This window comes from Maribacter sp. UBA3344, assembly GCF_002362375.1.
Classification (GTDB): Bacteria; Bacteroidota; Bacteroidia; order Flavobacteriales; family Flavobacteriaceae; genus Maribacter; species Maribacter dokdonensis.
Genome location: NZ_DERI01000016.1, coordinates 1 through 57,671, shown reverse-complemented (window position 1 = coordinate 57,671; position 57,671 = coordinate 1). Strand labels below are relative to the sequence as shown.

The 57,671-nt window shown below is 35.6% G+C and carries 48 protein-coding genes and 1 tRNA gene; 28 read left to right on the top strand and 21 right to left on the bottom strand.

Translation table 11 applies throughout. The features are described 5' to 3' along the window. Positions 1–82: 82 nt before the first annotated feature. The gene (locus B2Z27_RS11220) at positions 83–2,074 is read right to left on the bottom strand and encodes a putative porin (RefSeq protein ID WP_286813722.1); all 1,992 of its coding nucleotides are present in this window, start codon (positions 2,072–2,074) and stop codon (positions 83–85) included. A gap of 168 nt (positions 2,075–2,242) precedes the next feature. Between B2Z27_RS11220 and B2Z27_RS11215 the strand changes: the two genes are divergently transcribed. Together B2Z27_RS11215 and B2Z27_RS11210 are read left to right on the top strand one after the other, a co-directional pair. Next, complete coding sequence (locus tag B2Z27_RS11215; protein ID WP_286813721.1) at positions 2,243–6,517, top strand: thrombospondin type 3 repeat-containing protein; 4,275 nt, start codon at positions 2,243–2,245, stop codon at positions 6,515–6,517. After that, positions 6,514–7,239 (top strand): hypothetical protein, encoded by a 726-nt coding sequence (locus B2Z27_RS11210; RefSeq protein ID WP_286813720.1) that lies wholly within the window; start codon positions 6,514–6,516, stop codon positions 7,237–7,239. The genes B2Z27_RS11215 and B2Z27_RS11210 overlap by 4 nt, the downstream gene beginning before the upstream one ends. 56 nt (positions 7,240–7,295) lie before the next feature. Here B2Z27_RS11210 and B2Z27_RS11205 read toward each other — a convergent pair whose 3' ends face one another. From B2Z27_RS11205 to B2Z27_RS11185, 5 genes are all read right to left on the bottom strand, one after another. Further along, positions 7,296–7,997 carry a hypothetical protein gene (locus tag B2Z27_RS11205; RefSeq protein ID WP_091601940.1) on the bottom strand — a complete coding sequence of 234 codons (702 nt, stop codon included), beginning with the start codon at positions 7,995–7,997 and terminating at the stop codon, positions 7,296–7,298. A gap of 132 nt (positions 7,998–8,129) precedes the next feature. Next, entirely contained in the window at positions 8,130–9,506 is a 1,377-nt protein-coding gene (locus B2Z27_RS11200; protein WP_286813719.1) for an aryl-sulfate sulfotransferase, read from the bottom strand. Between the two features lie 152 nt (positions 9,507–9,658). Beyond that, positions 9,659–10,459: a hypothetical protein gene (locus B2Z27_RS11195; protein ID WP_286813718.1), complete on the bottom strand. Its 801-nt coding sequence runs from the start codon at positions 10,457–10,459 to the stop codon at positions 9,659–9,661. A 14-nt stretch (positions 10,460–10,473) separates the two neighbouring features. Then, entirely contained in the window at positions 10,474–11,916 is a 1,443-nt protein-coding gene (locus B2Z27_RS11190) for a RagB/SusD family nutrient uptake outer membrane protein (RefSeq protein ID WP_244745074.1), read from the bottom strand. Positions 11,917–11,936: 20 nt separating this feature from the next. Further along, positions 11,937–15,002: a SusC/RagA family TonB-linked outer membrane protein gene (locus tag B2Z27_RS11185; protein ID WP_286813717.1), complete on the bottom strand. Its 3,066-nt coding sequence runs from the start codon at positions 15,000–15,002 to the stop codon at positions 11,937–11,939. Positions 15,003–15,209: 207 nt separating this feature from the next. Here B2Z27_RS11185 and B2Z27_RS11180 point away from each other — a divergent pair, with 207 nt between their 5' ends. The 3 genes from B2Z27_RS11180 (at position 15,210) to B2Z27_RS11170 (ending at position 19,097) form a co-directional block, all read left to right on the top strand. After that, entirely contained in the window at positions 15,210–15,791 is a 582-nt protein-coding gene (locus tag B2Z27_RS11180) for a ribonuclease HII (RefSeq protein ID WP_071340244.1), read from the top strand. 42 nt (positions 15,792–15,833) lie between these two features. After that, complete coding sequence (locus B2Z27_RS11175) at positions 15,834–18,287, top strand: ribonuclease HII (protein ID WP_286813716.1); 2,454 nt, start codon at positions 15,834–15,836, stop codon at positions 18,285–18,287. Between the two features lie 117 nt (positions 18,288–18,404). After that, positions 18,405–19,097 (top strand): hypothetical protein, encoded by a 693-nt coding sequence (locus B2Z27_RS11170; RefSeq protein ID WP_058105246.1) that lies wholly within the window; start codon positions 18,405–18,407, stop codon positions 19,095–19,097. A 30-nt stretch (positions 19,098–19,127) separates the two neighbouring features. On the opposite strand, the gene lipB is transcribed toward B2Z27_RS11170, so the two are convergent. Genes lipB through B2Z27_RS11155 form a run of 3 tightly spaced genes read right to left on the bottom strand, consistent with a single transcriptional unit; the run spans position 19,128 to position 20,772 of the window. Next, the gene (lipB, locus tag B2Z27_RS11165; protein WP_058105243.1) at positions 19,128–19,841 is read right to left on the bottom strand and encodes a lipoyl(octanoyl) transferase LipB; all 714 of its coding nucleotides are present in this window, start codon (positions 19,839–19,841) and stop codon (positions 19,128–19,130) included. 26 nt (positions 19,842–19,867) lie between these two features. Continuing rightward, complete coding sequence (locus B2Z27_RS11160) at positions 19,868–20,605, bottom strand: hypothetical protein (RefSeq protein WP_286813715.1); 738 nt, start codon at positions 20,603–20,605, stop codon at positions 19,868–19,870. Between the two features lie 11 nt (positions 20,606–20,616). Further along, positions 20,617–20,772 (bottom strand): YqaE/Pmp3 family membrane protein, encoded by a 156-nt coding sequence (locus tag B2Z27_RS11155; protein ID WP_074669928.1) that lies wholly within the window; start codon positions 20,770–20,772, stop codon positions 20,617–20,619. Between the two features lie 96 nt (positions 20,773–20,868). Here B2Z27_RS11155 and B2Z27_RS11150 point away from each other — a divergent pair, with 96 nt between their 5' ends. The 9 genes from B2Z27_RS11150 to B2Z27_RS11110 all read left to right on the top strand — a co-directional run bounded on the left by B2Z27_RS11150 (position 20,869) and on the right by B2Z27_RS11110 (position 34,445). Continuing rightward, positions 20,869–21,921 (top strand): helix-turn-helix domain-containing protein, encoded by a 1,053-nt coding sequence (locus B2Z27_RS11150; protein WP_286813714.1) that lies wholly within the window; start codon positions 20,869–20,871, stop codon positions 21,919–21,921. 105 nt (positions 21,922–22,026) lie between these two features. Then, on the top strand, positions 22,027–22,590 hold the full coding sequence (locus B2Z27_RS11145) for a TlpA family protein disulfide reductase (protein ID WP_286813713.1): 564 nt from the start codon (positions 22,027–22,029) through the stop codon (positions 22,588–22,590). 95 nt (positions 22,591–22,685) lie between these two features. Beyond that, entirely contained in the window at positions 22,686–23,402 is a 717-nt protein-coding gene (locus B2Z27_RS11140; RefSeq protein WP_286813712.1) for an SGNH/GDSL hydrolase family protein, read from the top strand. A gap of 39 nt (positions 23,403–23,441) precedes the next feature. Next, on the top strand, positions 23,442–25,133 hold the full coding sequence (lysS, locus tag B2Z27_RS11135) for a lysine--tRNA ligase (protein ID WP_286813711.1): 1,692 nt from the start codon (positions 23,442–23,444) through the stop codon (positions 25,131–25,133). A 54-nt stretch (positions 25,134–25,187) separates the two neighbouring features. Continuing rightward, positions 25,188–26,618 (top strand): SLC13 family permease, encoded by a 1,431-nt coding sequence (locus B2Z27_RS11130; protein ID WP_286813710.1) that lies wholly within the window; start codon positions 25,188–25,190, stop codon positions 26,616–26,618. A gap of 196 nt (positions 26,619–26,814) precedes the next feature. Beyond that, a complete protein-coding gene (locus tag B2Z27_RS11125) occupies positions 26,815–29,304 on the top strand; it encodes a zinc-dependent metalloprotease (RefSeq protein WP_286813709.1) in 2,490 nt (829 codons plus the stop codon). Positions 29,305–29,484: 180 nt separating this feature from the next. After that, positions 29,485–29,664, top strand: coding sequence for a hypothetical protein (locus tag B2Z27_RS11120; RefSeq protein ID WP_139254354.1), 180 nt, complete (start codon positions 29,485–29,487; stop codon positions 29,662–29,664). Positions 29,665–29,825: 161 nt separating this feature from the next. Then, on the top strand, positions 29,826–30,275 hold the full coding sequence (locus B2Z27_RS11115) for a hypothetical protein (RefSeq protein WP_091608843.1): 450 nt from the start codon (positions 29,826–29,828) through the stop codon (positions 30,273–30,275). 240 nt (positions 30,276–30,515) lie between these two features. Next, positions 30,516–34,445, top strand: coding sequence for a DUF2194 domain-containing protein (locus B2Z27_RS11110; protein ID WP_286813708.1), 3,930 nt, complete (start codon positions 30,516–30,518; stop codon positions 34,443–34,445). Between the two features lie 61 nt (positions 34,446–34,506). Here B2Z27_RS11110 and hemL read toward each other — a convergent pair whose 3' ends face one another. Genes hemL through B2Z27_RS11090 form a run of 4 tightly spaced genes read right to left on the bottom strand, consistent with a single transcriptional unit; the run spans position 34,507 to position 37,875 of the window. After that, the gene (hemL, locus tag B2Z27_RS11105; RefSeq protein WP_286813707.1) at positions 34,507–35,787 is read right to left on the bottom strand and encodes a glutamate-1-semialdehyde 2,1-aminomutase; all 1,281 of its coding nucleotides are present in this window, start codon (positions 35,785–35,787) and stop codon (positions 34,507–34,509) included. Positions 35,788–35,806: 19 nt separating this feature from the next. Then, a complete protein-coding gene (locus tag B2Z27_RS11100) occupies positions 35,807–36,631 on the bottom strand; it encodes a glucosaminidase domain-containing protein (protein ID WP_286813706.1) in 825 nt (274 codons plus the stop codon). Continuing rightward, entirely contained in the window at positions 36,628–37,524 is an 897-nt protein-coding gene (locus B2Z27_RS11095) for a 1-aminocyclopropane-1-carboxylate deaminase/D-cysteine desulfhydrase (protein ID WP_414673392.1), read from the bottom strand. The genes B2Z27_RS11100 and B2Z27_RS11095 overlap by 4 nt, the downstream gene beginning before the upstream one ends. 21 nt (positions 37,525–37,545) lie before the next feature. Then, on the bottom strand, positions 37,546–37,875 hold the full coding sequence (locus B2Z27_RS11090) for a hypothetical protein (RefSeq protein ID WP_058105230.1): 330 nt from the start codon (positions 37,873–37,875) through the stop codon (positions 37,546–37,548). A 197-nt stretch (positions 37,876–38,072) separates the two neighbouring features. On the opposite strand from B2Z27_RS11090, the gene B2Z27_RS11085 reads away from it, so the two are divergent. Both B2Z27_RS11085 and B2Z27_RS11080 read left to right on the top strand, forming a co-directional pair. After that, a complete protein-coding gene (locus B2Z27_RS11085; RefSeq protein WP_167342570.1) occupies positions 38,073–38,231 on the top strand; it encodes a DUF5522 domain-containing protein in 159 nt (52 codons plus the stop codon). 75 nt (positions 38,232–38,306) lie between these two features. Beyond that, positions 38,307–38,876 (top strand): DUF4136 domain-containing protein, encoded by a 570-nt coding sequence (locus B2Z27_RS11080; protein ID WP_286813704.1) that lies wholly within the window; start codon positions 38,307–38,309, stop codon positions 38,874–38,876. Positions 38,877–38,932: 56 nt separating this feature from the next. On the opposite strand, the gene B2Z27_RS11075 is transcribed toward B2Z27_RS11080, so the two are convergent. Beyond that, the gene (locus B2Z27_RS11075) at positions 38,933–39,397 is read right to left on the bottom strand and encodes an Lrp/AsnC family transcriptional regulator (RefSeq protein ID WP_286813703.1); all 465 of its coding nucleotides are present in this window, start codon (positions 39,395–39,397) and stop codon (positions 38,933–38,935) included. A 165-nt stretch (positions 39,398–39,562) separates the two neighbouring features. Between B2Z27_RS11075 and B2Z27_RS11070 the strand changes: the two genes are divergently transcribed. Further along, positions 39,563–41,326, top strand: a complete 1,764-nt coding sequence (locus B2Z27_RS11070) for an aromatic amino acid hydroxylase (RefSeq protein WP_286813702.1) — start codon at positions 39,563–39,565, stop codon at positions 41,324–41,326. Here B2Z27_RS11070 and B2Z27_RS11065 read toward each other — a convergent pair. From B2Z27_RS11065 to alaS, 3 genes are read right to left on the bottom strand one after another with little or no spacing between them, the layout of a single operon-like run. After that, positions 41,304–41,930 carry a DUF4230 domain-containing protein gene (locus B2Z27_RS11065; RefSeq protein ID WP_286813701.1) on the bottom strand — a complete coding sequence of 209 codons (627 nt, stop codon included), beginning with the start codon at positions 41,928–41,930 and terminating at the stop codon, positions 41,304–41,306. The genes B2Z27_RS11070 and B2Z27_RS11065 overlap by 23 nt on opposite strands. Further along, positions 41,927–42,886 (bottom strand): GSCFA domain-containing protein, encoded by a 960-nt coding sequence (locus B2Z27_RS11060; protein WP_286813700.1) that lies wholly within the window; start codon positions 42,884–42,886, stop codon positions 41,927–41,929. The genes B2Z27_RS11065 and B2Z27_RS11060 overlap by 4 nt, the downstream gene beginning before the upstream one ends. A gap of 45 nt (positions 42,887–42,931) precedes the next feature. After that, positions 42,932–45,547, bottom strand: coding sequence for an alanine--tRNA ligase (gene alaS, locus B2Z27_RS11055; protein WP_286813699.1), 2,616 nt, complete (start codon positions 45,545–45,547; stop codon positions 42,932–42,934). Between the two features lie 104 nt (positions 45,548–45,651). Between alaS and B2Z27_RS11050 the strand changes: the two genes are divergently transcribed. Genes B2Z27_RS11050 through B2Z27_RS11030 form a run of 5 tightly spaced genes read left to right on the top strand, consistent with a single transcriptional unit; the run spans position 45,652 to position 48,790 of the window. Continuing rightward, on the top strand, positions 45,652–46,629 hold the full coding sequence (locus B2Z27_RS11050) for a M23 family metallopeptidase (protein WP_058105224.1): 978 nt from the start codon (positions 45,652–45,654) through the stop codon (positions 46,627–46,629). Next, positions 46,629–46,958 (top strand): MerR family transcriptional regulator, encoded by a 330-nt coding sequence (locus B2Z27_RS11045; protein WP_058105223.1) that lies wholly within the window; start codon positions 46,629–46,631, stop codon positions 46,956–46,958. The genes B2Z27_RS11050 and B2Z27_RS11045 overlap by 1 nt, the downstream gene beginning before the upstream one ends. Positions 46,959–46,968: 10 nt before the next feature. After that, positions 46,969–47,568 (top strand): LemA family protein, encoded by a 600-nt coding sequence (locus tag B2Z27_RS11040; RefSeq protein WP_071340269.1) that lies wholly within the window; start codon positions 46,969–46,971, stop codon positions 47,566–47,568. A gap of 6 nt (positions 47,569–47,574) precedes the next feature. Then, entirely contained in the window at positions 47,575–48,012 is a 438-nt protein-coding gene (locus B2Z27_RS11035) for a TPM domain-containing protein (protein WP_058105221.1), read from the top strand. Next, complete coding sequence (locus tag B2Z27_RS11030) at positions 47,993–48,790, top strand: TPM domain-containing protein (RefSeq protein ID WP_286813698.1); 798 nt, start codon at positions 47,993–47,995, stop codon at positions 48,788–48,790. Before B2Z27_RS11035 ends, B2Z27_RS11030 begins: the two co-directional genes overlap by 20 nt. A gap of 426 nt (positions 48,791–49,216) precedes the next feature. Here the strand turns inward: B2Z27_RS11030 and der are convergent, their stop codons facing one another. The 3 genes from der to B2Z27_RS11015 all read right to left on the bottom strand — a co-directional run bounded on the left by der (position 49,217) and on the right by B2Z27_RS11015 (position 52,839). Further along, a complete protein-coding gene (der, locus tag B2Z27_RS11025) occupies positions 49,217–50,521 on the bottom strand; it encodes a ribosome biogenesis GTPase Der (protein ID WP_058105219.1) in 1,305 nt (434 codons plus the stop codon). Positions 50,522–50,603: 82 nt separating this feature from the next. Continuing rightward, complete coding sequence (gene era, locus B2Z27_RS11020) at positions 50,604–51,488, bottom strand: GTPase Era (RefSeq protein ID WP_286813697.1); 885 nt, start codon at positions 51,486–51,488, stop codon at positions 50,604–50,606. Continuing rightward, positions 51,475–52,839, bottom strand: a complete 1,365-nt coding sequence (locus B2Z27_RS11015) for an alanine/glycine:cation symporter family protein (protein ID WP_286813696.1) — start codon at positions 52,837–52,839, stop codon at positions 51,475–51,477. The genes era and B2Z27_RS11015 overlap by 14 nt, the downstream gene beginning before the upstream one ends. Positions 52,840–53,033: 194 nt before the next feature. On the opposite strand from B2Z27_RS11015, the gene B2Z27_RS11010 reads away from it, so the two are divergent. Beyond that, positions 53,034–53,106, top strand: a tRNA-Met gene (locus B2Z27_RS11010). 332 nt (positions 53,107–53,438) lie between these two features. On the opposite strand, the gene B2Z27_RS11005 is transcribed toward B2Z27_RS11010, so the two are convergent. Then, positions 53,439–54,293: a transposase gene (locus B2Z27_RS11005; RefSeq protein ID WP_286813695.1), complete on the bottom strand. Its 855-nt coding sequence runs from the start codon at positions 54,291–54,293 to the stop codon at positions 53,439–53,441. A 417-nt stretch (positions 54,294–54,710) separates the two neighbouring features. Between B2Z27_RS11005 and B2Z27_RS11000 the strand changes: the two genes are divergently transcribed. From B2Z27_RS11000 to B2Z27_RS10980, 5 genes are all read left to right on the top strand, one after another. Further along, positions 54,711–54,878, top strand: coding sequence for a hypothetical protein (locus tag B2Z27_RS11000; RefSeq protein ID WP_286813694.1), 168 nt, complete (start codon positions 54,711–54,713; stop codon positions 54,876–54,878). 11 nt (positions 54,879–54,889) lie between these two features. Beyond that, positions 54,890–55,441 (top strand): hypothetical protein, encoded by a 552-nt coding sequence (locus tag B2Z27_RS10995; RefSeq protein ID WP_286813693.1) that lies wholly within the window; start codon positions 54,890–54,892, stop codon positions 55,439–55,441. Between the two features lie 945 nt (positions 55,442–56,386). Then, positions 56,387–56,731 carry a single-stranded DNA-binding protein gene (locus tag B2Z27_RS10990; protein ID WP_286813692.1) on the top strand — a complete coding sequence of 115 codons (345 nt, stop codon included), beginning with the start codon at positions 56,387–56,389 and terminating at the stop codon, positions 56,729–56,731. 79 nt (positions 56,732–56,810) lie between these two features. Then, entirely contained in the window at positions 56,811–57,191 is a 381-nt protein-coding gene (locus B2Z27_RS10985; protein WP_286813691.1) for a DUF6876 family protein, read from the top strand. 11 nt (positions 57,192–57,202) lie between these two features. Next, positions 57,203–57,400, top strand: a complete 198-nt coding sequence (locus B2Z27_RS10980; protein WP_034260969.1) for a hypothetical protein — start codon at positions 57,203–57,205, stop codon at positions 57,398–57,400. Positions 57,401–57,671 lie beyond the last annotated feature (271 nt).

The following is a 57,671-nucleotide window of genomic DNA, read 5'->3' as shown; positions in this document are numbered from 1 at the left end:
AGGAAATAATAAATTGCTTCAATTTTAAGCATCTGAATTTAAATGACACTTAAAGACCTTATGTTTTACATAGCTTTTTTGATCAAGAAAAGAAATTCCATACCAAACCAAAACGTATAACAAAGTCCCGATAAGGGTAATTTGGTGCAGCATAATAATCATATCCAGAAAACGAAGCGTTAAAATGTTCTGCCTTTAAATAAATTCTAGTCTGTTGTATTCTTGCATTAATAAAGAAATCTAACAAAGGGAACCCACCCAACTCTTCTTTATTTTGAACATAAAATTCACCCAGTACAGGGTTATACCCATTCATATTATAAGCAGTAAAGTATTTAAAGGTTACACCCGTCTGTAAAAACATTGCTTTCTTAAAAACATCAGAAGAAAAATACAATGTGTTTCTAGTTACCAGTTGCGGAACATTGAGTACTTGAGAATCTTGAGTCACATTTTGATACATGACCGTATTATTCAATGCAAACATTCCAACCCTAAATTCTTTTTGATATTTCACTTTTAGATGAGATACCGTATTACCCTCTTGCAACGGTTTTATAAATGCATTATCCAACCCATCGGCAATTACCTCTTCTGATACAGGGGCAAAATATGTATAGTTATCTAAATTACCATACTTCACCATTAAGTGTCCCCAAGTTTTGGACAACAACTCTCCTTTTAAACTACTTGCTCTTTCCTTTTCAAAAACATTACTATTATCCCAGTTATAATTAAAATATTCACTTTGATACAATAAGTAGTTAAAATTGGGCAACCTAGTAGAATTGTGCAAGGCGAACCTTACCTTATTATTATCATTAATATTATAGGATGCGGAGGCATTGAATACATTACCCGCCAACTCACCTGAAAGATTATATTTTAAATCCGCATTAAAATCAAAACCACCTATTCGTTTTTCATACTTTCCCACCAGTCCAAACTCAGTTCCGTTCAACCTATTGGGTATTACCGTTCCATCTGCTTCAATAAGCCTGCTATTGAAATAATAATCGTAATTATACATATTAACACCGCCTGTTAGCCTACCAAGTGTCTTGTTGTAAAATTCTATATTAACCTCGTTATTAAAAGTCTTCAAAATTGCCTTATCATCTATAGCACTTAAAATTGCATCACCAAATAATGTATCATTCGATGTTTCTATAAACTGATAATACTTGGTCTCATAATCAAAACTATGTCCTATAGATAATGCCGTTTTTTCAAACCGGGTAGAATCTAACTGTTTTCTCACCAATTTATATTGATGGTCTAAGTAATATCTTTTACCTAATATCTTATTTTCAGCATCATCTAACAAGACATCTACCCTTGGTCTATTTATAAAATCCTCATCACCAGATTCAAATTGCTCTTCTTTTTCTGCCAAGCCTCCATTTTCTTCAGACGAAATATTCTGTGCAGCTATGTGCGCTCTTAACGAATATCTACCGTTTTTAGATAAATAATTTGTAGTAGTTATGAAATTACCTGATTCTATTTGAGTATCATTATACTTACCAAGGGAACGAAAGCCTATATAACCAATAGAAAAATTTAACCTTCTAGAGGTATTGAAAGTCAAATTTGCGTCTAGTAATTGACCTTCTTCCAAAGTTGTTTTAAAAAACAACTCGGTCATTGGGGTGGCTACATTATAATAATTAATTTGTTCTTTCTCTAGGTATTTACGGTCTTTTGCTAGTGCCCCAAGATTTGGATAGCTCCCCACCCTTTCAAAATCAACCCCAAGTTCGTTATAGGCTTGCCCAATGTTGGAAAAAGACATTAACTCAAAGTCATCTTCACGCAAGTAGTTATACTTATACTCCTTTTGGATAGTCAAAGTTGTATCTAAAAAGGTAGTATCTCTTTCAAAAGAAATTATTTTATAATCTTCTATAGTTAAAGTTATAGAATCATTTTTAAGCTTGTCTTTTGGATTTATTGGCTTTGTTTTCTTTACCAATGAAAGCGAATCGCCTTTTTTCTGTGGTTTTCCAATTACATCTTGTCCAAAAACAATTGACGTTGTAAAACACAATAAAACTAAAATTATATATTTCATGAAGCAATGTTACCCTTGCAAAGTTAATTTTTTTGTTGCTAAGTAAATGTGAAAGTTTAAGGGAGTTTGTTACGTTATCTACAAAGGATAAACAAATAAATATTAAAATTTAACTGATCACTCTATTATTAAAAGAAATATTTTTCTGATTTTTATAAAAAAATGTTAATGAAAGTTCTACTTTTTAATATAATAGTACTTTTTGCTATTATAAATGTTAGTGCGCAATTCAATGAAAATGCGCCATGGATGAAAGATTTAAAAACCAATCAGCAAACATCCAAATCTTCTTCCCCAACAAATTCATTGTACGAAATTTCGAATGCATTCAATAACTATTGGAGCGATAAGGATTATACAAAAAAGGGAAGCGGGTTTAAACCATACAAAAGGTGGGAAAATTATTGGACCCACTATATTGACAAAAATGGCAACCTTCCCACTTCTAAACAATTATGGGAGTCTTGGAAACGCAAACATGAAAGTACCGGCAAAGCAGCGAACCCTATTGCCAGCTGGAATTCCATAGGTCCCTTTACACATGATACTTATTCTGGCGCATTAAATGGGCAAGGTAGAGTAAACGCAATTACCGTAGACCCTAACAATGAAAACATCTGGTACGTAGGTGCGCCCGCAGGCGGAATTTGGAAATCAATAGATGGTGGTTCTTCATGGGTGAATTTATTTGATGATTTTCCTCAAATAGGAGTCTCCGGTATTGCAATAGACCCAAACAATTCTCAAATCATCTATATTGCTACTGGTGATGATGATGCTGCTGATTCATATAGTGTAGGTGTTTTTAAATCTACTGATGGAGGGAATAGTTGGAATGAAACGGGACTAAACCCAAGTAATTCTAATATTAACTTATTAATGAGCGAAATTACCATAGACCCAACTAACTCGAATATTATTTGGGTAAGTACCAGTGCGGGTCTTCAAAAATCAACAGATGGAGGAGCTACTTGGTCCGTAAAAAGAAGCGGTAATATTCAAGATTTCAAATTAAAACCCAATGACCCCAACACCATATATGCAGTATCTTCAAATACTTTTTTCAAATCTACAGATGGTGGAGATAATTTTGTTGAGATCACAAATGGCATTCCTTCAAGTTCAGGGAGACTTGCTATAGGAGTTAGTGGAGCAAACCCATCTGGAGTATATGTTTTACGAGCACTAACAGGAGGTAATAGCTTTGCCTTTGGTGGATTGTACAAATCACTGGACAGTGGAGAGTCTTTTACGAGGACAGCTAGCGAACAAGATATTTTTGAATCTAACCAAGCTTGGTTCGATCTTGCCATTGAGGTGTCACCATCAAATTTCAACGAAGTTTATACGGGTTGTCTAAATGTCTGGAAAAGCACCAATGGAGGCGATACTTTCATTAGAATCAATAGATGGAACGTTACCGATCAAGGATATACCCACGCAGATATACATACTATTAAAATTTTCAACAACAAACTCTATGTTGGTAGTGATGGGGGTATTTATATGTCTGAAAACGGAGGAAGTTCTTTTACCGATTACACCGCAGGCATCAGTATTAGTCAATTTTATAGAATTTCTGTAGCAAAAAATGATGCAGGCAAAATAACAGGAGGTCTACAGGACAATGCAGGTTTTATACGAAACCAAGAACAATGGCATGTTTTCACCGGTGGTGATGGAATGGATTATGAAATTGACCCTAATAATAGTAGTTTAGTTTATGGATTTGTCCAGTTTGGAGGAAGCCTATTCATCTCATCAGATTCCGGGCAATCTGTTGGGGTAGTCGCTGCACCTACAGATACAAATGGCAATACCATACAGGGAAATTGGATTACTCCTTTGGCTGTTGCCTCAGATGGTTCTGTTTATGCCGGTTTTGATGCTTTATACAAATTAGAAAACAACCAATGGAGCAAAATATCATCTTCAATTGGCACAGGCAATATTGACGATCTTGAAGTTGACCCTAATAATCCTGAAACTATATTTGCCGCTGAAAGTAATATACTATATAGAAGTCGAAATGGCGGTGCCACTTTTAGCCTCATAAAAGTAATGGATTCGGAAATCTCAGATATGGCAATTAACTCAAATGATAGTAATATTATTTATCTTACTACATCTGACAGAGTGGGTATCGCCCAAAATGAACAACCTTCAGAAAGAGGAGTTTTTAAGGTTACTATTGGCGAATCAGAAACAATTTCAGAAAACATCACCTTCGATATTCCAACCGATCAAGCATTTTTCTCAATAGCTCACCAAGGCAGACATACCGAAAATCCAATTTACGTAGGTACAAGCTTAGGTGTTTACAGATTAGACGACACCCTTTCAGAATGGGAAGAATACTTTGCCAACCTGCCAAGTGTTGCTATAAGTGACCTAGAAGTCAATTTAGATGGAGAAAAAATTATTGCTTCAACATACGGTAGAGGTGTTTGGGAATCTACAATACCAATTCAAATACCCGACAATGAAGTAAGATTAGTATCTATTACCCCAAACTCAAACGAAGTGCTTTGCGACTCCTTTACCCCAACGGCAACTGTAGAAAACCAAGGACTTAATACCATTACCCAAATTGATATCACCTATACTATTAACAATAATCCAGAACAAACATTTACTTGGACAGGAAATCTATTAAGTAACGCTACTGAAACTATTGCTTTACCAATTGAAACCTCGACCAATTTTGGCAATTCCAACATATCCATAACAGCAACCATTACTAATGACAGCTACAGCGACAACAATACTCTTGAGAATAGATTTTTTCTTAATGTACCAGGGTCCGGTGGTGAAGTTAACACGTTTGAAACCGAAGAGGAATCCCTAATTACTTACAATGATGGAAATTCTGAAGTGGTTTGGCAGAGAGGAGTACCTGCAGGGTCAAAACTAAATACCGCCACGTCTGGAACAAACGTTTACGGCACCAATTTAAGTGGCGATCACCCCAATAGTACAAAAGCTATTTTATTGAGCAATTGCTATGACATGACCTCTATAATAGCCCCTGTCCTAAAATTTAATATGGCTTATGACCTAGAACTAAATTTTGACATAGTCTATGTTGAGTATTCCATTGACGGAGGTATCAACTGGGATATTTTAGGCAATATCGACAGTCAACCAAACTGGTATAACAGCAACCGAACCAATGCCTTATCAGAAGAAGCCGATGATTGCCAAAACTGCCCTGGAGCTCAATGGACCGGTGAAAATACAGTAATGACCGAATATGCCTATGATTTCAATTTAAACGCAGCCAATGGCGAGACCAACCTTACAGGTGAAAGTAACGTGGTTTTTAGAATTGTTTTTCAATCTGATCCAGCGGTCACCCAAGAAGGTGTGACTATAGACGATTTAGTTGTTGATGGCTTACCTGACGATGACGATGATGATGATGACGGAATTTTAGATAGTAATGATAATTGTCCTTTAATTGCAAACGCAGATCAATTAGATACCGATAATGATGGTATTGGTGACGTCTGTGACACCGATGACGACAACGATGGAATTTTAGATGTTGATGACAATTGCCCATTAATTGCAAACCCAGATCAAGAAGATGATGACTTTGACGGCATTGGTAATCCATGCGATAATGATAGTGATAATGATGGAGTACCTAATGATATTGACCAATGCAATGACACACCCAATGGAACAGTTGTAAATACTACTGGTTGTGAGGTTTTCTCTTTACCGAACACAAATTTTCAAATTCAAACTATAGGTAGCTCATGTAACGCTAGTAACAATGGTAGCATAGTGATAACCACTGCCAACAATACCTACACATATAATGCTGTACTAACCGGCACCGATACTTCAATAAGCGAAAACTTTACTGATGAAAGTTCATTTTCCAACTTATCTGCCGGTAGTTATCAATTATGTGTAACCGTAGAAGGACAAACTGATTATGAAATTTGCTATGACCTAGTTATTTCTGAACCTGAGTCGTTGTCGGTGTCAGCCAAAATCAACTCATTGAGTAATGAAGTTACGCTTAGCTTAGCAGGTGGAGAATTATATACCATATTTTTAAATGAAAAGATGTACACTACTACAGCTAAAGAGATAACTTTACCTTTAGATACTAACAGCACAGAACTATTAGTTAAAACAGATCTAGATTGTCAAGGGGTTTATACTGAAAATATTCTTCTAAATGATGAATTCTTTATTTACCCAAACCCAATTGAAGGAGGTGATTTAACCATTTATTTAGGTGCAAATTCTACAACAGAAGCTACTATTTCCCTTTACAAATTAAATGGGTCTAGTGTATTTTCGAAAAAAATGAAACCCATCAATAATGAAATTAAAATAAGCGTTAACAATTTAGCCACCGGTGTATATATGTTAAATGTCACAAATGGCAATACGCTTTCTAATTATAAAATTATAAGAAAATGAGAATACTAAAACATATAACTTTCATGTTTTTGTTCGGATCACTTTTGCTTTCATGTGGTGGTGGATCGGACAACGAAACGCCTATAGAACCTGTTGCACCAGTTGTAGTAGACCCAAGTGCAGCATCCCTTATATTTCCCGAAGACAATACAGAATGTAATGAAGGAGTCATAAATGCTAACGATGACACTAGAAGTACGGTAAATTTTCAATGGTCAGCCTCTGAAAATACCGACTCATATGAAGTTAAAATTAAAAATCTAGAATCGGGAAGTATTACAACGGCAACATCTACAACAAACCAAGTTGATGTGTTGATCAATAGGGGAACACCGTATGAATGGTATGTAATTTCACTTGCCAGTGGAACAACTTCTACCGCAACCAGCGATACTTGGTCATTTTACAACCAAGGACAAGGTATTGAAAATTATGCTCCATTTCCGGCTGTTGCGATTACCCCACAAAGAGGTGCTACTATAACCGATACAAGTTCAACCATTACACTTGAATGGTCTACATCTGATGTTGATGATGATATTGTTTCCTATGAGATACTATTTGATACTGTTAATGAGCCTACCACCTCATTAGGGAGTACCACGAACACTACGATAAACGCTTCTATTTCAACAGGCAATACTTACTATTGGAGAGTAATTACAAAAGACTCATTCGACAATACTTCAAACTCAGAATTATTTGAGTTTCGTGTGGAATAAATAAAAAAGCCAAAGATGTTCATCTTTGGCTTTTTTATTTAATTTTTGAAATGCTATTACAAAGAATTAAAGTAGTTAAGAAATGCTATTACATCTTGTTCTTTTCTAAGATTTAATTTCTTTTCTTTAACATATAACTTCATTTCATTTTTCTTACTCCCTGTAAAATCTAAAATATTATTTTTTGTTAAGCGTACTTTAACTGCGTGATTTTCAGAATCCTTATTTCTGTTGTCTAATATATAATAAGAACTATTCCATACATATGTTGGTGGAGAATATTTCTCATAAGAGGTACTAGGAGTACGCGCCTGCTTTAATAAGGCTTCAGGTTTAAACAACAATTTTAAAGGTCCCTCATTCAACTCTGTGAAATAGCTAGTTTTAATAGATTTATCATTATCTACATAAGTATAAATACGATATAACTTGCCGTCTATCTCAACTTTAATATATGCTCTTTTAAGTAGTGAGTAATAGGAATCCTTAGATAAATTATCTAAAATTTCTACTTCATTTCTGTAGGCATTATATCTCATTTTACCTACTTCCTCGACTTTTTCGTTTACGATAACTTCACCGTGTACAAATTCTTCATTTAAATACGGACTTCCTTTCGCCTTACTAGGCTCTATTTCCGTACTGCTGGTAACAAAATTAACTATTCCTTCTTCAGGAACAGGAGAATAAGCATTTTGTCCATTTACGTTGTTGATCACAAAAGTGGCAATGAAAATTACCGTTAAAATTTTATTCATTTTATGCATTGATTTTGGGACAATTTAAATGTTTATTATGAATTGCCGTGTTTAAAAACTGTTATTAAAAACTTAAAATATATAGTTTTATAACAAATTAATATAGGACCATTCTACTGCTAATTTTACAGGTTAAGGCATATCACTGTTTAAAAAAGAAATAGCAGAACTATCAAGATTATAGTGATAAGATCTCCAATAGAATCCAGTACCCTCAAACTCCCAAACTACCTCTTTTTCATTAGTTACTTCAATAACACCCATAGAACCAGAAGTTATCAATGTATTGCCATTATCTAAACGAATGGCTCCTGAAACTCTAGCTGAATATAGATTATCTCTAGTGTATTGCCATACAGTTTCCGGTTCATTGTTTTCATTAGGAATTAAATTCAATTCCGCAGGTAAGCTAAATTCATAAACTATAGATTGTTTAGTGTCCCCATTTCCATTAGCATATACTAAAATATTTCCAGCACCCGGTAAACCATCTTGTAAAATATTGGGAAAATGATTATTGTAAAACAATCGTTCACCACTCTCATTATTATAAGCACTAGGATTTCCAAAACGATAAACTAAATCACCTCCTTTACCATAATTACCACCAGAATCAACTGTGGCTTCCTCTGCTGTTGTGCTATGATCAATAACCCAAACCTCACTAAAATAGTTTACGCTTAAATAAATTATATCTTTATTACTGTCATAACTTAATCCGTTAGCATGCATTATATCTCCATCTGGTCCTGTTTCCTCTCTTAAAACATCTATAAAGTTAATATTGATTTTTTCAGGGTTATCTGCTACAATACCAAAATACGGTTTAGAACTATCTGTATCCTGAATGATATGATCCCAAGAATCCCACTTCCAAACAACTTCATTTGTAGCTGGGTTTATTTCTATTATGGATTCCGTATACACTTTTTCCTCTTCACCAAGGTAACCTATGGCGTCAAGTTCATCGGGAAGTCTTAGATCCCACACTATGGCCAATACATTTCCATTAGGCAACATTTCTACATCATGATGAATAATATGCTCTTCATTTGCCAATATATACTCCCAATCAATTGAACTATCAGGGTTTATTAGCTGAATGATACCCCCAAAACCTCCAAAGCTAAAATCTGGACTTTCTACACCTAATGAAGCTAATAATTTACCGTCTGACAATAATTCCACATCATTACCCAATCCAAATTCCAATTGCCATTCATGAATAATTTGAGCAGAATCTTTTGCCATTAAATACACCCGATCGTCAGTAGCTTCATTAAATAAAACATATCCTTCCTTGGACAAAGAATTATCATACAATAACACATTACCTGTTTCCCCTTCTAGAGGATAAACCGTTTGAACAGGATCATCTGATTCTGACTCCTCTTCTACAACTTCTTCTTCCATCTCTTCAATATTATTAACAGTTTCATTATCTGAAGAACATGCAATACTATTTAACAAAAGGCAACTTAATACACTAATAAATAATTTATGTTTCATAACAAGTTAAATTGGTTTTCTATTCTGTCGTTCTATTAATCTAAACTTTAGTAAAAGGTAAAAAAAAATCAGGCTAAATTGCTTCAGCCTGATTTTAGAAATATTATAATGATGTATTTATATCATTATGGATTTAAACAAAAGTTCAAATCTTACTTACAATAATCTATTGTAAGTAAACCTGCATCTGCACTTTCATAACCTCCAGCAACTTCGCCGCTTGGAGATATAATTTCAAATCCAATTTCACCATACTGGTCTCCTGGAAAGAACCACTCTGCAGATTCAGTACCTTCAGGTATCGTAATCGTCACTATTCCTTCTGAACCATTATTAGGTGTACATTCGCCATCTCCTAAAAATGTACCCGCAGCACTACCATAAGGAGAACAAAGTCCAACTTCCAAAACAGTACCGTCATTTAAAGTAATGGTTAAACCTGAACCACCAGTAGCTGTATCTGTCTGCCAACCATCTCCATAAGAGTCAGTCATATTAATAGTCCATTCTCCAGCTGCAATAGGACATTCTCTATAAAATTCTAAATTTAGAGGTGAATTTTCTATGACAATATCATTTGATCCAGAAACGTCTACCAAATTAAGAACAAGATTTACTCTGCCTTCTTCTGGTAAAGCATCGAAATTACCTGTAATAGTAACCGTTGACCCGAAAGCTCCAGCTGGAATTGTTAAACCACTTATAGTATACTGGTCTGAAGTTGCTGTTGAAGATGGATCTACCTCAACGGAAATAGTTCTTTCACTATCCGTTTTGGTACTAACAAAAACATCTACATTAATTGATGCACCCTCAGTAGGAGTTGGCACTAAAATAGAACTTGCCGAAAACTTGGCCAATGTTTGACCATTTTCACTATCAAATACTATATTCTCTTCTTCACAAGAAACAAAAGCAAATAGTACCGCTATTATTAAAATATATTTTTTCATAATTATACTAGTTTTTAATATCCAGGATTCTGAACCATGTTTTGATTAGCATTGATTTCCGCTATAGGAATAGGCAATTGAAATCTAAAATTGTCAGCATCAATTGTTGGAAAATCTGGAGGAGTTCCAGAACCATCAAGTATATCTCCCATAGTAGAACGAACAACAGGCTCACTGCGACGCTTTAAATCAAAAAATCTATGACCTTCAAAAGACAATTCAACTCTTCTTTCAAATTGAATGGCATCTTCTAATGCTTGACCTGATTCACCACCATCATATGATACGTATCTTAAATCTCTAAGTTCGTTCAATGTAGATAATGCATCTTGACCTAATTCATATTGCGCTTCCGCTTTATTCAATAATACTTCAGCAGCTCTAATAACTTTTACATCTACACGACCATTAACTTCACCTGTTTCGCCAAGAAACTTATTAATAGCGTTGTATTGATTACCACCATTTTCCCCGATATAAGAAATTACACCCAAGCGTTGATCATCTTCATCAATACTATTATAAAAATCAAAATCAAAAGCATACTCTAGAACATCGGCAGTAGATGTAGTTTGGCTATATAATACCCCTACATTATTTCCACTACTCTCCGAAGTAGTATTAATAGCCAATTTGATCACTATACCTGCTTCATTAGCATCTGTGTAAAGCCCTTCTAATTCTTCAGCTGTAGCAAGTGGAACACTTACTTCATTTGCTGCATCAATAACCTTTTGGTATTCGCCATTATAAAGATAAACCCTAGAAAGTAAGGCGTAAACACCTTCTTTATTCAGTTTACCTTCTCCATTATCATCCCCAATTAATTGACTAGCTCTTTCCAAATCACCAATGATTTCAGCGTAATTACTCGCAACGGTTTCTCTAGCAGGCTCTGCAAAAGGATCCTCTGTATCGCCATCTTCAACTTTAAGGTAAACAACACCTAAAGAAGCGTTAGCATCTGCAGATTGTGTTGGTATTTTACCATAAACCCTAACCAAATCAAAATGAGCCCAAGCTCTAATTGCTAAAGCTTGCCCTAAAATGTTATCCTTATCTGCACCATCACCAAGGTTATCAATCTGAGCAATTACCAAATTGGCAACGTTTACAGCTTCATAAGCTTCACTCCAATATAAATCTATTGCACCACCTGTACTTGCAACATATCTATAATTGTAATAATCCTGATTAGAACGTCTACCTGTTTGTGCAATGATTACATTATCAGAAAGTATGTCCGGTATACCCTGTAAACCCGAACCAGTACTTGAATAATAATTCCACAATTGTCTATAAGCACCATCTACACCATTTTGGAATGCCGAAACACTATTAAAGAATGTTTCAGGATTACCTTCTACGAAAGGTTGTAAATCATTCAACTCGTCATCGCACGACATAAAGAATCCGAACGAAAACAAAAGAACTAATATTTTTATATTATTTTTCATTTCTAACTTTTTTTTTGTTTTTAAAATCCTACTTCAACACCAAAAGTATAAGACCTTGTGTTTGGATAGCTAAATAGGTTAAATGATCCTGGCACGAAACCAGTATCTCCAGGCTCTCCTGATTCCGCAGAACCTAAACCTACCTCTGGATCCCCATTAAAATCAGTGATCGTGAATAAATTCTGTCCTGACACGAAAAATCTTAAAGAGTTTAGACCAATACCGTCAATCATATCTCTAGGCATGTTGTAATCAAGAGTTACTGTACGTAATCTTAAGTAATCTCCTTTTTCCAAGAATCTTGTTGAAGTTTGATCAGCAGTACTTTGATATAAAGGACTAGGCAATACATCAGTATCTCCCGGTTGTTTCCAATAGTTAAATGCCTCAACTCTTTGGTTAGCATCAATATTTTGTATAGCAATACCCTCTGAGCGTTGGAAGTTATAGATGTAGTTTCCACCTTTATAAACGAAATCACCTCTAAGGCCAAATCCTTTATAAGAAAATGCAGTGTAGAAACCACCTTCAAAATCCGCTATAGGAGATTTTCCTTCCTGAATTTGTTGAAAACCGTCACTAAATTCCTCAGTAATATTCCCATCTAAATCATAGTATAAAGGCGCACCATTTGCTGGGTTTACACCAGCGTACTCTACTGCATAATAAGAATTGATTTCCTCTCCTACACGTAAAATATTATCTCCAAATGTACCTGTTATGATATCTTCACCATCTACCAATTCAACAACCTCATTATCAATAAAGGTTATGTTACCACCTAAAGTCCATTTAAAGTTCTGAGTTCGGATAACATCTCCACTTAGAGAAACCTCAATACCCGAGTTTTGCAACTCACCAATATTTGAGAAGATAGAGTTGTTCTCATCCCCTACTGTATAAGAAATTGGACGATCTAACAATAAATCTTGAGAGTTCTTTTTAAAGTAATCAACTACACCATTTAATCTGTTGTTAAATAAACCGAATTCAACACCTACATCAAAAATAGCTTGAGACTCCCACTGAATTTGAGGGTTACCCACACCTACCGGTAAAGCAGTTGTTTGACCATTATACGTATTTGCAAAATCCAACAAGTTTAAGTATTGGAAATCACCAATGTTTTGGTTACCAGAAGTACCGTAAGATGCTCTTAATTTCAACGTATTGAAAATAGAGTTTTCCATAAAACTTTCGTTAGCAATATTCCATGCCGCACTACCGCTGTAGAAATAACCGTATTTATTATCTGGACCAAATCTAGAAGAACCATCACGTCTTACAGAACCAGAAACAATATATCTACCATCATAATCATAATCCACAAACAAACCTTGAGAAAATAAAATTCTTCTAGATTCATTTGAACCTACAGAAGTTGCCTCTGCAGCCACATTTAAATATGGAATATCTGGAGAAGGAAAACCTCTACCTGAAGCAAACATACTTGTAGCAATATTCTCATTATATTCCAATAGGAAACTAGCAGAAAGATTATGAAGACCATTAAATGTATCTGAATACGTAAATACGTTATTTACATTATATTCGAAATCTACATTTAAATTATCTGTTTGAGTTCCTGGAAAAGCAGCAGAACCTACAATTGAATTTAAGACACCACCTGCGATTGAACGAGATGTTCTATTATATCTATTGCTAATTAAACCAACACTAAAATTATTGGAGAATTTCTCCCCAAACGTCATACCTGCGCTTAAGTTACCAATTAACAATAAGTTTCTAGTATCTTCCGGTTCTGTTTGTAATGCTAGCGCAATTGGAAAACCTGATCTTGTAGGATTATAAACATTATCACCTTGAGCATCAGTAACTATAGAGCCATCATCATTAGTTAAAAATAATGGATCATATGGGTTATAATCATACATAGCTCTAAAAGGGTTCTGTACATTGTTTCTATCCCTTGGTAAATCTGTAGTACTACGAGAAACCGAAACGTTAGCCCCAATATTCAACCAATCTTTTGCTTGGTAATTCGTATTTAAACGAGCAGACACTCTTTCAAAACCATCAATATTTTCAATAATACCAGAGTTCTTATCATATCCTAATGATAAATAATAAGTTAACTTTTCATCACCACCTGAAACAGAAAGATTGTTTGATTGGATAACAGAATTCTTAAGCAATGCTTCTTGCCAGTCTGTATCTAATGCAGTTAGTCTAGCCAACTCTTCAGGAGTTGCATTTGCTCCAGGCATACTACCGGCAGCACCTACACCCAAGGCAGCGTATTGACGCTCCAACTCTAATTTTTGAGATGCATTCATCAAATCAAAATTATTAGGGATCATTTCACCAAAACCATAAGAAGAAGAGAACTTAACTCTTGCGTCACCTGCTTTACCTTTTTTAGTGGTAATCAAAACAACACCATTAGCACCACGAGAACCATACTTAGAAACGGTAGCCGCATCTTTCAAAATTGAGAAAGTCTCAATATCACTAGGATTCAAGTTACTAATTGGATTGAAATCCCTTTCTGTGTCAATCGGAATAGGCACACCATCAATTACATATAACGGAGTAGTTTGTGCGTTGATCGACCCTACACCTCTAATTTGTACGAATGCCGTATTACCAGGTCTACCGTTAGCAGCTGTAACCTGCACACCCGCGGCTTGACCTTGTAAAATGTTATCAATACTAGTAGAAGGAACAAAAGCCTCTATCTTTTCAGTAGATACAGTAGAGATCGCCGATGTAGATAATTCTTTTGACCTAGAACCATAACCTACAACAACAACTTCTTCCAATGCCTCAGCATCTTCTTCCAATTGTACATTAATGGTATTGGAAGCTCCAACACTCATCGTCACTGTTTTTTGACCTAAATAAGAGAATCTTAATTTTTCGCCTTGATTTACGTTAATGGCATAGTTACCATCAAAATCTGTTTGAGATCCGTTCGTTGTACCAACAACTACAACAGACACTCCCGGTAAAGGCAAACCGCTTTGATCGGTTACAACACCGGTCACTGTTTTTTCCTGTGCAAAGGAAAATGTCATGAAGAACACCAATAAAGGCGTCAACATCCACGTCAACTTCTGTTTCATAAAATTTGTTTTTGAATTAGCTTGCGCCAAAAGTCCAAAAATTTGCTTAGTATTCCAAAAGCTATCTTAACCCAAAAAAGTTATATGTTAAAAAAACACTTATTATTATTTTTTATTCTGTATTTCATCGATTTTGTTGAAAATAAAACAATTATTTAACAATAATTCAATATTTAAAATTCAAAATTTTAAGTTAAAAAAAACATAATGCTTCTTAAATTTTACAAAAATATTAACGAAACCGGTACTGACGAGGCGGGAAGAGGTTGTTTAGCGGGACCTGTGACCGCTGCAGCAATAATTCTGCCAGAAACATTCGAGAATTCAATTTTAACAGATTCAAAGCTGTTATCAGAACACAAAAGACAACTTTTAGAGCCATTATTAAAGGAAGATTGCATTTGTTTTGGAATTGCCCATATACAGCCAGAGATCATAGATGACATCAATATTTTAAATGCTTCTATTCTAGGAATGCACCATGCAATATCCAAATTATCGCAAATCCCAAGCCATATCATTGTTGACGGCAACAAATTCAAACCTTATAAAAAAATATCCCATACCTGCATTGTCAAAGGTGATTCTAAATATTTGAGTATAGCTGCAGCTTCTGTCTTAGCAAAAACAGCACGTGATGCCTATATGCTGAAATTGCATGAAGAATACCCTATGTACAACTGGAAAAAGAACAAAGGTTACCCTACCAAAGAGCATAGAGAAGCAATTAAAAAATATGGTATAACCAAGTACCACAGAACAAGTTTTAAGCTTTTGCCAAACAACTGATATAGTTTTACAAATAGTATAACTTTGTATAAATTTCTATTCATGAGACCTTTTCTAGCATACCTAGTTATTGCCTTTATTTGCTATAGCTGTACTTCTAAAAAAAAGAACGATAGTTCACCTTTAAAGGTAATACCTGAAAACGCTAGCTTAATATTTCAAATCAATGATTTTGAATCGGTTAAAAATGAATTTTCTTCCAATGAAATTCTAAACGGTTTAACATTGAATAAACCATTTTCTACATTAAAGAACACCCTTAAAGACTTAGGTCTTTTATCCAATCAAAAAAACGGATTGGTTGCGCTCTCCGTTGACAGCCTAAATATAGATTACACCTTTATAACAAAAGATAGTCTCTCCATAGATAACTGGGCAGAACTAACCAGTAAAAGTAAAGAGGACCTCACTTTCAACGACTACACGGTTACAAAATACACAGTTGATAATGCAATATTCTACACTACATATCTTAATGATTTCTGGATTATGTGCTCTTCTCAACACCTACTTCAAGAAAACATTAATTCTGTAAACTCACCTCAAAAAAACAGTTCATTTAAACAACTTTACGAAGTATCCAACCATGAAAAGCTCATTAACATTTGGCTTGATATAGATAAAGGAACCACAATACTTAACAATCTTTTAGGCAAAGACCAAAAGGTCTCCAATTTTGGTAGTTGGTTAACACTTGACGCCACTGTGCATGGTAACGAATTAATTTTAAGCGGCATAGCACAGCCAAATGACCTTAATCAATATTACTTATCATTATTCAATAATATAAAACCTATAGAGAACAAAGTTTGGAATTTGGCTCCTAGTAATAGCAAATACATAACCTCATTTGGTTTTGACGAATTCAATAAATTCATTGAAAATAAAACGCTAAACAACTACCCCACCCAACTTTTAGATTCACTATTAAGTACTGTTGAGGAAATTGGCATTACCGAAATTGACCAAGAAAAAATGCTGTTTTTAAAAACTTATGGTACCGCTACTTTACTTGACTATTTAAATACCGAAAAAGTAAGTACTGAAGAATTTAGTGGTAATGAAATATGGGAACTACATTCTGACAATACTATTTTTGCAACAATACAACCTTTAATTGGTGATATCACATTCACCTTCGCCAGTATTACCGAAAACACCTTTATTTTTTCAACATCTAAAACCACACTAGAATCAGCCATTTCTAAAATAAAGACTGGAGACACCTTTGATAAGACACCTATATATAAAACCATTGAAACCAACCTTACCCAATCATCGAGTGTGCTTTCAATTTCTAATTTTGAGGGCAACGCTGCCTTCTTAAACGAATCGGTTTCTAAAACCTTGGGTAGTTCGTTCAGCAATAGTCATTTAAAAGATTATGTTTTTGCATCACAGATTATCGCAGATAATGGTTTCTACCACACTAACTTCTTAATTAAAAAGGTTACTAATGAAGATGTTCAAAACACAGTATCACAAGCATTTGAAATTCAATTTAATACTGACCTTGCAACATTGCCCCAATTTGTAACCAACCATAATAATGGTAGAAAAGAAATTATAGTACAGGATCAAGAGAATATACTTTATTTAATTTCCAATACCGGCAAGATTCTCTGGAAGAAACAGTTAGATGGTACAGTTCAAGGAAAAGTACACCAAGTAGATCTTTTCAAAAATGGTAAATTACAATTGGCATTTACTACAAACAACGAGTTTTTAATTTTAGACAGAAATGGAAAAGAGGTAAAACCGTTTAAAATAAACTATTCTGGCGGCAACCTTAATCCACTAGCGGTTTTTGACTACGAAGGAAATAAAAACTATAGATTCATAGTCACACAAAACAAAAAAGTACATATGTACAATAATGAAGGTAAAACAGTAAAAGGATTTACATATGATACTGCCGAAGCCAACATACTAAATTCTCCCCAACATTTTAGAATTGGAAAAAAAGACTACATTGTTCTTAAACTTGATAATGGCAAACTAAAAATATTAAATAGAGTTGGCAAAACCAGGATAAACATAAAAAACAAGTTTTCATTTTCCGATAATGAAATTAGGTTATACCAAAACAAATTTACTTTTACCTCGATGGATGGTATTTTATACCAAATTGACTCTCAAGGAAAAATTTCATCGAGCAATCTAAATCTAGACAAAGATCACGGTATAGATGCCACATCTAGAACTTTAGCCATAATGAACGACAATATTTTACAAATACGAGACAAAAAGGTTGAACTTGAGTTAGGGGTTTATACCAAGCCCGTTATTTTCTACCTCAATGATAAAATCTATGTATCTGTAACGGATATTCAAAATCAGAAAATATACATGTTTGACAGTCAAGCCGAAGCCATACCAAATTTTCCGATTTTTGGTAATTCCGTCATTGATATGGCAGATATGAACAGAAACAAAAAGCCCGAACTTGTATTCAAGGATCAGGAAAATAGTATTAAGGTTTATAAAATACGATAACACACCGAAAGTTAAGGTCTACAAACATTTATATACCGACCATACATTTAATCAACATAATTCTTAGGATTTTCATAAATTTAAATAGTTATAATTCAGAACCTTAACTATTATAAAATGAAAACTAAATTATTATTTACACTTGCCCTTTTAACTTGTATCACCACCTCTATCGCTCAAGATAATTGTAGTAAATTCTACCCCATGAACGAAGGTGTTTCTATGGAATACACTAATTATAATAAAAAAGGAAAAGTAGAGGGTGTAAGCTCATATAAGGTCGTAGAGGCCATAAATAACGGAAACGTCACTAATGCCACCATGGCTATAGACCTGAAAGATAACAAAGGGAAGGACGCTTATAGTACCACGTACAATTTAACGTGTACCGGAAACATGGTAACCCTAGATTACGAATCTCTTCTACCCTCTGAAATGATGGAACAGTATGGCGATATGGATATTGAAATATCGGGTAATGATATAGAAATACCAAATGATCTTAGCGTTGGCCAAAAACTTAACGATGCCAATGTTGCCATGAAAATTAGTATGAGCGGTATAAATATGAATATGACCGTTGACATGACCAATAGAAATGTAGAGAAAAAAGAAAGTATCAGTACTCCTGCTGGCACTTATGACTGTTACGTACTATACAGTGAAAACCGATCAAAAATGATGATGGCAAACCAAGTATACCCTTCTAGAGTGTGGCTTGCAGAAGGTGTGGGTATGGTTAAACAAGAAACTTATAAGAAAAATGGAGACCTTATGAGCAGTACCTTACTTACTGCACACAGCAAATAGCCTTATGTCAAAATATAAAAAAACCGAGGCTTACACCTCGGTTTTTTCATTTACCTCAGCTTCAAAAAGTATTTGAAAATGCTTTAGTAATTTTTGCTTCACTTCTTCCAAATTAACTTCTTTCTTACCTAACTCCACGTTTAAAGAAGTAACCGCCTTACCTTTTATTCCGCACGGGATCATTAAATCAAAATAACCTAAATCAGCATTGACATTTAACGCAAAACCATGCATAGTTACCCAACGCGATGCTCTTACACCCATGGCGCAAATTTTGCGTGCAAACGGAGTACCAACATCTAACCACACACCTGTTTCACCAGGCGAGCGCTCCGCTTTCAATCCATACTCCTTTAAAGTCAAAATGACCATTTCTTCCAAAAAACGAAGGTATTTATGTATATCCGTAAAGAAGTTATCCAAATCTAAAATGGGGTAACCTACTATTTGTCCAGGACCATGATAGGTGATATCCCCTCCTCTATTAATCTTATAGAAAGTGGCTCCTTTATCCGCCAAAACTTTTTCATCTACCAAAAGATTGGAAATGTCTCCGCTTTTTCCCAAAGTATACACATGGGGATGTTCAACATAAAGAAAATGATTGGGAGTTTCTAAGTTCAACTCTTCTCTCCTATTGCGTATTTTAAGATCAAGCGTCTCTTGAAATAGCTGTTCCTGATAATCCCAAGTTTCTTTATAGTCTTTAAGACCTAAATCTTGTACTTGTACCTTCTTGTTCATTTTACAAAGGTACGAAAAGCTATAGCCTATTTCTCTAATTCCACTTCAATGACTATAGATTCTGGGTCTTTCATCATTTCTAGAAAATTAACTTCATGTACCATAGTTTTTCCATCCATGGAAAATGTAGCTTCTTCTATGTTGGTAGATTTTACACGTCTTGGAAAATGATACTTAAATGTATATGTAGAGCTAGATAAAAACATTTCTGCACCTGCTAAACTATCTATGCTCCTTTCAAATAATGTTTGATCAAGAATTACTGTCTCTCGTTTGAATTTGTTCTTCTTAAAAGTATAGTTGACCTTTGTTGCTTCTTCTGGAGCACCACCCGGCATAGCATTACCCCCAGCAATGGGACCAATGGAACTTGCACTTTGAAAAGAATTAAATGCATCATTGACTTCTGATACTTTGTTGAATTCAGTAAACATATCAAAATTCATTATTCCTTTATCCGGATCAACGTTCATATGAAGTTTAAAAGGCTCTAATCTTTTTAATTTTTCTTGCTCCTCTAAAGGTAATTTAGCTATGCTATCTTTCTTTTCTATCAACAAATCTCTAAATACCAAAGTGGAGTCTATAGCCTTTTCCAATTTTGTAGAATCTGTTTCTGGCAACATTTGCAACATTTCGCCCCCATCAAAAGAAATACTCATTTTGCCTGAGCCATTTTCATTAAAATAAATTTCTTCTGTAAAATTACAGGCAACAAAGAATACTGTTATTAAAACAGCAGTGAAGGTTTTTAAAAGTTTCATGAAAGATTTTTCTAATTAGGATTGTTCAAAATGACCAATGCGGCAATTACGCCAGGCACCCAGCCGCAAAAAGTTAAAAGTAAAACAATTAGAAAAGAACCACAACCTTTGCCCAAAACCGCTAAAGGAGGAAAAAAAATGGCGAGCAATACGCGAATTAAACTCATTTGATTATTATTTTGATTGATTGATGTACCTTATACGTCGCAAGTATAACCACTTTGTTACAAAAACCGATCTTAAAAACTATCATTATTTAACCAATGCCTAAAAAGTTATTTTTAATTTACCTGCTATTTTCTTTTTCCTATTGTGCCGCACAATACAGCTTTAAAGGTCAAATTGCAGAACAACAGTTTGGCAAAACTGTATACCTTTCCATTATTGAAGATTACAGAAAGTTCGACAAAATTTCAATGGAACAGATTTTAAAGAAGAGTACAACAGATTCTTTGGGCTATTTTAATTTTAGCGGAGATAATTTAATGGACCAAAACAGGATTTATAGAATACACGTGGATGAATGTTCTGATCTTGGCACTAATTCCGATCATTTTTTTGGTAGTTGTGAATACAGCAAAAGTATATTGTTCATTGCCAAAAACACCGACACCATTATGTTTCCGACATCATTTGACAATGAGACGCTATGTGAAATTTCTTCCACTAATTCTTCATCTTCTATGTTTTTGGACATTGATGTTCTAAAAGAACAAATGGCATATGAATTCAATGAATTTAGAAGTAATGCAAGTAAAAAATTAAACTCAAAAAAATGGTTTTCCTCTTTGCAAGATTATGGAGCTAACCTAAATGAACCACTGGCAGAATTATATATTTATAGCTTTTTATCCGATAGAAAAAATGATACTTACTCCTATTACTTAGATGATATCAACAATTCGGATTATTATACATCTCTAGGTAATCGTTTACGTTCTAAATACCCAGAAATTAACCTGACTACATTATATAATAACGAAATAGCGATTGACCAACAAATTGCTGACCGTAAAGACCCTTCAGCCAAACTATGGCAATGGGTATTGCCGTTTTTACTTGTTATTTCTATCGGGTTCAATATCTTTTTAATTCTAAAATCAAAAAAAGATAAAACAAAACTACAAATTTCACCTTTGACCAAACTTACAGAGCAGGAACAAAATATAGTATCCCAAATTCTTAAGAGCAAAACCAACAAAGAAATTGCCAATGACATGTTTATTAGCGTTAGCACCGTAAAAACACACATAAACAACGTTTACAAGAAATTGGGGGCAAGCACAAGAGATGAAATAAAGCAACGTTTTCAATAACCCTATAAATCTCCACCCTGGGTCTAGTCCCCATTTCCACCCCTTAAAACCTAATTTTCCCTAATAATTTCTAGAATTTTCAGATCTAATCTAAAATCATAGATCATGAAATTTTCCTTATTAATTATTGCATTTATTTTAAGCTACACTACTACAATCAATTCTCAAAAAATCAACCAAGAAGTGCATATTGAGAATCAACAACCATTTCTACTTGGCAAAATTACACCCGAAGCTCTTTCCGCAAACACCTATAAAACTTGGTATCTTCCTAATTTCAGCAACTATAAAGCTGATACCGAAAAAATAAAACTCATTAAAAAACACTTAAACGCTTACAAAATATTAATATTTATGGGCACTTGGTGTGGTGATAGCAAACGAGAGGTTCCGCGATTTTTAAAAATTCTGGAGCAAGCTGAATACCCTAATGAAAACTTAAAAATCATTGCCCTTGACAAAAGAAAAGAAGCCTATAAAAAAAGTCCACAAGGTGAAGAGTGGGGATTAAACATTAGAAGAGTTCCTACTTTTATTTTTTATAAAAATGGCAGAGAAATAAATAGAATTATTGAAACTCCCATCACCAGTTTAGAAGATGACATTTTAAAGATTATTACCCAACAAGTCTACGTACCCAATTATGGGACATCATTACATTTTGACTGACAACAATTGATATCATCTAGCTTATGATTAATCGAGTATTTTATAATTAACTAAAACCTTTACAACTATTGTTACGTTAGATAATTATGAAATACTTGAACAAGTTATCCCTTATACCGCTAATAGGTCTTCTGTTTACTATATTACCATCTTGCAGCCAAACCGAAGATATTAGATCCGCACCTATTTCAGAAGATCTAAACAACCAAGAAACCATAAACTATTTGGCTCTTGGCGATAGTTATACCGTTGGAGAAAGCGTTGCGTTTGAAGACAGCTTCCCAAAACAATTGAGTTCCACTATTGAAGAAAATAAAAACTATAAGGTCAATACTACTGTTATTGCACAAACCGGCTGGAGAACCGATCAATTATTGGCATCAATTGGTGGTAGAGCATCTGCCGAGTATAATTTAGTCACGCTACTTATTGGTGTAAACAATCAATTTCAATCTAGACCATTTTCTCAATATGAGACAGAATTTGTAAGATTAATTGATAAAGCCATTAGTCTTGCGGGTAATGATTCTAACAAAGTAGTCGTGCTTTCAATTCCAGATTACTTTTATACGCCTTTTGGCCAAAGTAACGGTAATGACCAAATCTCAAGGGAACTTGACAGGTATAATGATTTTGCCAAATCTACCTCAAAATCCAAAGGAGTTACGTTTCTAAATATTACCGATATTACCAGAAAAGGTTTAAATGAACCTGAATTGGTAGCAAATGATGGTTTACACCCTTCTGCCCCTGCATATGAAAAATTTGTTGAAAGACTCTATCCTTTAGTACGTTCTAGATTGAAAGATTAATACATATCGATTATATTTGCCAGCTAAATAAACGACGGCATGCAATTATCGGAGCAAGAGCTTATCAGAAGAGAAAAATTAGAAAAACTAAGAGCATTGGGTATCAATCCTTATCCAGCTGCTTTATACCCTGTAAATGCTACATCGGCAAGCATTAAATCTAATTATGAGGAAGGTAAACAGGTTATTGTTGCCGGTAGACTCATGTCTCGTAGAATTCAAGGTAAAGCTTCTTTTGCCGAGCTACAAGATAGTTCCGGCCGTATTCAAGTTTATTTCAATAGAGATGAAATCTGTACAGGTGATGATAAGTCTTTATACAATGATGTCTATAAAAAATTATTGGATATTGGTGATATTATCGGTATTGAGGGTGACCTATTTACTACCCAAGTAGGCGAAAAAACCATTATGGTCAAGAAGTTTACCATGTTGAGCAAATCGCTAAGACCTTTACCATTACCAAAAAAAGATGCAGAAGGCAAGGTCTATGATGAGTTCAATGACCCAGAATTACGCTACCGTCAACGTTATGTAGATTTAGTGGTGAACCCAAAGGTCAAAGAAACATTCATTAAAAGAACCAAGATCACCAATAGTATTCGTGAGTTCTATAACGACAAAGGTTATTTAGAGGTTGAAACACCAATTTTACAACCAATACCAGGTGGTGCTACGGCACGCCCTTTCTTAACGCACCATAATGCGCTGAACATTCCTTTATATTTACGTATTGCCAATGAACTTTACCTAAAGAGATTGATTGTTGGTGGGTTCGATGGTGTTTATGAATTCTCAAAGGATTTTAGAAACGAAGGTATGGATCGTACCCATAATCCGGAATTTACGGTAATGGAACTGTATGTAGCCTACAAAGACTACAATTGGATGATGGATACCACTGAAAAATTATTGGAGAAAATTGCGATGGACGCCAATGGGACTACTAAGGTAACCGTAGGCAAACACGAAATTGAATTCAAAGCACCTTATGCAAGAGTACCCATTTTAGAGGCTATAAAAATACACACAGGCATTGATGTTGCCGGTATGCCAGAAGATGAGCTTCGTGAAACGGCTAAAAAATTAGGTCTAGAGGTCGACGAAACTATGGGTGTAGGCAAACTGATCGATGAGATTTTCGGCGAAAAATGTGAGCACCATTACGTGCAACCAACATTTATTACAGATTACCCAAAAGAAATGAGCCCGTTGACCAAAGAGCATAGAGACAACCCTGCTTTGACAGAACGTTTTGAGCTAATGGTAAATGGTAAAGAGTTGGCAAATGCCTATTCTGAGCTTAATGACCCCATTGACCAGAGAGAGCGTTTTGAAGACCAACTGAAATTGTCCGAAAAAGGTGATGACGAAGCTATGTTCATTGACCAAGATTTTCTTAGAGCCCTGGAATATGGTATGCCACCTACTTCTGGTATTGGCATAGGTATTGATCGCTTGGTTATGCTTATGACCAATAATGCATCTATACAAGAAGTTTTGTTCTTCCCGCAAATGAGACCAGAAAAGAAACCTCTTCAATTATCCGATAATGAAAAGGTAATTTTTGATATCCTCAAATCAGAAAAGAAAATGCAATTAGACACACTTAAAAACAAAGCAGATCTAAGCAACAAAGCATGGGACAAAGGCATTAAAGGGATTACAAAACAGCAACTGGCAAAAATCTATAAGGAAGACGATGTTCTATTTGTTGAATTATTAAAATAGCCATTTACCATAAGAATAAAAATAGTAGTTTAGAAGCTGGCAAAACCAACCAGCATGAACTTAAGCAGTAAAATAGGTCTGTTTACAGGTCCTATACTATTTTTTATAATCATTTTTTTACCAAGTGTATTGATTTCAGATAATGCCGACGCCGTCATTGCCGTTGCACTATGGATGGTTGTATGGTGGGTTACAGAAGCGGTTTCTATTTCGGTAACCGCCCTACTGCCTTTATTACTCTTTCCAATTTTAAAGATTATGCCCATTGGTGATGTTGGTGCAAGCTACGGTAGCCCCATCGTTTTTTTATTCTTTGGCGGCTTTGTAATGGCACTGGCATTAGAGAAAGTAAATCTGCATAAAAGAATAGCACTCACTATCATTAAACTTACCGGTACTTCTGCCAATAAGGTAGTATTAGGTTTTATGATCGCTACTGCCGTACTGAGCATGTGGATCAGTAATACGGCAAGTACGGTAGTTATGTTACCGATCGCCATGTCGGTCATCAATCTTTTGATCGAAGATGAAGACGGATTCACTACAAGAGATCGCAATTTTGCCTTAAGTGTAATGCTTGGTATTGCCTTTTCTGCCAATGCGGGTGGTATTGCAACGGTTATTGGCACCCCTCCAAATTCTGTCTTAATAGGTTTACTTGAAAACCAATATCAAATAGAAATATCATTTTTAAAATGGATGACTATAGGGCTACCCGTTTCCCTTATCATGATTTCCATTTGTTACTTTGTTCTCGTAAAAGTCTTTTTCCCTACTCAGGGGTTAAAATTTAAGGCTTCAAAAACCATTATTCATGAGGAACTGGATAAATTAGGACCTACTTCCGGGAAGGAAAAAATGGTCTTATCCATTTTTGGAGTCACAATATTTTTGTGGGTGTTCAGAACATTGATCAATTCCATTTTCCCCAATTTAGGTCTATCGGATACCCTTATAAGTATTTTTGCCGCTATAGCGTTATTTACACTGCCGTATAATCTAAAAAAAGGAGATTTTATTTTAGAATGGAAAGACACCCAAAAACTGGCTTGGGGAATTTTAATACTATTTGGCGGTGGTCTATCACTGGCAAATGGCATGTCCGTTTCGGGTATTGTAGATTTGGTTGCCCAAGTTATCGCAGAAAGCAACCTAAGTATATTGCTTACGGCTTCTTTATTGATCGTTCTAATGCTATTTATGACAGAATTAATGAGCAATGTTGCTCTTGTTGCAGTATTAGCTCCTGTTGTTGCGGGAATAGCCATAGGGCTGGGTCTGCCCATAACCTATCTACTTATTCCCATCACTATTGCAAGTAGCTGTGCTTTCATGCTACCAATGGCCACGCCACCTAATGCCATAGTTTTCGCTAGCGGGTATATTAAGGTACATGAAATGGCACGCGCCGGAATAATTCTTAATCTTATAGCGGTTCTCTTACTGATCCTCTTATTTCAATTTTTTCTACCTCTTTTATTTTAATAAGAATTTATTATAAAAATAAAGCCCTTGCATATTGCAAAGGCTTTATAATCGACTAATTCAGAATGAAAAAATGTTTATTCCTATTTAAAAGACGCCTATTGATCATGATTGTTACAAATAGGCTTAAGAAATTATTAACTATTTGTTACAGATATTATTTCAATCTTTGAAAGATTACCTAACTAACTCACAAATGAAAAGAAAATTACTTGTAAAATTATTACTATTACTGTGTGTTTTTGGCTACCAGAATGCTGACGCCCAAATCTTCAAAAAGAAAAAGAAAAACACGGAACAAGAAGCTAACAAGCCTTCTAAAGATAAAATTCAACCTTATAACAAGGTTATAACAAAAGATGCCAAAAGTGATGCAGGTCTATTTACTACCCACGTAGTAGATGAAAATCACTATTTTGAAATTCCAGATTCCCTATTTAATAAAGAAATGCTGATGGTAAGTCGTATTTCCAAAACTGCATCGGGCATTGGTTTTGGTGGTGGAAAAATAAACACCCAAGTACTTCGCTGGGAAAAGAAAGATAAAAAAGTACTACTTCGTGTAGTATCCCATGATGTTGTTGCCGCAGATTCTTTACCGGTACATGAAGCCGTTGTAAATTCAAACTTTGAACCGGTTTTATTCTCTTTCGATATTAAAGCTATTCAGAAAGACTCGATCAACCCTACAACCGTAATCGAAGTAAACGATATTTTCACGAAGGACACCAAAGCTTTTGGTATGCCAGATAGATATCGCAAAAGATATAAAGTATCTCGTTTAGATGAAGGCAGAGGGTATATAGAATCCATTAAGAGTTACCCATTAAATGTTGAAGTACGCCATGTGAAAACGTATTTGGCGAGCAACCCACCTAGTAATTCTACCTTAGGTTCAATTTCTGTGGAAATCAACAACTCTATGGTACTATTACCTGAAGAACCTATGAAACGCAGATATTTTGATGAGCGTGTAGGTTGGTTTGCACGTGGTCAAGTAGATTATGGTCTAGATGCTCAAGAGAGCAAAACGATCAAGTTTTTAGATAGATGGCGCTTAGAGGTTAAAGATGAGGATATAGAGAAATTCAAAAATGGCGAACTAGTTGAACCAAAAAAGCAAATTGTATACTATGTAGATAGGGCTACACCTAGAAAATGGGTACCTTTTATTAAGCAAGGTATTGAAGATTGGCAAACCGCTTTTGAAGCTGCAGGTTTTAAGAACGCCATTATTGCAAAAGAACCACCTACAGTTGAGGAAGATCCAGAATGGTCTCCTGAAGATGTGCGTTATTCAGTGGTGCGTTATTTAGCATCGCCTATACCAAATGCCAATGGTCCGCATGTTAGCGATCCCCGCAGTGGTGAAATATTAGAATCTGATATTAATTGGTACCATAATGTAATGACCTTATTGAGAAACTGGTACTTTGTACAAACAGCAGCTATCAATCCTGCTGCCAGAGGTGTATCTTTTGATGATGAAGTTATGGGTCGCTTAATTAGATTTGTATCATCACATGAAGTTGGTCACACGCTTGGGCTTCCACATAATATGGGCAGTAGTGTTGCATACCCTGTAGACTCCCTTCGTTCTAAGACGTTTACCAAAAAATATGGTACGGCACCATCAATAATGGATTATGCCCGTTTTAACTACATTGCGCAACCTGGCGATGAAGGTGTTGCCTTAATGCCAGATATTGGGGTATATGATAAATATGCCATTCAATGGGGATACAAACCAATTTTAAACACTACAGCAGAAGAGGAAAAAGCTATTTTGGACCAGTGGATCTTAAAACATGCAGGTGACCCTCTTTACCGCTTTGGTCACCAACAAGTAGGTGATATAGTTGACCCAAGTTCACAGACCGAAGATTTGGGAGATGACGCTATGAAAGCTAGTGAATACGGTATTGCCAATTTAAAAAGAATTGTTCCCAAACTCATAGAGTGGACAGCAGAAGATGGTAAGAACTATGAAGACCTTGATAAACTTTATGGTCAAATATTCGCTCAGTTCAATAGATATATGGGCCATGTTTCCAATAATATTGGGGGCGTATATGAGCACCACAAAACCTATGACCAAGATGGCGCCGTTTATACCGCCGTACCTAAAGAACGCCAGCAAAGAGCCATGGCTTTTCTTCAAGAACAGTTATTTAATACTCCAATGTGGATGCTAGACCAAGATATTTTGGAGCGTACAGAGTACTCTGGCTTTTTAGAACAAATGCGGGCTATGCAAGTACGTACATTAAATAATATATTAAGCTTAGGCAAAATGGCAAGGTTGATAGAAAATGAAACAATGGATAAGTCCGAAGCTTATTCCCTTGCCCAAATGATGAGCGAATTAAGAAAAGGTATATGGTCTGAAACAAGGAGTGGCAAAACGGTAGATACCTATAGAAGGAACCTACAAAAAGCCCATATTGACCGTTTAGCATATTTGTTGACTGCAGAAAATCAAGCCAAGGCTTCGGATTTTGGTGGCTACAGAAAATCAACAGTTGTCAACACCAGTCAATCTGATATTCGAACCATTGCGAGAGCCGAATTGAATATTTTGAAGCGCGATATTAGAAACGCACGTAACAGAACCTCTGACTTGATGACAAAATATCATTACGACGATGTTTCTGAGCGTATTAACGATATTTTAGACCCTAAATAATTGCATGTAATTGTGGTCAAGATTTCAACGTTATCGATGAAAAACCAATATCATCGATGAATGAAATGTGTTAACCACATTTTAAATATTCTAGACATCAAAAAAAGCCCATTACACAACAATGGGCTTTTTCATGCGTTTATCTTTTTTAGATTAGTAAAGAATTTAAACCCCCAAATCATGACCAATAAAGTAAAAAGTCTTATCTACCTAGCATGTTTTATCTGTGCTTCTGTTGTTTATCACCAGAACACAAATGATACCGTTAAAGAAGATATTGTAACAAACACCTACGAACAAGAGGCTGACATCGTTATTAATCCATACAAAACGATGGAAGGACGAACACAGACCAATTAAAAAATTTAAAAAACATACCTACTTAAAAGCGCGGCCCAAAAGCCGCGCTTTTTAATTGTCATAATTTATCTTTTTCCGTTAAAAAACTATTAAAAATTAAATTACGCTTAAACCTAATTGAAAATTTCATGTCAAAGTAACAAATACATAAAAAAATAAACATGAAAAAATTAGTAATGGCCATATTGATTATGGCAGGCATAACTGCAACGGCACAAGATCACCAAAGAAAAGGAAAAAGAGGTGACATGAAAGATTTGACTCCTGAACAAGTAGCAACTATTCAGACCAAAAAAATGACTTTGGCCTTAGATCTTAATGAATCTCAACAAGGAAAAATCAAAGCAATACTTACTGAAGATGCCACTGCTCGAAAAACAAAAATGGAAGAGAGAAAAGCCCAAAAAGAGGAAGGTAAAAAAGTATTGACCGCAGAAGAAAAGTACGCTATGCAAAATGAGCGCTTAGACCATCAGATTGCCAGAAAAGAGCAAATGAAATCTATACTTGATGACGAGCAATATGAAAAATGGGAAAAAATGGACCATAGACGAAAAATGCGAGGTAAAAACAATGAAGGTAGAAAAGGAAAACGCTCTGCCAGACAATAGATGCTTATACAAACTCAAAAAAAAGACTTGCTTTCGGCAGGTCTTTTTTGCATTTAATCGATATCTCAAACTTTCCAAAACACCTTATAAACCAAGGCTAAACCCTTAAACCATACATTCATGGATGAAATTGCATATTTGACCAATAAATTTTAAGCTAACACCTTTATGCTTGTACTTAGAATCTTCAAATTGAAGACAGCAACATGCGTCTCAATTTAGATTTTAAGACACCAAACCATGATAGCAAAAAAAATAGGTTATTTATCTCTACTTATAACCTTTACTCTTTTAACCGGTTGCCAACAAGAACTTTACAAGTCTAATAACAAATTTAATATTCCGGAAAAAAGTACAGAGGAGCCTTTGGTTCAGTTTTTAATAGAGCCAACAAATTATAGCGCTATTTTAGAAACTGAAAACTTGGCAAAGGCTTTTGACTATTCTAAAATTGCACACAAAACGTTATGGGTAAATCAATTTAACGAAAAGTTGAATATTGCTCCAACCACAAGGGTCGTTACCGTTCATGAAACTGCAGGTTTAAGTACCGTTGCCATTGACAGTCTCTTAAAATTCGTTTCTAAAGGTGGAACCTTATTGATTACCAAAGCAGCAAAAGATGAACGTATGTCTTATTTTTTTGGCATGACCCCTGGGGCTGATTGGTCTACGAACAAAGTAGCTTCGGGCCTGTTCTTTAACAAACCTTTGTTTCCAGGTATGCAAGGTCGCGGCTTTGATAATGAAACAACCCATTTAGGTTTCAATACTTCCAATTTCTCCAGTAACGTTAATGTACTGGTATCTGCATATAATGATAATAATTACCCTGTTTTAGTTGAAAATCAAATTGGCAATGGTAAGGTCATCCTGTACAATTCATCTCAAGTACTTAAAAAAGAAATGAGGGGATTGTTATTTTCAGCCAGTTTGCTTGGACTTGAGGGCATACCTTACCCAATTGCAAATATTGGAACGCTTTTTCTTGATGATTTTCCATCGGCTGTTTATGACGAAAATGGTAAAGCCATAACCTTAAAAAATGGAGAGGGAAAATCTGAGTTCTTAAAAAAAGATTGGTGGCCTAAAATGAAAAAGTTTTCCCAAGAAGAAGATATAAAATTCTCTGCATATGTAACCTTTAATGCCGATGACAAGAACACCGGTGAGGCTAACTTTAAAAGTTGGGACCAGACTGGGCTACTGGATGGTAAAAATGAAGATGGCACCAATAAATGGATGACCAACGAGTTTACCAACCGTGGACATGAACTAGGTTTTAGAGGCTATAACGATCTTTCATTGTCCAAAGAATTATGGCAAGACACTGATTTAATTCTTGAAAATATTAAGGCGTCTGAGAAAAAATGGGAAGAAAATATATCCAAGTCCTTACCCACATCATATGTGGCACCAAATAATAAAATTGATAGTTTAGGACTAATATCATTAAAAAAAGGTTTTCCTAGTTTAAACTTTGTTCATACCTCTTTCTTAGGAGATTTGTATAAAGGTGGTAATAGGGAGTTTGACCCAGACCCATTGAACAATAGATTTTTTGATTATCCACGTTTAAGTAGCGGTTATACCATTTCAGATAAAGAATTATGGGCTATAGAGTCTACCTATCTATATACAGGAATTTGGTCTCACGCCTTAAGTACTGAAGATGCCGTTGAAATGGGAAATGCCGACAATGCAATCAATTCACTTAAAAATCATATTGCAGACTACAAGAATAGACACCCCCAAATGCAATTCTTAACCGCTAAAAAATCTACAGAGGCAGTTATGGATTGGCGCTATCAAAGTATTCGCCATTTAAGTTATGAAGGTCAGTATGAAGTCTCTAGTTCCTTAAACTCAGATGCCAATAAAGACTCTTATTGGTTAATGTACGTTAGCGAACATAACAATGTCAAAGTACATGAAAAATTATTCTTTGACCAGACAGAATTTAGCGCAACCCCATTTTTAAATGGTTTTCTATATAGCATTAAAACAAAGTCCCCAAATTTAAGTGTACCAGATATACGACCAGAAATTAGAACATTAATTGGTACAACCTCAACTTTAATCACCAATACAAATAACGATTATAAAGCTTATAACCGGAGTAAGCAAACCATGGTACCTTTAAAGAAAAAAATCAACAGATTGGTGGTTGAAGAAAAAACCAAAGAGGCAACAAACTTAATGGAAAAACTATTTGACAATAATAAATTCATTAACAGCCAAGAAATAGTTACTTATGCAGAAGGTATGGAGGCTCAGGGCAAAACCGAAGAGCTTTGGTCACAATTAGACCAACTATACCAAAAAAACCCATCAAGTTCTTATGCAGGTTTTTCTAGGGACATTAGTATTGTCAGTAATTACCCAACACCTACCATTAAAAAAATGTGGATAGAGAGACAGATGGAATGGGGACAAAATGACCCCGCCCTTCTTAAAGAATATTATCAAAATTTCAATACCGAAGACAATACCGAAATTATAGAACAAGTTCTTAGCGTTCTATATTCTTTAGAACCAACTGATGAGAACCAACATACATACTATGATTTTTTGGTAAAATCCAACAAAGATGATTTGCTACAGAAACTAGATGAGATAGAACCTTGTAGCATATCCAATAAAGATCTGGCCACTTCAATTAGTGAAGCATATGCAGAGAAACTTAATTTTGACAAGGCAGAACTTTGGCAAAAATGTGGGAATATTTCTCCAGAAGTGGTTAAGGAATGGAAAGAAAAAACAAAGACCATTGCAAGTAAGAAATTTACAGACTTTGAGTACTATCTAAGATATCTACTGGTCAATGATCCAGACAAAGCCTTAGAGGAAGCCCAAGAAATAGAGCCCTGTAGACCAGATTTAATTAGACTATCAAAGAACATTGCTCTTTTATTTGCGCAATACTCACAATACCAGAAAGCTTTAGATTGGAGCACGTGTACCAATACCATTGCTATTAAACATATTTTAGATTGGAATCTTGAATACGCCAATGGCCGGTATTTAAAACAAGTATATGCCAAACATATAGAAAAGAATCCTAGGGATTATAATACCATGAACCACATGGTGAAATTATTGTTACTAAAGGGTGATGTAGATGGTGCAGGTAAAATAGCCTTGAGCATACCACAGAATAAAATTGATCCCGATTTTAAAATTGCATTCAACAATGAGGTAAAATCTGAAACTAACGAAAAGCAATCTTTATATGTAAGCAAGTACAAAGTTTTAATGGATGACGCTATTGTAAAAAAATCTGAAATTGAAGCTAGAAAAAAGAAAGGGCACTCCATAGGACTTACCTCATCTGCTATTGCAGATGAATTTAACCCAACCTTATTCAATAATGCCTTCCATTTTGGTTTTTATAATACAAAACTCGACTTTCATAAATTCTCAATTGTTCAAGGTACCGCATATTCAGTTCTTAAGGACACTATAGTTCCTAATGATATTGATAGAGATTTACTAGGTGTTGCCTATCAATATAAAACAGAGTCCAATGAGAAGAATCCTTTTTCCGTCGGCGCCAAAGTAGAATTAGATAATTTTAATAAGGTATTCTTTCATTTTAATACCGGTATAGATTTTATTGGTGACAATAGTACATCATCATTAGCTTTAAAAGTACACCCCGTTACTACAGGACCGGGTTACGAATTAAACATTTACGATATTCAGGTAAAAGCAGCACAGGAGTTTGAATACTCATCTAACCTAGATCACCAATTTTATGTAAAAGCAGATTACTACACTGATAGTCAATACTACGCTATAGGTGGCACCAAAGTAGAGTATAATTTGCTGAATTTGGACAAATTTAAATTTGGTCCATTAATAGAAGGTGCTTACGGTGTTGGCTCTGAAGAGAGAAGAGATGGTTTTCCTTACTGGCTTACCGAAGATAGACTTTATGCCGGTGGAGGATTACAATTCACCATTGGTAACGAAGATTCAGATTTTAATTGGCAAAGCGACTTTTCACTTTTTGCCGAGCAGGAAGAAGATAGCTTTCAGCGTTATGAAGGTAAACTATCTTATAGAATCAAGAATTTTACAACCGTACATTTAAATTACTCCTATTTTACTATTGACCGGTTTTTCTCTAACACCGTTCAGCTGGGTATTCAGTATAATTTCAAATAATAAAGAAAGCCCTGAAAACAGGGCTTTTTTTAATTACCAATTTACAATATAATTGTTCTACTTATAATTCTATTTCTTTTAACGCATTGATAGTTGCATCTAAATCTTCGTAACTTAAAGCATCATTTAAAAAATAGCTTTCAAAAGCACTTGGGGGCAAGTAAATACCCTTATTCAACATACCGTGAAAATACTTTTTAAACGTTTCATTATTGCCCTTGGCAGATGAAGTAAAGTCCACTACTGGTTCATTGGTAAAATGAACGGAAATCATACTACCATATCGGTTAATTTGATGGTCAACATTCTTTTCTTTCAATACCTCTGCAATGCCCTTATGTAAGTATTCGGTTTTATCGGCAAGACTTTTAAATACCCCAGGGTTATTGTTCAATTCTGTCAACATTGCCAATCCGGCACTCATGGCAAGAGGATTACCACTTAAAGTACCAGCTTGATAAACGGGTCCGTCAGGAGCCAGATAATCCATTATCTCCGTTCTTGCAGCAAAGGCCCCTACAGGTAATCCACCACCGATTACTTTTCCGTAAGTGACTATATCCGCTTTTATACCAAGTACTTCTTGAGCCCCACCTTTCGCTAGACGAAAGCCTGTCATAACTTCATCAAAAATCAATAAAATTCCTTCTTGAGTACAGATTTCACGAAGTCCTTGAATAAATTCTTCCGTAGGTATTATACAACCCATATTACCTGCTATAGGCTCTATAATAATTGCTGCCAGTTCTCCTTTATTGGCTTTTACCAACTCCTTTACACTGCTCAAATCATTATAAACCGCCAACAACGTATCTTTTGCCGTACCCTGTGTTACACCCGGACTATTGGGACTACCAAAGGTAACCGCGCCACTACCCGCTTGAATCAAAAACGAATCTGAATGTCCGTGGTAACATCCGGCAAATTTTATTATTTTTTCTCTACCGGTAAAGCCTCTTGCCAAACGCACAGCACTCATACAAGCTTCTGTTCCACTATTGACAAACCTGATCTTATCCATATTGGGCACCATTGATATAGCCAATTTCGCCAGCTCTGTCTCAATTTCCGTAGGCATACCAAACGAAGTTCCGTTCTTAGCCTTTTCAACCACTGCATTAATTACAGGCTCATGGGCATGACCTAAAATTAAAGGGCCCCATGATGCTATGTAGTCTATAAGCTTATTACCATCTTCATCATACAAATAAGCTCCTTTTGCTTTTTTTACGAATATTGGATCACCACCAACTGCTTTAAATGCTCTTACAGGTGAATTTACGCCACCAGGTATATATTTCTTTGCCTCTGCAAACAAGGCACTACTTCTTTGATAAATCATATGCTCTATTGATTTTTTACTACTTTTTGACTTTAAGTGGCTGTCCAATTGACAGATCAGAGCTACGCAGATTATTCAACTGCATTAACTCATCTACACTTAAATAATATTTTTTGGACAAAGAGTACAGGGTATCTCCTTTTTGTACCGTATGAATATTGTCCGCACCAGTAACCACCACCGTATTATCAGTATAACCAGCCTTTTTTATTTGCTTGTCATACTTATGCAGATCATACTTCTCTATTAAATAAATTAATTTCTGCGGATACTTTGGATCTGTGGCATAACCAGCTTTACGCAAACCCCTTGCCCAACCTTTATAGTCTGTATGTCTCAAATTGAACAAGAACGCATACCTGGACCTCGTTGTTAAAAATATACTATGGTCTCTAAAGGAATACATAGGATGATTGTATTTTCTAAAACATTCCCCTTTTTCATCGTCATCATGAAAATCGTAATCACCTTCCCACCCTTTGTGGCATTTAATACCAAAATGATTGTTGGTTTTCATAGCCAATTCTCCTTTACCATTACCGCTCTCCAATAATCCCTGCGCCAAAGTAATACTTGCCGGTATACCATACCCCATCATTTCTAATTGGGCAGTTTCAGCAAAAGTTTCTATGTATTCGGTTGGTGAGTCTATTTTAAACCTAATAAATTTTGAAGGCTCAGCAGGCAAATCTGCCTTTTCCCCTTTATTAGGACTATCCGCTTTAGCGTTTCTTCGCTCATTTTGAACATTCTTGGTTCGTAATTGATCCGAATATCTTTTTTTCGATTTACATGAAGTAAGCGCCACGCCCACCAACAAAATCAATAAAATTATCTTTTTCATATATGCAACAAAGGTAAATTTTTCTTTTTCAGTATACTATTCATACCAGTAATACCTTGCAGACCACCAGTATGAATTGCCAAAATTTTTGATCCTGGCACAAAAGTATCATGCTGGATCATTTGACACAACCCAAACATCATTTTTCCGGTATAAACGGGATCTAAAGGAATTTGCGTTTTTGCTTTAAACTCATTGATGAACTTTACCAATTCTTCCGTTATTTTAGCATAGCCGCCAAAATGAAAATCATCATTTATTTGCCAATTATCTTTCTGTACCAACTTCTCTATTTCAGACTTCAAAAAAGCTCCTTTTAATGCTGAAAAACCAATGATTTGCTGCTTAGCAAAAGAAGCATTGATCAACCCAGACACAGTACCACCAGTACCCACACTAGCACAAACACAATTGAATAGTTCATCTTCTTTGGTTAAAATTTCTTCACACCCTTTTATCGCCAAACTATTCGTACCTCCTTCCGGCACAAGATAAAAATCCCCAAACTCCCTTCTTAATAGGTCAATAAACTTTGAATCTTCTTTTTGTCTATATTCTTCTCTACTGATAAATTTGAATTGCATGCCATCTTCATGGGCTTTATGTAAAGTTGCATTTTGCCGCCAAGTATGTTCCAGCTCTTGACCACGAATAATTCCAATAGCATTAAATCCCTTTTCTCTTGCGGCGTAAGCTGTCGCGGCAATATGATTGGAAAATGCCCCGCCAAAAGTCAATAACGTGTTCTTACCTTCCGCTTGGGCAGCCAATATATTATACTTGAGCTTTCTAAATTTATTACCAGATATAAACGGATGTAGTAGATCTTCGCGCTTTAGTACTACTGTAACATTCTTTTCAGCGAATAAGGGAAGTTCAACAAGTTGATTGATGCTATGCAAGAAGGGCGATTTTTAACGCCAAAGATATTTAATAAAGCTAAAGGTTTTGCGATTGGACAAATAATCCATATCATTTTCATGCATGTAAGCTTCTCTCTCAAAGCTGAGATTTTGATAAGCTTTATAGGTATCCAAATAACAAACGGCTCTAATTGCCCACTCTGTAAGGTAAAGTATATAAAAAGGTAGGATCAATAATTCTTGCTGCTGACGCAAATGAATTTTCTCGTGATTTATAAGTACATCATCATTTTTTAAACTTCCATTTTTTAGAAATATGAAAGGCCAAAGTGAAAGACCCACATAATTTTTATAGAAGAAATGTCTAAATACCAGAATCATAGAATTACTTTGGTAATACTATTACAAAGATAAAGCCAAAAATAGTTCAACTAAAAATTACCAGTTTTTATTGCCAACAAAACCGATTAATGGTTAAAATAGGGCTAAAGTACTTATGTATATAACTTGAACAGATTACACAACAAGGTTATCAACATAAAGAAGTAACTTTATATTCCTAAATAGTATGTTTTACGATGAAGAAAATAATTCCTATCGAGGAGGGAGATTTTTACTGGTCTGAGAACGGTTATAGGGTCTTTACCAAACAATATCATCTTAAGCGAGGTTATTGTTGTGAAAGCGGTTGTAGACATTGTCCTTATGGTTATGATCCAAAAACAAATACCCAATAAGTTTTAACATAGCTCGGCATGATATTTGTGATTATTTCAACTAGAGAAAATTAAGTACTTAAAATATATAACGTTATGAAAAACATCAAACTACTTGGCTTACCGCTAATTCTTTTAGTTTTTATTACCTCCTGTTCATCTGTAAGCGTACTTTCAGATTATGACCAGAAAGCTGATTTTAATGGTTATAAAACATATGCATTTTATAAAACAGGAATAGACAAAGCACAAATATCCGACTTGGACAAAAAACGAATTCTACGCGCTATTGAAACCGAAATGAGCTCTAGAGGTTTCGTAAAATCTGAAAAGCCAGATTTATTGGTCAGTATTTTTACCAAAGAGCAAGAACGCGTTGATGTTTATAATAACAACTACGGTTGGGGCGGTGCCTGGGGATGGGGTTACAACCCATGGGCTTGGGGACCTGGTTTTGGCTGGGGCGGCACTAGCGTAAGTGCCAGCACACAGGGTTCTCTTTATATTGACCTAATAGATAACAATACAAACGAACTGGTATGGCAAGGTAAAGGTGTGGGAACACTATCCAACACCAAGAATATTGCCAAAAAAGAAGAACGAATTAGAGAATTTGTATCTCAAATTCTAGAGCAATACCCACCTAATGCGGTTGCAATGAAATAATAAACACATATTATAAAAAAGGCTTGCAGATGAAATCATCTGCAAGCCTTTTTTATTTACAATAATGGAAAATGCGTATCGTTCTTTACCTCATTTAAAACAAAAGCGCTCTTAACACCACCAATACTTGGTAAAGAAGCTATCTTAAATTTTGCGAAATTATAATAAGCATCAAGGTTGGCCACTACAACTTTAAGGAGAAAATCAAACTCGCCACCAACTACAAAGCATTCTACCACTTCAGGATACTTTTTTACCTGCTCAAAAAAATCATCCATCATTGCGCCTTTTTGAGCCTCTAAAGAAACAAAGCTAAAAACCGTTATGCTATCCTCAATTTTGTCCTTATCCAAAATAGCTACATAGTTCTTTATAAACCCATCATGCTCAAGACGTTTAATACGTTCATATACTGGGGTTTTTGTCATTCCAAGTTGCTCTGCAATTGCCTTGACACCAATTTTTGCATCTTTCTGCAAAATCTTTAATATCTCCCTATCTATAAAATCTAATTTTTCCATCAAAATATTTTCCTGATTAATGGTCCCTCGAGAACCCTATAAAGTAATAATTACTTTTATATTATCAATTTAAAGTCTTATTTCCTAATTTAATTAAATTTAACATTTAATTAGTCCTATAATTCTATATTTAATAGAAATAATATAGGCTTTAAAAGTATAATTATGGGCGAAATAACTTCTACATATGAAAGCAATCCTATTTTGGATAAACTTCCTTCACATTTAAGGCAATACATTAAACCTCAAAACTATGAGGATTACACCCCTATAAACCAAGCTGTTTGGAGATATGTGATGCGCAAAAATGTAGATTACCTTAGCCAAGTTGCCCATAAATCATATACGGAAGGCTTACGTAAAACAGGCATCTCTATAGACAACATCCCAAACATGTACGGCATGAACCGTATATTAAAAGATTTAGGCTGGGCCGCCGTTGCTGTAGATGGCTTTATTCCGCCCGCCGCTTTTATGGAGTTCCAAGCCTACAATGTTCTAGTTATAGCCTCTGATATTCGCCAATTAGAGAATATTGCCTATACCCCTGCCCCAGATATCATTCATGAAGGAGCGGGCCATGCGCCTATTATTGCCAACCCTGAATATGCTGCATATTTAAGACGTTTTGGTGAAATCGGCTGTAAAGCTATATCCAGTGCTAAAGATTTTGAATTATACGAAGCTGTACGCCATTTATCCATTATCAAAGAAGCTAAAGGCACACCAATAGAAGAAATTCAAAAGTCTGAAAACCATATTGAATTTCTTCAGGACAATATGGGTGAACCCAGCGAAATGGCACTTATTAGAAACTTGCATTGGTGGACCGTGGAATACGGACTCATAGGAACATTAGAAGACCCTAAGATTTACGGAGCGGGACTTTTATCCTCTATTGGTGAAAGCCAGTGGTGCATGACAGAGAATGTAAAAAAACTGCCTTATTCCATTGAAGCGGCAAGAACCTCTTTTGATATCACCAAACCTCAACCACAACTTTTTGTTACTCCAGATTTTGCTTTTTTGAGTCAGGTTCTTGAAGACTTTGCAAATACAATGGCTTTACGAAAGGGTGGACTTTCAGGCTTTCAGAAACTTATAGACTCAAAAGAACTAGGAACAATTGAACTAAGTACTGGATTACAAGTATCCGGTAATTTTGAATCATTGATATCTCATGAAGGCAAACCTATATACTTTCAAACGAAGGGTAAATCTGCTTTAGCATACCGAGAAAAAGAGTTGGTAGGGCAAGATATCAATCAGCATGAAACCGGTTTTGGATCACCAATAGGACGACTTAAAGGCATTAACATACCCATTGAGGATATGAGTCCGCGCGACCTTAAAGCATATAAGATTTATGAAGGTGAAATTGTTTCGTTAGATTTTATTGGCGGAATCAATGTTACCGGTAAAATAGTTACTGGCACACGTAATCTTCAAGGTAGAATTATCTTAATTACTTTTGAAAATTGTAAGGTAACCCACAATGAAACCACCCTTTTTGAATCTAACGATGAACTGTACAATATGGCAATTGGTGAAGACATAGTTTCCGCCTACCATGGTCCCGCAGATTTGCATAGTTTTGACCTTTTAGACCATTCCCTAAGCCCTAGTAGTGTCAACAAAGATCAAGAAGGTTTAAATGAACTAGAATCTTATTATAAGACAATCAGGGATTTTAGAGAGGGAAAAAATACCATTGTTTCCAGAACAAAAATTTTTCAGGAAATACAGGAAAAATACCCAACAGATTGGTTATTGCCCGTGGAAATTTATGAACTGGCCATTAAAAGTAATGATGACAAACTAGCAAAAAATATAGAGCGGCATCTTGAAAACATTAAACTTGACCAACCCAAACTAGGGCAATTAATTGATGACGGAATAGCATTAGCTACGGTAAAATCCCTGGTTTAATTTCTTGCAATGCCTCTAATGATTCAATGGTCTGTTCTTGGTAGGTTAATTGCCAACCCATAGAATTGGTAAGAATATAAAACTTCTGCAGCTCACTAATTAGTCTATTCTCCGCATTGCCCAATAATGAAGAAGCTTGCACTTTTTTCATTAATGATGCATTTACCGTTTTCTTTATTTTATTATAATCGGCAGCATCAAACTGGTTCAAATAATCTGCGGTAACATCGTAGTATTCAAAATCTGGATTTAACTTAACTTCTGCATTTGGAATACTATTGATTTTAACTGTTTTTGTGGTTTCATCAACTTCAAATTCAATCTTACCTAAATCATAAGCCACGGTTACATCTGCATTTACCACAACCAATGCCTTTTTTTCTGCCCGCAATAACGGACCAAAAAGTTCTTTCGAATCTTTATAATTGTACACTTCCGCAAAATGCCCCTCAGTTACCACCAACTTGGAAACGTTGGTGATTTCTTGTTGAATGAGCATGGAGTTTTCTTTAAGAATAGATTTATCTTCCTTACCATCATTGCAGGAACGAACCACCAATACAATTGCTAAAGTAATTAGAACACCTGCAATAAATTTTTTCATGCCTTTGAAATTTTGAAATCCATAAATGGATACTCTTTCTGTATATGCGTAATCTTTCTACGTAACGATGTTAAAAAATTTTTATGTGCTTCACTATCGGGATTAAAAGGTCGATGTTGCAATCCACGTTGAATTTCATCAACTTTTTTCATGTGATTGTCCATACTATCTTTAATCCAAACTAATCTAAACTTCTCCCAGATATACTCTATTGCCGTCTCATTGGGGTGAATCATATCTTTGGCGTAAAAACGATAATCACGTAACTCATCCATCATTAATTCATAACTAGGAAAATAAGATACCCTATCCTCATTCAATACCTGATGAATGGCGGCAATAAGATGTGCTTTACTTCTTTGATTCTCCAGGAATCCGTCCTTTAAGTGCCTAACAGGTGATACCGTAAATATAAATTGTACTGAAGGATTTATAGATTGTACAAATGTGATAACTCGTTTTAAACTCTCTACTACGTCTTCAACGCTTAACAGCTCTTTAGTAAAATTAGACTGCGGTACTTTATGGCAATTTGCTACTACTTTATTGCTAGAAGTCTTGCGGTACACCCAAGCGGTACCTAAAGTGATAATGATATGACTAGCTGTATTTAATTGTGTTGAAGTTCTACTTATTGCATTATTTAAATCTTCAATAATTTGTGCTTTGGACGGATTACTTAAGCTAGAATGCGCATCAAAACTATGCCATTGTTCATTCTGGTTAAACACATCTTCTTCAGTAAAGAATTCTTGATTGACAGACTTTTCAATTAACCTTTCAATTGCCAAAGGATGAAACAATATCCCAAACGGATTCTGTATTCCTTGAAATTTGTAATAAGATAGCTTAGCCCCTATATTTTCAGAAAAACAAGAGCCCAACAATAATAACTGACTAGAGTAGTCAATAGGATTATTAGCTTTAGATAAAGGTATTTCAGTTAAGAGATTCATTTTTTGATTCCTTATCGTTTTACGAATTTCTTAAACAATGTACAACTACTTCAAATAATCTTCTGCCTTTGCCAAAGCCTCTTCAATACCACCAGGATTTTTACCACCTGCAGTGGCAAAGAAAGGTTGACCACCGCCGCCACCTTGAATGTACTTACCAAGCTCGCGAACAATTGTGCCGGCATTTAATCCTTTAGAAGCCACCAGTTCTTTAGATATATAACAGGACAATAAAGCTTTACCATTTTGCTCTGTACCGAACAGTAAAAACAAATTATCCTTATTGCCGCCCATTTCAAAACTAAGGTCTTTAATACCAGCTGCATCTAAATCTACTTTTTTAGCTAGAAACTGCACTCCGTTGATTTCCTTAAGTTCCGAAAGTAAATCACCTTTTAAGTTTTTTGCCTTATCCTTAAGTAATTCAGCTACTTGTTTTTTAAGGCTGCTATTCTCTTCCTGTAAACTTGAAACCGACTTTAACGGATCTTGGCTATTGCCTAAAACATGTTTTATTTCTGAAAGCAATTTGTCATTATCAGTATGAAGATCTTTAACGGCATCACCGGTAATTGCTTCTATTCTTCTAATACCTGCTGCAACGGCGCCCTCTGACTTTATTTTAAATTGCCAGATATCTCCCGTATTCTTTACATGTGTTCCTCCACATAATTCTATGGATTTACCAAAACGAATGGTTCTTACCGCATCTCCATATTTTTCACCAAATAACGCCATAGCGCCCTCTGCTATCGCAGTTTTCATTGGTACGTTTCTTTCTTCCTGAAGCTGTAATTGTCCATCTATACGAGCATTCACAAAATTCTCAACCTCTTGCAATTCTTCTGGTGTCATTTTAGAAAAATGAGAAAAATCAAATCGTAAATATTTTGAATGTACCGAAGACCCTTTTTGCTCTACGTGCTTACCCAAAACTTCTCTTAATGCCTGATGCAACAAGTGCGTTGCCGTATGGTTAGCTTCAGTTCTGTTGCGTTGCTTTTTATCTACGACCGCTTTAAAACTTTCATTTAAATGCTTTGGTAGGTTCTTGGCAAAATGAATGATCTCGTTATTCTCTTTCTTAGTATCGGTGATATAAATAACATCACCATGTGCATCTTCTAAATACCCTTTATCACCAACTTGACCACCGCCTTCAGCATAAAAAGGGGTTAGATTAAATACCAATTGATATTGTGTACCTTCTTTTTTGGATGTTATTTTTCTGTATTTGGTAATCTTTACCTCAACATCAAGCATATCATACCCAACAAACTCTTGCTCGTTATCCTCTTGTAAAACCTCCCAATCTTCTTTAGATACAGATGATGCGGATTTTGACCTATTTTTCTGCTTCTGCATTGCGGCATCAAAACCGGCTTCATCTAACTCATATCCTTTTTCACTAAGAATCAATGCGGTTAAATCTATTGGAAATCCGAAAGTATCATATAGCTCAAAAGCCTTTCCGCCATCTACGATCTTTCCTTTGGTATTCTTTATGATGGTATCTAAAAGCAACAAGCCCTGATCCAAGGTTTTCAAGAAAGAGTATTCTTCTTCTTTGATTACATTTTCAATGAGTTGTTTTTGCTCTTTCAATTCCGGGTAAGCTGCACCCAAAGAATCGGTTAAAACATTTACCAAACGGAACATAAAAGGTTCTTTGGTATTCAAAAAGGTGAATCCGTAGCGTACCGCTCTTCTTAATATTCTTCTTATCACATAACCGGCACCAGTATTGCTTGGCAATTGACCGTCTGCAATAGAAAATGCCACTGCGCGAATGTGATCACTGATAACACGAATGGCTATATCAATTTCTTCACTTTTACCATAATCGGAATTTGTGATGGTTTCTATTTCTCGTATTAACGGCGTAAATATATCTGTATCATAGTTAGATTGTACTCCTTGTAAAACCATACAAAGACGTTCAAACCCCATTCCCGTATCTACGTGCTTAGCCGGCAAACTCTCTAACGAACCATCTGCTTTGCGGTTGTATTGCATAAATACCAGGTTCCAAATTTCCACTACCTGCGGATGGTCTTGATTTACCAAACTTGCACCAGATACTTTTGCCTTTTCTTCTTTTGAGCGAATATCCACGTGAATCTCGGAACATGGTCCACACGGTCCTTGGTCGCCCATTTCCCAAAAATTATCTTTTTTGTTCCCCATGATAATCCTATCCTGTGGAACAATTTTCTTCCATAGCTCAAACGCATCTTTATCCATATCCAATTGATCGGCATCTTCACTACCTTCAAAAACTGATACGTACAAACTATCCTTATCTATTTTAAATACTTCGGTCAACAATTCCCATGCCCAGGCAATAGCCTCTTCTTTAAAATAATCGCCAAAGCTCCAGTTGCCCAACATCTCGAACATGGTATGGTGATAGGTATCTTTACCTACTTCCTCCAAATCATTATGTTTACCACTTACACGCAAACATTTTTGAGTATCTACCACTCTTGAGCTCTTAGGCTGACTAATACCTAAAAAATATTCTTTGAACTGGTTCATGCCCGCATTTGTAAAAAGCAGGGTTGGGTCATCTTTTATGACCATAGGTGCAGAAGGCACTATTTTGTGTTCTTTACCTTTGAAAAAATTCAGAAATTGAGTTCTTGTTTCTTTGGAATTCATCTAAAATGCTAAGCTTTTACAAATTTTAACGGTTTATATAAAACTATTTTTATATTTGTTTGTTCCCTAATAATTAAAAAACAAAAATAGGATAAATAACATTCATGTCTAAGGTAAAATACTATTACGACCCAGATACGCTGTCGTACCGTAAAATAGAACCCCAAAAATCTAAACGTTATAGAAATATAACCTTCTTTATTTTGGGATCGTGCCTTTTTGGTCTGTTAGGTTTAATTCTATTACTGAACACCAATCTCGTAAACACACCTAGAGAACTTTCTTTGTCAAGGGAAGTAAAGAACTACGAGCTTCAATATGAACTGTTGAATAAAAAAATGGAACAGATCGAGGAAGTTCTGGGCAATATTGAAGAAAGGGACAACAATATCTACCGTTTATATTTTGAAGCAAATCCAATACCAGACGAGCAACGTAAAGCAGGGTTTGGAGGTATTAACCGTTATAAATCTTTAGAAGGTTTCAACAATTCCGAGATGATTATATCTACCACCAAAAGGCTGGATATTATAAAAAAACAAATGGCCATACAGTCTAAGTCTTTGGATGAAATCACAAAACTAGCCGAAGAAAAAGAAAAATTGTTAATGTCCATTCCCGCTATACAGCCTATCAATAATGAAGATTTAACCCGCATGGCTTCAGGTTATGGTTGGCGTTCAGATCCTTTCACAAAAGCAAGAAAAATGCACTATGGCATGGACTTCACCGCACCTAAAGGCACACCGGTATATGCCTCTGGCGATGGTAAAATAACCAGGGCCGATAATAATTCATCCGGCTACGGTAAACATATACGTATTGAGCACGGCTACGGGTATTTAAGCCTTTATGCGCATTTAAGCCAGTATAACGTGAAGAAGGGTCAAAAAGTAAAACGAGGCGATTTAATTGGCTTTGTAGGCAGTACAGGTAGATCGGAAGCTCCACATTTACATTATGAAGTTTGGAAAGATAAAGATCGTATAAACCCTATTAATTTCTATTATGGAAGTTTATCTCCAGAAGAGTTTGAAAACATGCTTAAATTTGCTAATCAAGAAAACCAATCATTAGATTAATGCAGATAGACCTCCCAGAAAAAAGATATTATGGTATTGGTGAAGTAGCCCGTGCTTTCGGCGTAAACGCCTCGTTAATTCGTTTTTGGGAAAAAGAGTTCGATGTACTTCAACCAAAAAAGAACGCAAAAGGAAATAGAAAATTTACGCCACAGGACATTAAAAACCTTCAGCTTATCTACCATTTGGTAAAAGAAAGAGGCTTTACTCTTGATGGCGCCAAAATTCACCTTAAAGAAGAGAAGCAAAAAACACTTTCCAATTTTGACATTATTCAAAAATTGGAGCGCGTAAAAGCGGAACTAAATAAAATTAAAGACCAATTATAACACAACCATTATGAAAAAAGGACTAATCGCATTAATCGTAATCGCTGTAATAGCGTTTGGACTATACCAGTGGGGCGTAGGTTTCAACAACACAGCAATAGCGTTAAAAGAAACTTCTACAAAAACCTGGGCAAATGTTGAAAGTGCTTATCAACGTAGAAACGACCTTATAGGCAACCTAGTAAAAACAGTACAAGGTGCCGCTGATTTCGAAAGAGGTACTTTGACCGATGTAATAGAGGCAAGATCTAAAGCAACTTCGGTAAGCATTGACCCAGCTAATATAACCCCAGAGCAATTAGCACAGTTCAATCAAGCACAAAGTGGATTAAGCAGTGCACTAAGTAGATTATTGGTTACCGTTGAACGCTACCCTGACTTAAAGGCAAATCAAAATTTTCTGGAACTGCAATCTCAATTAGAAGGCACCGAAAATAGAATAAACGTAGCACGTGATAGGTTTAACGCAACCGTAGAACCATACAACCTTCACATCAAAAAATTTCCAAATTCAATTTTGGCAGGTATATTTAATTTTGATGAGCTAGCATATTATAAAGCTGATGCAGGATCAGAAAATGCACCAGACGTAAATTTTGAATTTGATTGATATTTTATGTCCAAGGTAGAAGATTTTTTAACCGCCAAAGAAGAGCAAGACATAGTGAACGCTATTCTTGAAGCAGAAAAAAATACTTCTGGTGAAATTAGAGTGCATATAGAAGCACATACAGACAAAGACCATTACGAGAGAGCCAAAGAGGTTTTTCATTTATTAAAAATGGATAACACCAAACAAGAAAACGGAGTTCTTATCTATGTAGCCGTACACGATAAGAAGTTTGTAATTTGTGGTGATAAGGGTATTGACAATGTAGTACCTAAAGACTTTTGGCAAACTACCAGAAATAGCATTCAAACACATTTTGAGAAAGGAGCTTTTAAAGAAGGTTTAGTAGCTGGTGTTTTAAAAGCCGGAGAAGAGTTAAGAAGCCATTTTCCTTGGCAATCAGATGACACCAACGAACTAAGCAATGAAATATCTAAAGGCTAGCCTTCTTATTGTTTTTCTTTGGTGTATACCGGCATGGAGTCAGTTTGAAATCCCTGAAAAACCGGCGTTACAGACCAGTGTTTATGATTACACCAATTTATTGAGCGACCAGCAGAAAGTAGCTCTTAGCCAAAAATTGGTTCGTTATTCGGACAGCACTTCTACCCAAATTGTAGTAACCATTATTGCGAGCACCAATGGTGAGAACATTAATTATTTGGGTGCCAACTGGGGGCAAAAATGGGGAATTGGCCAAGAAGGCAAAGACAATGGTATTCTCATAATTTTAGCTGAGAATGATAGAAAAGTTGCTATTAGCACCGGGTATGGTGTAGAAGGTCTACTTACAGACGCTATATCAAAACGCATTATTGAACAAGTAATCCTTCCAGAATTTAGAGCTGGGGATTATTATGGTGGACTAAATAAAGGGTCAGATGTTATTTTTCAAGTTTTAAATGGTGAATTTGAAGAAGACAGAACCTTTGGAAATAACAGTAAATCCCCTTTCTCCTCATTTTTACCCTTTATCATTTTTCTCGTAATCCTCTTTATACTTTGGAGTCGCAAAAACGACGACCATAACGGAGGCAGTAACGGTAGAAGACGCAGGGGTCTTAGTCCTTGGGATATGATTATTCTAAGTAATATGGGACGTTCTAGTGGTTCTAGTGGCGGATTCGGTAGCGGCGGAGGCGGAAGCTTTGGTGGCGGTGGATTCGGAGGAGGTTTCGGCGGCGGCGGCTTTGGCGGTGGCGGTGCTTCTGGCGGATGGTAGTTTATTTTAAAACAAATTGCTTCATTTTCAATATCCAGAGATATTAAATTCTGTTTATATCTATTCGCTTTCTAGTAACAACTAGGCTTAGGTCTATTGTATATAATTATACAGCAATCATAGACATTATATTACCTTCCCCTTTATCCCCTCTTGTGAGGGGATAAATACGTATTTAGTTGCAGGCTTCTTGACAGTAAGAATTTTTGTCACAATAAGTACTACATGGACTGTTTTATTCAAAATCTTTAATTCAAGTTAGAAACTGTTCCCCTCTCGGGAGGGGCTAGGGGTGGGTTGTTGGTTAAAACTCCAAAAAAAATGGTCAAATAATTCTGCTGCGCAAAATATTTGACCACTTCTTATTTCCTTATCTAATGATTAGAGTTTATTTTTAAATTCTAACACCTCGATTTCTTAGCAACCTTACTTCTTCCTCATAAATACTGTAATAGGGACACCAGTAAAATCATACTCTTCACGTATCTTATTCTCTAAATAACGCTTGTAAGGCTCACGTACATATTGCGGCAGGTTACAGAAGAAAGCAAACTGCGGATATGGAGTTGGTAATTGCGTACAGAACTTTATTTTAACGAATTTGCCCTTATACGCCGGCGGTGGATAATTTTCTATTATCGGTAACATTGTTTCATTGAACTTACGGGTAATAATTTTTTTATTACGATTATTGTATACCTCAACTGCAGTTTCTATTGCCTTGAAAATACGTTGCTTTGTCAATACAGAAACAAAAAGAATAGGCACATCTGTAAATGGCTCAATAGCTTTTTTAATTTTATCGGTATAGTGCTTTATAGTATTGGTTTCTTTATCCTCTACCAAATCCCACTTATTCACAAGAATAACTATCCCTTTATGATTTCGCTGTGCTAGCCAGAAAATATTTTCTACCTGACCATCAAAGCCTCTTGTGGCATCGAGCATTAAAATACATACATCGCAATGCTCTATTGCCCTAACCGAACGCATAACGGAATAGAACTCTAAATCTTCTTTCACTTTTGCCTTACGACGAATACCAGCGGTATCCACTAGGTTAAATTCAAATCCGAATCTATTATATTTTGTATCGATACTATCTCTTGTAGTACCTGCGATATCGGTTACAATGTATCTATCCTCCCCTATCAATGCATTAATAAAAGAAGACTTGCCCGCATTGGGCCTACCAACAACGGCAAATCTTGGCAGGTCACTTTCCTCTTCTACAACATCTGGCAACTTTTCTACTAAGGCATCTAGCAATTCTCCAGAACCACCTCCGTTTATACTAGATAAAGTATAATACTCACCAAGGCCTAAAGAATAAAACTCAACAGCATCCTCAGCTCTTTTGGCATTATCAACCTTGTTGACCGCCAAAAAAACAGGCTTTTTCACTCTTCTAAGTAACTTGGCTACATCTTCATCCATACCGGTAACACCAGTTTCAACGTCTACCATAAAAATAATGGCATCAGCTTCTTCGATCGCCAATTCAACTTGCCTATCAATTTCCTTTTCAAAAACATCATCACTACCCACAACGTATCCGCCGGTATCAATAATTGAAAACTCTTTTCCGTTCCAATCACTTTTACCATAATGGCGATCACGTGTAACACCGCTAACGGCATCAACTATAGCCTCACGTCTTTGAATTAATCTATTAAAAAATGTTGATTTTCCTACATTAGGTCTCCCTACAATGGCAACAATAGCACCCATAGCTTAAATTTGCCGCAAAGGTAGTACAATCCAAACAATAGTTGCCTGATTAGCTTATCTATATATAAAATTTAGAAAGACTTTAATTATTATACCCAAAACGCTTTAATTGACGTGCATCGCTTCGCCAATTCTTGTTCACTTTAACGTAGAGTTCGATGTGAACCTGCTTACCAAAAAATTTCTCTAAATCTTTTCTAGCTTCTACGCCAACTCGCTTTAAAGCCGCCCCTTTGTGACCAATGATAATTCCTTTTTGAGAATCGCGCTCAACCATAATCACCGCACGCATACGAATGATATCCTCATCTTCAAAAAACTCTTCGGTTTCTATTTCTACCGCGTATGGTATTTCCTTTTTGTAGTTCAATAATATTTTCTCCCGGATAGTCTCATTCACAAAAAAGCGTTCTGGCTTGTCGGTTAACTGATCTTTAGGATAATAGGCAGGCGATTTTGGAAGTAGTTCAACAATACGTTCAAAAACTCCCTTTATATTAAAATTAGATAATGCCGAAATTGGATGCAACTCTACCGTAGGCAATAAGTCTTGCCAATACTGAACTTGTTCTTCCAATAATTCTTGGGTCGCTGTATCTACTTTATTTAACAATAGTAAAACAGGAATTTTACTGTTTTTAATTTTCTCGAAAAAAGCTTCATCCTTTAAAGCCTTCTCCCCTATCTCTACCATATACAGTAAAACATCGGCATCTTCAAAAGCAGATTTTACAAAATCCATCATACTACTCTGCAGTTCGTAGGCAGGTTTTATAATTCCAGGAGTATCAGAAAGAATCATTTGAAAATCATCCCCATTTACAATTCCTAAAATACGGTGCCTTGTTGTTTGTGCCTTTGATGTTATTATGGATAATTTTTCACCCACAAAAGCATTCATCAATGTCGACTTACCAACATTTGGATTTCCTATTATATTTACGAAGCCTGCTCTATGATCTGCCATCCTTCAACTTTATTATGTATTTCTTCAATTCCACATTTACCTTTGGAGCCAACAAAAGTACGGCAATCATATTAGGTATTACCATTAAGGCATAGGACAAATCAATTAAATTCTTTACCAGCTCTAAAGAGGCCACTGCCGCAAAAACGATCATAATCACAAAATACCAGTTATACAACTTACCTATTTTAGCATTGGTCAAAAAGGATAAAGATTTTACTCCGTAATAGGAATAGGTAAACAAAGTGGATAGTGCAAATGCCGTAACTATTACCATTAACAATATATCCCCCCAACCGAACAAGGTTTTTTCAAATGCCGATAAGGTCATTACAATTCCACTAGAATCTTCTAAATACGCTCCACTGAGAATAATTACTATTGCCGTAAATGTACATACCAGAATGGTATCTATAAACGGCCCCAACATAGCCACCAAGCCTTCGCGAATAGGCTCATCGTTTTTTGATTGCCCGTGATACATTGGCGCGCTACCTAAACCTGCCTCATTTGAAAACATTGCCCTACGAACACCAATAATTACCAATCCCCAAAAGCCGCCAGTAGCTAAAGATTTAAAGTTCCAAGCTTCCGTAAATATCATTTTCAGAGCTGGGAATATTTGACTAGAGTTCATCGCCATAACCGCTATAACGGCAATTAAATATACCGCGACCATAAATGGCACTATGGCTGAGGCAACCTTTGCAATCTTTGTCAATCCACCAAATATGACAAACGAAGTAATAATGGCCAGTATTAAACCAATGGTCCATTTCCAATTTTCATCACTCATTTCAATGATGTTGGAACCAGGTTCAACTACACTCATAAATGTTTCAGTGAACTGATTAGCCGTAAACACACCCAAAAAGCCAAAGAGACCACATACCGCAAAGAAAATAGCCAAAGGTCTTGCCTTCTCACCCAATCCTTTAGTTATATAATACATGGGGCCTCCCTGTAATTTACCGTCTGAATCTGTACCACGATACATAATTGCCAAACTACAAGAGTAAAATTTGATACACATACCTATTAATGCTGTCATCCAAATCCAAAAAACCACACCCGGTCCACCATCATGAATGGCAATAGCTACCCCAGATATATTCCCCAAGCCAACTGTAGCAGCAACTGCAGCCGAAAGCGCTTGAAAAGAACTTACCTCACCTTTTGAATTTGAATTATCATATTTACCTGCTGTAATTGCTATAGCGTGACCGAAAAAACGATAGGGCATTAATTTGGAATAAAAAACCAAAAAGAGTCCGCCCCCAATTAATAATAGGAACATTGGCCACTCCGTATACGGCAGGACATTGGCTATAAAGTCATTAATTGTATCCATAAAATTGTAAAAAACCGAAGTTATGGATTTAAAGTTTTTTAAAAGATAATGCCCCCAAAAAATATTCTTTAAATAAGTTTTGAAAATAGAGAAAATGTATTGTATATTTGCACCCCGCTACGAATAGTAGCACACCTTTATCTCGTCAGCTTAATGACCTGAAGTTGCAAAACAAGTGAGATAAGAACCCATATCGCGGGGTAGAGCAGTAGGTAGCTCGTCGGGCTCATAACCCGAAGGTCACTGGTTCGAGTCCAGTTCCCGCTACTAGTAAAGACAAGCCTTTCAAGAAATTGAGAGGCTTTTTTTATTCTACCTAGTACAGAATAAGTACAGAATATACAAATTATCAACTTTTAATAACTTTTGATGTCAATTACATCCATTTAGCTCTAATCTGCTTTAAATTACTATAGATATTTATAGATTTAGGTTCGTTACAAACCTCATTCCTTAGTAAGGGGAGTTTATTATCATACAATATAACCGCAATTTAAACTCGTAAAATACTTCCATCAAAAGACTACGGCATAAAGCCAATGCTCTTTCCCCTGCTTATTTATATACTCTATTAAAAACCAAATCAAATCCTGATTTTTTCAATTCATTTGCCTTGGATCATTACAGATATGGTTCATATCATATGGTTTTCGACTTTGGATAACACCATAGACCGTTCTGAGCATTTTATTGGAGACGTTATTCATAATCAAGAAATAAGGCTTTCCTTCAAGTTTTTTTCGTTCGGCATATAAACTGTATTCCTTGTTATGAGCCACGGCGGTTTTGGCAGCAAGAAACAACAGGGATTTTAGTTTTTTATCGGCCATATGGCTTGTTTTTGCCTTCAATGACATTTTTCCAGATGAGTTCGGGTATGGGCACACACCAGCAAATGCAGCCGCTTTTTTTGCCGTCGAAATACGTTTGAAGTTTTCCGTTTTGATGATTAGGTTATTCGCGATTACTGGACCTATACCTTTGATGCTAGTAACCAGTTTATAATTAGCTTTTAATTCGGAATCGGACTGGACAACTTTTTCAATTTCTTCTTCGACGGAACTGATTTCATTTTCCAAATTCATAATAGCTCTTTGGCAGCTTCTATAGGCCGCAATACTCTGGGAAGGCCCAATCATTCTTGCCTTTTTCCCCAGTAGAAGTGATGTCCTGTTTTTGGAAAGCTGTTCCCGCAAGGTATAGAGTTCCTTGAGTTCTTTGATGGACTCAGATTTCGGTTCTGCAAAGCGCAATTCTTCAGCAAATCTCTCACCATACTTCCTGATACGGTAAGCATCCTTTGAATCACTTTTACCTCTCTGTAACCCTAGACTGTGCTTAATGCTGTAACCAGAGACCAATGCTATTTTAATCCCGTACTGGTAACAAAGGTGGACCAATAGGTTGCCATAACTTCCGGTGTGTTCAGCCACCAGGATGCAGTCATCTTCCAATTGTCTTAAAAAGTTGCATATACCCTTAAAGTTATTGCGTACAATCTTTTTTTCTCTTTACCTGCATCAAGAAAGCTAACATCAAACTTTTCTTTGGATAGGTCAATTCCATATACTCCCATAATAAATTGTTTTAATGTTCCCTTTGAGCGGCTTAAATCGTTAGTGGGTTATGCCCTTAATACTCTCTGGCTTTGACTCAAATAACTTACTGTACTTAATATAAATAGTAGATTTCCTCTATTCCGTTTCTAAAGCTAATGCAGTAAGTGGAACTTTTGTTTAATGGTAAAAATAGATTTGTTTTTACCATAATTATATCTATCGGTAAAGTAACGATTCCGTTTCCTTTTGAGCTGAGATTTTATCTTCCGTTTGGGTACTGCTCAAATATTGTTTAACTAAAATTTTAGCATTATGGAACAAGTACCTGAAAACCCCAACATTGCCATTCAAGAAGCAGAAGAACATTGTCGGTCAAGTAGTGAAAGTTATACTACTGAAAGTGCAGAAAGTCACTTAGCGTATTACAGAGATAAGCATCCGCAGAATTATCGAACATTATTAGAATATTATTCAAACTAAAATCTCATATTATGGAAAATTTAAATGTAGTACAACTTGATTTTGGGTTCGATTGCGAACCTTTAGAAACGCAGAAGAGAACATCAAAATCTAATAAAAAACGAACAAACGATTTCGTTTTCAACTTTATGGATTGTCTTAACAGTCCTATTATTGTTTTTAAATCTGCTTGGCAAGATACAATACCAAAAGACATACTTAAAAACATAAAGTTATCAAGGCTTTTGTGTTCAATGCAACAAGAAGAAATGGCATCGCTTACGGAAACATTAGCATATTTAATGCCTAGAACGTATGAAGCGCCAATGCCTACCGAATGGGTAAACATATATACCTGGCTAGGTCTTCAGTATGCAGCTCAATATAAGAATAATGACCAACTGAATGCAATGACTGAATTCGCACCAAGTGAACTTTCAAAATATGAAATGGGGCTTTTGAATAATTTGAGAAGATGGATTTATGATAAACGAAGAAAAGCGTTAAAAGACAAATTGAAAAGTACTGAAAAATCAGAGAAAAAGATATTGCCTAAAAATCAGAAAGTACTTTTTAAAGAGTGAGTTAATTACTTACAAAAGTATTATAGTCTGTTATTGAATCAGAGTTTCATAATCCATTCAGCACATTTCTCTACATTTCGCGAAAAGTTACATTCCGAGCAAAGAGCTTCACTACACAAGTCTTGGACACAACTTCAAAGCTTCCGATTTCCATTGTGCTGAACCTGCCAGAAAATGGCAGAATCGCTTCATTTCAATCTACACCTTTAAAGTCAAGTCCGCTTAACATCCTGCTAAACAAGAGTAATCTGTTTTCATAATCCACTCAGCACATTTCTCTACATTTCGCGAAAAGCTACATTTCGAGAAAAGAGCTTCACTACACAGGTCTTGGACATAATCCCCAATTTCGACTTTCCATTACGTTAACCCGATCCGCTACGCTGGAACGGGACACTTCATTCCTGAGCCAAAATCGTGAATCAAGTCCGCTTTTCATCGGAAAGCCATCGGCTTGATTTTCTTGACAGGATTTTCGGCACGGTCTTCTTGAGCCCTCACTCGAAAATCCTTAAAAACCAAACCGCTGTCTTACACATTTTAAGGGGTTTATAATGGATAGAGCCTGTATTTTTTTTCGGGTCGTCGAAAAACAGGCACGACATAACCAATTCTAATGTAAACACAGCTACTTATTTCGCTTAACTGTCGGTACGCTCAAACGCAACTGCGTTTAAAAGAATTGCTAATGCCCTTATGGAACTTGTCAAGACTATACAAGTTTTAGTAAAAAATAAGGTTTCTACTTCCTTGAAATTCCAAGGAATTTACTACGTCGCAAACACACCTGATTTGTTCCCTAAAAGTCTTGACAAAACCCACTCTATCCATTGTGCCGTGCACAGAAGAAAAGAACAAACACCCCTTAAAATTTAATCTGTTTTAAATCAATAGGGGAAATATAAATCAAGTCTGTAACAAAGCAGACTATTAAATCTTTTTATTATGAGTACTATAAAAAATCACGTACAGTTAATTGGAAACGTTGGACAAGAACCAACAATTACGAACCTTGAAAGCGGAAAGAAAGTCGCCCGTTTTTCATTGGCAACAAACGAGTATTATAAAGATGCCAAAAGCGAAAAACAAACCGATACTAATTGGCATACGGTTGTTGCTTGGGGTAAGACTGCTGAAATTGTAGAAAAATTTATTGTAAAAGGCAAAGAGGTAGGAATTACAGGAAAGCTGAAAACTCGAAGCTACACAACTGATGATAATGAACAACGCTATGTAACGGAAGTTGTAGCCGATGAAATTCTATTACTTGGAAGCAAAGACGACAAGTAAATTTTAAAAATGAAAGAGGGCGTAACCGTCGAAAGATGCGCCCTCTTTTTCATTATTCACACTTTAAATAAAATGTACAATGAAAGCACAAGTTAACGAAATTAAGGAAGGATTGCGACATTTTCACGGAACGGAAATGTTCTATCAAATCCCATTATTAAGAACACGTTTTACGGATGGACTTAAATATTTATGCGAAGTCGCTGAATGTTTTTGGCTCATAACCGACACATCTGTAATAGCAAAAAGTCTGATGAACCGAAGTGAATTTATTACCATTGACTTCAAAAGATTGCCCGAAGAAAAAATAGATTATTCTGGTTATGAAGCTGAAATAATTTACAGCGATGGCAATGATAATATTCTAGAAAAACACGGCTATCGGGTTACCGATTTTCCACTTGATGAACTGCGGTTATTTTTTGTAAATGGCACGCTGATGTTGCCAAGCGAATACTAAATTTTGAAGCTATGATGTATATTAAATTTCAAGATTTGAGTATGGAAAAACAAGAGGAACTTTTTCAGGTTTCTAGAGAACACGTCATATATCTTTTTGGAGAATCTATTCAGAAATATGTTGACGAAACTGGAGCAGATTATGATAAATTGATAGACGAAGAAATGATTAAAAATCTATACACTTACAACTTCGTTTTTAATATCTAATTTCCTAAATTTAGTTTTTAAGCACCTCTAAAGTTTAGGGGTGTTTTTGTATGCAATTTATATCAAGTCAATAAAAAAACGTATCTTTATATCGCTGGAAATACAGCACACAAATTAAAGTAAGGTTATCCACTTTTCGACTTTCGCCGATAACCGTACACATCGAAATATAACATATCGGAAAATTATTTTCCTAAAATGGCAATCGGTTTTTTAACCAGATTGGATGGATTTTTGTCACGCTTGCGCGTGACGAAAAGATTTCCATGTT

What these genes read in the sequence shown, in the direction of transcription:
- B2Z27_RS11035 (WP_058105221.1), top strand. Translation starts at nt 47,575, where the DNA reads ATGTCCAAGGTAGAAGATTTTTTAACCGCCAAAGAAGAGCAAGACATA.
- B2Z27_RS11115 (WP_091608843.1), top strand. Translation starts at nt 29,826, where the DNA reads ATGAAAAAATTAGTAATGGCCATATTGATTATGGCAGGCATAACTGCA.
- B2Z27_RS11190 (WP_244745074.1), bottom strand. Translation starts at nt 11,916, where the DNA reads ATGAAAAATAATATAAAAATATTAGTTCTTTTGTTTTCGTTCGGATTC.
- B2Z27_RS11045 (WP_058105223.1), top strand. Translation starts at nt 46,629, where the DNA reads ATGCAGATAGACCTCCCAGAAAAAAGATATTATGGTATTGGTGAAGTA.
- B2Z27_RS11015 (WP_286813696.1), bottom strand. Translation starts at nt 52,839, where the DNA reads ATGGATACAATTAATGACTTTATAGCCAATGTCCTGCCGTATACGGAG.
- B2Z27_RS11145 (WP_286813713.1), top strand. Translation starts at nt 22,027, where the DNA reads ATGAAATTTTCCTTATTAATTATTGCATTTATTTTAAGCTACACTACT.
- lipB (WP_058105243.1), bottom strand. Translation starts at nt 19,841, where the DNA reads ATGAACAAGAAGGTACAAGTACAAGATTTAGGTCTTAAAGACTATAAA.
- B2Z27_RS11175 (WP_286813716.1), top strand. Translation starts at nt 15,834, where the DNA reads ATGAGACCTTTTCTAGCATACCTAGTTATTGCCTTTATTTGCTATAGC.
- B2Z27_RS11050 (WP_058105224.1), top strand. Translation starts at nt 45,652, where the DNA reads ATGTCTAAGGTAAAATACTATTACGACCCAGATACGCTGTCGTACCGT.
- B2Z27_RS11110 (WP_286813708.1), top strand. Translation starts at nt 30,516, where the DNA reads ATGATAGCAAAAAAAATAGGTTATTTATCTCTACTTATAACCTTTACT.
- lysS (WP_286813711.1), top strand. Translation starts at nt 23,442, where the DNA reads ATGCAATTATCGGAGCAAGAGCTTATCAGAAGAGAAAAATTAGAAAAA.
- B2Z27_RS11125 (WP_286813709.1), top strand. Translation starts at nt 26,815, where the DNA reads ATGAAAAGAAAATTACTTGTAAAATTATTACTATTACTGTGTGTTTTT.
- B2Z27_RS11100 (WP_286813706.1), bottom strand. Translation starts at nt 36,631, where the DNA reads ATGAAAAAGATAATTTTATTGATTTTGTTGGTGGGCGTGGCGCTTACT.
- B2Z27_RS11040 (WP_071340269.1), top strand. Translation starts at nt 46,969, where the DNA reads ATGAAAAAAGGACTAATCGCATTAATCGTAATCGCTGTAATAGCGTTT.
- B2Z27_RS11060 (WP_286813700.1), bottom strand. Translation starts at nt 42,886, where the DNA reads ATGAATCTCTTAACTGAAATACCTTTATCTAAAGCTAATAATCCTATT.
- B2Z27_RS11180 (WP_071340244.1), top strand. Translation starts at nt 15,210, where the DNA reads ATGCTTCTTAAATTTTACAAAAATATTAACGAAACCGGTACTGACGAG.
- B2Z27_RS10990 (WP_286813692.1), top strand. Translation starts at nt 56,387, where the DNA reads ATGAGTACTATAAAAAATCACGTACAGTTAATTGGAAACGTTGGACAA.
- B2Z27_RS11090 (WP_058105230.1), bottom strand. Translation starts at nt 37,875, where the DNA reads ATGATTCTGGTATTTAGACATTTCTTCTATAAAAATTATGTGGGTCTT.
- B2Z27_RS11070 (WP_286813702.1), top strand. Translation starts at nt 39,563, where the DNA reads ATGGGCGAAATAACTTCTACATATGAAAGCAATCCTATTTTGGATAAA.
- B2Z27_RS11185 (WP_286813717.1), bottom strand. Translation starts at nt 15,002, where the DNA reads ATGAAACAGAAGTTGACGTGGATGTTGACGCCTTTATTGGTGTTCTTC.
- der (WP_058105219.1), bottom strand. Translation starts at nt 50,521, where the DNA reads ATGGGTGCTATTGTTGCCATTGTAGGGAGACCTAATGTAGGAAAATCA.
- B2Z27_RS11195 (WP_286813718.1), bottom strand. Translation starts at nt 10,459, where the DNA reads ATGAAAAAATATATTTTAATAATAGCGGTACTATTTGCTTTTGTTTCT.
- B2Z27_RS11155 (WP_074669928.1), bottom strand. Translation starts at nt 20,772, where the DNA reads ATGAGTTTAATTCGCGTATTGCTCGCCATTTTTTTTCCTCCTTTAGCG.
- B2Z27_RS11170 (WP_058105246.1), top strand. Translation starts at nt 18,405, where the DNA reads ATGAAAACTAAATTATTATTTACACTTGCCCTTTTAACTTGTATCACC.
- B2Z27_RS11160 (WP_286813715.1), bottom strand. Translation starts at nt 20,605, where the DNA reads ATGAAACTTTTAAAAACCTTCACTGCTGTTTTAATAACAGTATTCTTT.
- B2Z27_RS11120 (WP_139254354.1), top strand. Translation starts at nt 29,485, where the DNA reads ATGACCAATAAAGTAAAAAGTCTTATCTACCTAGCATGTTTTATCTGT.
- B2Z27_RS10995 (WP_286813693.1), top strand. Translation starts at nt 54,890, where the DNA reads ATGGAAAATTTAAATGTAGTACAACTTGATTTTGGGTTCGATTGCGAA.
- era (WP_286813697.1), bottom strand. Translation starts at nt 51,488, where the DNA reads ATGGCAGATCATAGAGCAGGCTTCGTAAATATAATAGGAAATCCAAAT.
- hemL (WP_286813707.1), bottom strand. Translation starts at nt 35,787, where the DNA reads ATGATTTATCAAAGAAGTAGTGCCTTGTTTGCAGAGGCAAAGAAATAT.
- B2Z27_RS11215 (WP_286813721.1), top strand. Translation starts at nt 2,243, where the DNA reads ATGAAAGTTCTACTTTTTAATATAATAGTACTTTTTGCTATTATAAAT.
- B2Z27_RS11220 (WP_286813722.1), bottom strand. Translation starts at nt 2,074, where the DNA reads ATGAAATATATAATTTTAGTTTTATTGTGTTTTACAACGTCAATTGTT.
- alaS (WP_286813699.1), bottom strand. Translation starts at nt 45,547, where the DNA reads ATGAATTCCAAAGAAACAAGAACTCAATTTCTGAATTTTTTCAAAGGT.
- B2Z27_RS11205 (WP_091601940.1), bottom strand. Translation starts at nt 7,997, where the DNA reads ATGAATAAAATTTTAACGGTAATTTTCATTGCCACTTTTGTGATCAAC.
- B2Z27_RS11150 (WP_286813714.1), top strand. Translation starts at nt 20,869, where the DNA reads ATGCCTAAAAAGTTATTTTTAATTTACCTGCTATTTTCTTTTTCCTAT.
- B2Z27_RS11030 (WP_286813698.1), top strand. Translation starts at nt 47,993, where the DNA reads ATGAAATATCTAAAGGCTAGCCTTCTTATTGTTTTTCTTTGGTGTATA.
- B2Z27_RS11210 (WP_286813720.1), top strand. Translation starts at nt 6,514, where the DNA reads ATGAGAATACTAAAACATATAACTTTCATGTTTTTGTTCGGATCACTT.
- B2Z27_RS11130 (WP_286813710.1), top strand. Translation starts at nt 25,188, where the DNA reads ATGAACTTAAGCAGTAAAATAGGTCTGTTTACAGGTCCTATACTATTT.
- B2Z27_RS11080 (WP_286813704.1), top strand. Translation starts at nt 38,307, where the DNA reads ATGAAAAACATCAAACTACTTGGCTTACCGCTAATTCTTTTAGTTTTT.
- B2Z27_RS11075 (WP_286813703.1), bottom strand. Translation starts at nt 39,397, where the DNA reads ATGGAAAAATTAGATTTTATAGATAGGGAGATATTAAAGATTTTGCAG.
- B2Z27_RS10985 (WP_286813691.1), top strand. Translation starts at nt 56,811, where the DNA reads ATGAAAGCACAAGTTAACGAAATTAAGGAAGGATTGCGACATTTTCAC.
- B2Z27_RS10980 (WP_034260969.1), top strand. Translation starts at nt 57,203, where the DNA reads ATGATGTATATTAAATTTCAAGATTTGAGTATGGAAAAACAAGAGGAA.
- B2Z27_RS11085 (WP_167342570.1), top strand. Translation starts at nt 38,073, where the DNA reads ATGAAGAAAATAATTCCTATCGAGGAGGGAGATTTTTACTGGTCTGAG.
- B2Z27_RS11000 (WP_286813694.1), top strand. Translation starts at nt 54,711, where the DNA reads ATGGAACAAGTACCTGAAAACCCCAACATTGCCATTCAAGAAGCAGAA.
- B2Z27_RS11065 (WP_286813701.1), bottom strand. Translation starts at nt 41,930, where the DNA reads ATGAAAAAATTTATTGCAGGTGTTCTAATTACTTTAGCAATTGTATTG.
- B2Z27_RS11200 (WP_286813719.1), bottom strand. Translation starts at nt 9,506, where the DNA reads ATGAAACATAAATTATTTATTAGTGTATTAAGTTGCCTTTTGTTAAAT.